A 51,991-nucleotide genomic window follows, 5' to 3' on the forward strand; every position below is an offset into this window, starting at 1 on the left:
GTCAAAGCATTCATCAGCTGGCTCAAGGAATTGAACACCCTCCGCAATCGGTGTGCCCATCACACCCGCATTTGGAACCAATCGTCGAGCAACCTTATTGCTTTACCGAATGGTAGCCCTTACTTCCAAGCCCTAAACCTGAATGCGAATGCGCTAAAGCGCCTGTACGGCCTTATCGCGGTGATCTGGCTGTTGCTCCAACGGATTGAACCTGGTAGCCAGTGGATCCGACAGATCGCTGACTTGATTGACTCCAAACCCGCGATCCCCGGATGCACATTCGTTGCAATGGGTTTCCCCAACGAGGCTGGCTTCCCACGCCACTTCTTTGGGATCTAGCGAACCATCCCCATCTGTAAACAATAAAAAAAGCGAAGCCAAATCAATGGCTTCGCCTCAGATGTTGTCACTTCTTAAATAGCTGTTTTTCAGAAGGGTATGTCGTCGTCGAAGTTATCCGGCGGCGCGGCCTGCTGGCTCTGCTGCTGGGGCGCGGGGCGGCGCTGTTGCGGCTGACGATCTGGCATTTGCCCTGACTGCTGACCCTGTGGCTTGCCGCCGAGGAGCTGCATGGTACCGCGCATGTCGACGTGCACCTCGGTGGTGTAGCGCTTGATGCCGTCCTTCTCCCACTCGCGCGTCTGCAGCTTGCCCTCGATGTAGATCTGGGAGCCTTTGCGAGCCCACTCGCCGGCGATCTCGGCGACCTTCCCGAACATCACCACGCGGTGCCACTCGGTGCGCTCAACCTTCTGGCCGGTCTGCTTGTCGGTCCACTGCTCACTGGTGGCCAGGCTGATGTTGGTCACGGCCTGGCCGTTGGGCATGTAGCGCACGTCCGGGTCCTGGCCAACAGTGCCGACCAGGATGACCTTGTTTACCCCGCGGCTCACGACGTCGCCGCCCCGGCCACGATCATCGCCAATGCAAACAGGGCAGCCCAGCGGGTCGCCCGCTCGCCGATGTGCTTCACCTTGATGACCGCCATGATCGGCGTGGCCTTGGATTCAATGGCGCGCTCCAGGCTCTCTGCATAGCGGATAGCCTGCGAGTAGCTGGTGTTGCGACCATATACGCGGTCGTCGGCGGCAGAGACCACTACCCAGCCGGCGCCGTCCTGGGTCACGTAGAAGCGTGACTTGCTGCGGAACTCCTCGGTGGCTGTTATGACTTGCTGGCGAAGCGCTTCACGCGCGCTTTTGCTCTGCTCGATGGCTGCTTGCATGGTGGTGGTCCTCATTGTGGTCAGGCGTGAAGTTCCAGGCTTTCGGCCCGGCGAACGATTCGAATCTGGGCGGTGCGCCGTTCGGGCGCCCGGCGATCGCGCCGCATGGGGTCTCCGTCGTCGATCACCGCATGCATTGCGATGAGGCTGGCGAGCATGATGCAGAGCGGGCTGATGATCTGTTGGCGCATGGCCTTGGTGACGGCCTCAATGCGCCGTCCGGCCTCCAGCTTGAACAGCGCGGCCTCGATGCGGTTGGCCACCGTGCCCGGGCTCACCGCCATCTGGCGGGCGATTTCTTTTGTGGTGAGGCCCTGGGCCACCCACAGCATTGCTTCAAGCTCGCGGGGAGCCAGCGCCTTGCCGAGCTGGCCTATCCATGAGCCACAAGTGATCGTTTCCATGAAATGTCCTCGGTGGGCTGCATTGGTGTGTGGTCTGGGGGATCTTCCAGGCGAGGCCTGCGAGGCCCTGTAATCGTTCCCCATTTACTCGGGGCGGCCTGCCATTCAGTTTCAGATCACACACCGATGCAGCCTGGTGATGGGGAACCAGGTGGATCGGGCAGTTTTCGTCAGGCTGACGTGGCGCTGGTTGTCACTGCTGGGTGCGCAGCTCGGCGCGAGGAACCCAGCCGTTGTGCGTCTTGACCATGCAGCCCACAAAGGCCGCGTAGCGGGTGTCGCGCTCCGTCTGGTGGCCGTACCAGGCGCAGCCGCCCCAGTCGATCAAGCGGAAAGTCAGCCACGTTGCGCCGATCAAGAGCAGCGCGAGGGCAATGACTCGCTTCACAGGTAGTCCTTGAGACTCAAGCCCATCAACTTCGCGGACTTCTCAAGGACGGCCATTTCCTTGTCGTCGATGTCGCCCGAGGCTTCGGCGATGGTCAGCATGACGTTGATTACGATGGCCGCTTCTTCCGGCGAGTGGGCCAGGTCCTTCAGTTCCTTCTCGGCGTTCATGCGTAGGATGCGATGGCCACCGTCGTGGAAGTCCTTCTCGGCACGGTCCATGGTGTTGGACAGTTCCGGCCCGAAGCCTTTGAGCTGAGGAGTATTGGCGATCAGTTTTTCGGTCTTCTTGATCTCGTCTTCGCTGATATCGCCGTCGGCAGCAGCGACGTAGAAGGCGCCATAGACGATCGCCTGCATCAGGTCGCGGTTCTGGACCACCTGCATCGCAGCGCGGGCTTCACGACCTTTCTTGCCGAACAGTTTTCCAAGCATGGGGATTGCTCCGTGGGGTTGATTTCCCGTCTGGCCCTGTCACCAAGGCCAGCCAGTGAAATCGAAGTGATCCAGGCGCCCATCGCTCTCTGGGCTACGCGCTTCCCCGCATTGGCATGCGCGCCACTTGGTTACCTGAACCCAGCTCACTGCATGAGGCAGCTGCTGCCCTCATGTGCCGCTGAGGGTGACGGGTGTCGAGTTGTGTAAAGAGCGGAGTTTCATCGAGCGCTATGCGTTTCGATGGATGAACTATACGAATCCTCATAAGTCTAGTCAATACGGTTTTGCATAAATTTATGCGAAGCATGAAAAAGCCCGCGCTGGGCGGGCTTTGGAATGGAGTTTGTTACGCCTAGAGCTGGAAGATTGACTTCGGCATCTTGCCGTCGACTACGGTCCCGACGATCTCCCAGGTGTCGTCTATTGGCTTGATCGGATAGGCAGGGTTAAGAGGCTTGAGGTACAGCTCCCCTGCGTCTCTCACCAACTGCTTGAAGGTCGCTTCGTTGGTGTCGATCATCCTTGCTATCACGAACTGACCTGGCCGCGGCTCGATATCGGGAGCAACAAGGATCAGAAATCCTTCGGGAAAGGAATGGCCGGAAGGATCGGTCATCGAGCTGCCGACGACTTTCAGCCAGAACGCATCTTCACCAGCCCACACATCCGAGGTGTGTCGCGGGCAGAGGGAGATATTGCCCACCTCTGAAGCCTCCCTGGCATTTCCAGCTTGAACCCAGCTGATCTCTGGGTAGGAGAAAGAACGGTTCGGCTGCAGCGCGGCGGTTACGTTGGAGTCGTCCAAGACGCTGGAGCCGAACATCAGCCAGTCAGGCGAAACGCCAAGGGCTTTCCCGAGACCTTCGATTGTGCCCCGGCGCGGGCTTGAGCTCTCTCCGGAGAGAATCCGGTTGATCGTCGGCTGAGGAACCTTCGACTGCCTGCTTAATTCGCTCTCGCTGAGGCCTAGCTCTTTCATTTTGCCCCGGAGCCGGTCGGCGACACTCATAGTTTTTCCCGTATGCGTGGACGTATCAGCGCAATTCTATTGCATAGATCTATGCTTGTTCGTATGATCTTCCATGCAGAAACTCATAGGAATTCCCCATGACAGTTCAAGAGATGTTGAGCCGTTTGTTCCAGCTTGGGCTGTCGCAGGCGGATGTCGCTAAGCAATGCGGCACCACACAGCCAACCATTTCCAGGGCCGCCAACGGCGCTGCTGTTCGATACGAGCTTGGCAAATCCATCGAAAAGCTCCTCGAGCAGCAGGAGCGCGGAGTTGGCGAGCCGAATGTTGCGGCCTGACTCCGGGCTGATGAGGGGATTTTCGTTGATCTGGCACCGAGCCACTAGATGCCCAAAACACCTGTGAATGTAACCAGTAGGAGAGGCGCATGTTTATTGACGGATTGATGGTGGGGGCAAGCGCTTTCGGAGCAGCGGCCTTTTGCTTTGCCGCGGGCTTTGTGGTTGGCGGGTCGCGCAGCCATGGAGCCGCTGTATTCCCTGCAACACACGTCAGTTTCGGCGTAGAGCTTTCGGACGAGGCCCGCCTGGAGTTGCTTGAATCGGCGAAGGAGGCAGTTCGACTAGGCCAGCTAGGAAAGGCCGATCAACTTGGTGATTACCCCGCCAGCAATAAGGGCAAGTAGCCAGATGCCGACCTTCTTGATGGTTGAGCCATGTGACTCCCACGCCCTCCGGAGCGGCGGCGAATCAAAGCCAAACATCGCGAAGTGCTCATCGCTGTACGAGTACGGCTTTTTGTCCCAGTGCTTCGCCTTCAGCTTCTCGAAAAGATCCTTTGCAGCCTTCATCAGGCCTCCCAGCCTCTGAAATGCAGACATAAAAAAACCGCCTGGCAGGGCGGCTTTCTCTACAACATTTGAACGGGTTTAAGCATGACAAACATCGTCCCACTTGACAAGTCCAGGGGGTTCACCCGGATGGACAATCAGCTCATGGATGGCCTGCTGGCTATCGATCTCCCGGCCAGGGAGATGAAGATTGTGCTGTACGTGGCCAAGGCCACTATCAACTTCGGGGCAGGTGCTCAACGCATCCCTGCGACCGACATCGCCAAAGCCATCAACGCTCATCCCGACACGGTCTCGAAGGCGGTCTCTAGCCTGCTGCGTCGTCGCGTGCTGTTCCGTGAGGGCGGCGCCAGGGGCGACATCGGCGTGAATGACCCGAAAGACTGGGTCTATGTCACTGATCCGAAACAGACCAAAACAGCCGACTCGGCTGAAGTGGTCCGAATCGGATCCGAGTCGAAACAGACCAAAACCGCCGACTCCCTTCTTTATTCTAAGAATCTAACCCCCTATGTATTTCTTCCTTCGGAAGAAAATACATGCCCCCCCAGCGACGAGCCGCCGGCTCCGGCCAAAGCCGACCGCAAAGCACCGTTCGGGAAGACCGCCATGCTGGCCGACAACCCTCACGGTCTGGATGAGACGCTGATCGCTGACTACCTGACTGTCCGCAAGGCCGCCAAAGCCCCAGTCACTGCTCGCATCTGGGCCGGCCTCAACCAAAAGCTGGAGCAGTGCAAGGCCTTCGGCATCCAGCCAGCCCAGGCCCTGGCAGTCGCCGTCGAGAACGGATGGCGAGGCTTCGAGGTGGACTGGGTGGCCAAGCGTATCGGCAGCCAGATTCCAGCCAAAGCAAACCCCAACAGCCGTCATCACGGCTTCAACGACCGCGACTACACCGCTGGCCTGGCCCCGCGGGAGGACGGCACCTATGCGATCTGAATCGGTAATCACCATGTCCGACGTGAGAAACGCCGCGGGCTTCCGTGTCCAGCCAGCCGAGTGCGAGCACCACGGCGCCTTCGAGCAGCGAGTGACCCTGTTGATGGGGCGCGAGATCATCGGGCGCTGCCCTGAGTGCGAGAAGAGCGCCATTGCCGAGCGCGAGGCCAAGCAGCTGGCGGAAGAAACGCGTCTGAAGCGTGAGGCCATGACGCGCAAGCTGGGTTCGGCGCTTATCCCGAAGCGCTTCGCCGACCGCACGTTGGCCAACTACCGCGTCGAGCACGAAGGACAGCGCAAGGCCTTGGCCTACTGCACCCGCTACGTGGCGGCATTCGAGGAGATCGAGCGCACCGGGCGGTGCCTGATGCTGCTGGGCCAGGTTGGTACTGGAAAGACCCATCTGGGCGCCGGCATGGCCAACGAACTGATGCGCAACACCTCGGCCACCGCCGTCTACCGCACGGTGGGCGCGATCCTGCAGTCCATCCGAGCCACTTACGACCGTCACAGCGAACAGTCGGAGGCCGAGATCCTGTCCAGCCTGATCGAGCCGTCGCTGTTGGTGCTGGACGAGGTTGGGGTGAGCAAAGAGCAGCCGAGCGAATTCGAGCTGACCACCCTGTTTTCGATCATCAACGGGCGTTACGAGCAGATGCGCCCCACGGTGGTGATTTCCAACCTCGACCCAGCCCAACTGCGCCATGCCATGGGCGAGCGGTGTTACGACCGCCTGCGTGAAGGCGGCGGGGTGGTGGTGCCTTTTGAGTGGGACTCGCACCGTGGCAAGGAGGAGTTTTGACCATGCGGCAAACCAAACTGACCAAGGCTGCGCGCGGGCGGGAGTGCCAGGTGCGCATCCCTGGCGTGTGCAACGGCAACCCGGAGACCACCGTGCTCGCGCACTACCGCCTGGCCGGCACCTGTGGCGTCGGCAAGAAGCCGCACGACATGCAGGGCGCTTGGTGCTGCAGTGCCTGCCATGACGCCTGCGACGGGCGCAGCAAGGCCCTGGACCGTGACACCGCCCGCCAGTACCACGCCGAGGGCGTGATGCGCACCCAGGCTGTGTTGATCAACGAGGGGGTGCTGGTCGCATGAATGCTCCCGTCCTTCGCCCGTTCAAGGCCAAGCCGGCCCGTGCCAAGCCCGTCGACAGGGAAGGGCAGGAGCAGGCCGCTCTCATGAAAGAGCTGCAGCTGCGCTACCCACAGGCCTACAAGTTGATTTACCACGTCCCGAATGGCGGCCACCGGGTCAAGGCAGTGGCCGGAAAGCTCAAGGCGCAGGGCGTGAAGGCCGGTGTGCCCGACCTGGTGCTGCCGATGGCTCGCGGCGGCTACTTCGGCCTGTACATCGAGTTCAAGGCCATGCCGCCATTCGATGCGCCGGTGTCGCCGAGCCAGGACGCCTACCTGCAGGCGCTGGCCGGCCAGGGCTACCTGGCGATCGTGTGCCGGGGCAACATCGACGCCGTCGAGGCCATTCGCGCATACCTGCTTCAGCCTGTGACGGTGGCCGCATGAGCGCGACACGTGAGGTAAAGCTGAGCGAGGCCGAAGTGCGCCGACAGGCCGCCGACAAGTCGGTGCGTGACCTGCGCGACCCGCGCCACCCCGGCCTGTACCTGCGCTTCTGGAGCAACCGCGAGCGTGGTACCTGGCACCTGGTGCGCGGCAAGAAGTGGGTGCCGGTCGCCCGCTGGCCGGACCTGCCCGTGGCGGCGATGATTGCCGAACTGCCCGCCCTGCGTCAGCGACTGCTGCGGGATCCGGCCACCGCGCCGGTGGTTTCGGGAGTGTCTACCGTGGGCCAGTTGCTCGACTGGTACGCCGGTCGTATGGGCCTCGACCGCTCGCTGTCTGCAAAGCGCAAAGCTGCCGCCCGCGCGGCGATCGGCCAGCATCTGCGACCATGCCTGGGCGATCTGCCAGTCAAGTACGTCACCGCCGAACTGATCGACAAGCACTTGATCTGGCCGGCTCAGGCCAAGCTCTCGCTGTCCTATCTGCGGCAGATGTTCGGCATGCTGGTGACCGCATTCCGCCAAGCACTGAAGCTGGAAATGATCGAAAGCAATCCCTTGGCCGGTGTGCGCTTCAGTGACTTCACCAAGGCGCGAATCGCACCAAAGGCTGCTCGCCTGCGTGGTGTGCACCTACCCGAGCTGATGCAGCAATTGGCCAAGGCATTCGAGTCAGCCCCGCACGACGCCATGCTGGCCCTGATGATGCTGGCCCATGGCACCCGTATCGGCGAAACCCGCATGGCTCGATGGAGTGACGTAACCCTGGCGGCTGACGAGTGGTTCATTCCTGCGGTTCACACCAAGACCCGCACCGAGCACCGCCTACCACTGACCGCTCAACTCAAGGCCCTGCTAATCCGGTACCGGGCGATCCAGCATGCCCGCGGCTACGAAGGCGTCTACCTGTTTCCGAATCGCCGTGGACATTGCCTGAGCGAGACCCAGGCCAGCATGGTGTTCACTCGCCTGGGCCAGGGTGAGTGGACCAGCCACGACCTGCGCAAGGTGTCCCGCACCACCTGGACCGACCTCGGTATCGACGGCCACATCGGCGAGATGCTGCTGAACCACACGCTGGGCAAGATCGCCAGCACCTACATCCACACGCAGGCCATGGAGCAGCGCAAGTTGGCTCTGGAAAGGTGGCATGCGTGGCTTGACCGGATCGGCTTCGCCGCCATCCATGGCCTCAAAGAGACCTTATTTGAAATCCCGCAGAAATCGCCACAAGCCAATGGCGGCGAGGCCTCGGGCGACCTTAGCGAATTAGTGATTAGCGAGGATTCGAAATGAAAAATAACAGCGAGCTAATCAATCAGGCCTCGGCCATCTGCAACCACCTTTCGTACAGCGCCGACACTCCAAATGGCAGCCCTAAAGAGGTCATTCGCGAGCTGTGCCACCGCCTTGGGAGCCGGACAGTCACCATTCAAAAGGTGCACCTGGGCTACACCATGACCAATGCCTACGGACGCATGCGCTACCTGACCAAGCCTGAGGCGTTCATGTGGCGGCTGTTCAGTTGGCCGCCGCGAGGCTTCGAGGTGCTGGGCGAGTCGGCAGAGTGGTGAAACAGCACGGCCCAGCCTTCAAGAAGGCCGTGATCGAGTTGGCTCAGTGCCCTTTGTGCCGTGGGAGAGCGGTCACTCAGGGCGTATTTCACGAACTGCCATGCGAACACTGCAACGCCTCGGGCTGGGTAGTGGCTGCAACAGGAGAGGCCCTGGCCCTGGATGAACTGGTGACCCAGCTCAGCATGAGGCTGCAGGTCGCGACACGGCAGATCGAGCAGTTGAAGAACCCTCAGGCATCCGGGCCTGAGGCGACATATCAGGGAAGCAACCGGCGCGGCGCCGGCGGCACCAACTACACCGGGGATTGAGGGGGAAGGACATGAAAAAACGAACCTACGTAAACAAGGCCCTTGGTGACACAGCGTACATGCTCGAGCAATGGGGCTGGTGGCGCATGGACGGCATGGGCGTGCCTCAGTATGTCTGCCCGCTGTATGCGCTTATGAAGGAGCACGCCCCAGTGGAAGGCGACGTCAAGCAATACGTAATAACGGACGACCTCGCTCTTGCGGTGGACGGAGCGGTGGCCAGGCTGAACAAACGGAACCCGCAGATGGGCGGCTTCGTATGGCTGTACTTCGGTGCTAAGTGGCCGGCGTTACGGATCGCTCGCGAGCACAAGATGGGAGAAGCGAAGGCGCGCGAGTTGATCAACACCGGAGTGGCCTGGATTGACTGCGCTTTGGAGCAGTTGCGAGAGGCTGCATAAAAAGCTTTCCGCGCGGATAAACACCTGTTTTCATAGCAGCGTGTCCAGCTTGCAAGCAACGCGACACAGACAAACCCCGGCCATTTTGTCGGGGTTTTCTTTATCTGGCGTGTTCGGTATTAGCGAAGGCGTGTAGTATCTATGTGCCATCAATAAGCAAGGATCGATCATGCAAGACGTTATGCTCAAAGCACTGGTGGGTACCGTAGGATCTGCTGGTATTACATTTGGTATCACGCTCTCTATCCCTAGCGGTGTGATAACCGGGACTCTCATCTCCGAGAAGGAATTCAAAACCCGCTTCGCTGATGACTTCAGTAATGCTTTTCCTGGTGGGCCACATGAGGGCTTGAGGGAAACCTTCGCCACTCTTGGTGAGGACGCTGAAGGTTACGAGATCGTAGCTTCTCAAATGATCCACCTGAAAGATGCGAAGTACGTGAGCCAGAACGGGGTAATGCCTACTGGTGCTACTCCGATGTACTGGCGAGGAAAGATCGAGGATGTATCGGGTTTCTCTCTCGGTACTTTTAACCATTCCTAACTGCTTTTAGATGTTTAGCGCTTATGCGCTGGACCTGTAGCCTCGGCATTCGCCGGGGCTTTTTTGTTTCTGGGGGAAAAGATGAGCGAGCAGGCAAAGCGATACGAGCAAGCTGTGGTGGACGCACTGGTTGCAGGAGACTCCGGTAAGTTGGAGGCAGCGCTGCGCTGGCTTTCGAAGACTGACGCTGGCCGCTTCCTCACTGCCACCAAACAGCTTCTGGATACCGAGCGAGAGAAGAAGCTCGGCGTAATGGTGATTGCGCCACTTAGCAAAACTCTCCCGCCTTTCTATTATGACGGAAGTTTCGTATACGCAGCGGTCTATGCCGACTGTGAGGGGTTCATGATGAAGGAAGCCCACCAATACGGTGCGGGAATCTACTACCCAGATGTTGTCGAGGTAGTGGGCAAGGTGTGCGGCGAGTTCGACGAGGCTGTGGTGAAGCGGGTTCGAGAGCTCAAGAGCCATATCAAAGATCTCATCGACCAGGTATGCGGTCATTCCACTGCAGATATCAGCGTGATCGGCCAGGCTCGATCGGAGCTGCTCACAGGGCAGGCCTTGCTGGTCGCCGCAGTTTCCCCACTGGAGTAACCAATGGACCCGACCGACCTCGGCCCAGGCACAGCCACCTGGCTGGGCGGAACGGGCACAGTATTGTTGGGCGGCTTCCTGTGGTTGCGTAAGTTTCTGTCCAAGGATGCCGCGGACCGAGCAATGGACAATGCCGACATCGGCACGGTCCGCCGCCTCAATGAGCTGCTCGATTCCGAGCGCGAGGCCCGGAAGCTGGCCGAGGCTCGCGCCGACCAGTTCGCCAAGGAGCGCAACGAGCTTGCAGCAGCAGTGGGGCGAATGGAGGGCAAGATCGAAGCGCTTACCAGCCAGGTGGGTCAGCTCACCGAAAAGGTGACCACGCAGAGCGCCGAGATCTCCCGGCTTCGTGCGCAGCTTGGAGGTACAGCCTGATGGACAAATGCGCTTTGGAGTTCATCGCTAGACGCTGGTGGCGACGGGCAGAGGTGTGGGTCATCGCTGTGGTGCTCATTGCAGGCGGTGCAGTCCTGGGTTGGCAGTCTGCTTATTGGTCGATGGCCAGCACTCAGTCGCATCAGATTGACGAGATCCGGAAGGCCTACGACGCAGCTATGGCTGAACGTGACAAGCGCCTGGACGACTTGACCAGCAAGGCCGAGAGCGCCGCTACCAAGGCGTCGAAGGCAGCAACCACCGCGACCCAGGCAGCCGACAAGGCTGATGAGGCGCTGAGCCGAGCGGCGCAGTGATGGCCAGGCTCAAGACGCTAGGCTCCCGCATTAAGGAGAGTGCAGGCTCAAGGATCAAAGTTGTTACACCTGGCAGTTGGCGAGGCAGTATGACCAGCTCCCAGCGTGGCTACGGCTATCGCTGGCAGAAGGCACGTGAGCAGTACCTGTGAGACAACCCGCTGTGCGTCTACTGCGAGCGGAACGGACGCACAACTGCGGCCAGGGTTGTTGACCACATCGTTGCTCATCGTGGAGACATGGTTCTCTTCTGGGATCAGTCCAACTGGCAGAGCCTCTGCAAGCCTTGCCACGATTCCGTCAAGCAGGCCGAGGAGGCAGTTGGCCTTGGCGGCTGAGGCGTTCTCGAATCGTCGAAATCGATCAACACGCACCAAGGCATGTCAGCAGCGAGCCGCTATGGGGTAGGGGGGGGCAAAAGCTTGGGGTTCTCATCAAGCTAGACCGCCACCGACCCCACGTAGACATTTTTCTCCCCCCTCAAGGTTTTTGTTAATGGTGTTAACAGACAAACAGCGACAGTTTGTTGACGCTAAGGCGAAGGGTGCGTCCAACAAAACAGCAGCGGAAGCCGCAGGCTGTAAGGCTTCGACCGCTGCCGCGTCGGGCTCTAGGTGGATGAAAGATCCCAAGATTGCCGCTGCAATTCTCGCTCGTAAAGCAGAGCTGAGTGTTAACCCTGAGCGCAAGAGTCGAGCACGCAAAGCGAAGGTCGATGAAACCGCCGGAGACCCCGCCGAGGTTAACGAAGCTGATGGCGAATTCCTCAGCTGCTTGCCTTCGACCCAGGATCCGCTTGAGTGGTTGTTGGCGTTGATGAATGAACCGCGGGCGAAGGTCTTCGATCGGCGCAACGCTGCGCAGACGGCCGTGCCCTACATCCACGGCAAGAAAGCCGATGCCGGCAAAAAGGAACAGAAGGCGGAGGCCGCGAAGGCAGCCGGCAAGGGCAAGTACTCCCAGAGCAAGCCTCCCCTCACTGTCGTCAAGGGGTGACACATGCTTTGGACTACGGCCTGCCCTGACTGGTGGCGGCGACTGGCTGCCGGCGAATCGATCATCCCTGAACCACTGTTCCCTCAAGAGGCAGAGGAAAGCCTCTTAGTATTCAAGGGGCTTCGCATTGTCGACGCCCCCGGCAGCCCGACCATTGAGAGCGCGTGCGCCCCTTGGGTGCTCGCTTTCGCAGGGGCAGTGTTTGGCAGCTACAACACCGAGACCGGCGAGCGCCTGATTCGGGAGTTCATGCTTTGCATCCCGAAGAAGAACAGCAAGTCGACCATCGCCGCTGCGATAATGCTGACGGCCTTGGTCCGCAATTGGCGGATGTCGGCAGAGTTCATCATCCTCGCACCGACCAAAGAAATTGCCGACAACGCCTTCGTGCCGGCCAAGGACATGGTCAACAACGATGAGGAGCTGAAAGACCTGCTGCACGTCCAGCCGCACCTCCGGTTGATCACCCACCGCGAGACGGGGGCAACCTTGAAGGTAGTGGCCGCTGACAGCGACGTGGTGGGTGGCAAGAAAGCGGTTGGCGTGCTGATTGATGAGGCCTGGTTGTTCGGCAAGAACCCCAAGGCTGCGGACATGATTCGAGAGGCAACTGGTGGGTTGCTGTCCCGGCCAGAGGGTTTTGTCATCTGGTTGACCACGCAATCGAACGAACCGCCCGCCGGAGTATTTCGGTCGAAGCTGAACTACGCGCGTGGCGTGCGCGATGGCCGCATCGACGACAATCGCTTCCTGCCGATCATTTACGAATTCTCGAAGGATATGATCGACAGCGGCGATGCCCGCAAGCCAGAAAACTTCCACCTGGTAAATCCCAACATGGGGTTCTCGGTCGACCGCCCGACGCTCGAACGGTTGTTCATGCAGGCGGAAATCGACGGAGAGGCCGAACTGCGTGGCTTCCTTGCCAAGCACCTCAATATCGAGATCGGCTTAGCCCTCATGTCTGACGCCTGGGTTGGCGCCGAATTCTGGGAGCCGCAGGCGGCCACCTGGCTCAGCCTTGATGAAATCCTTGAGCGGTGTGAAGTCATTGATGTTGGCGGTGATGGAGGAGGGCTCGACGACTTGCTTGGTCTCGCCGTCGTCGGACGAGAGGCGACCACCCGCAGATGGTTCCATTGGGCTCACGCTTGGGCGCATCCGTCGGTCCTTGAGCGCCGCAAGTCCGAAGCCCCACGGCTAAAGGATCTTGAGGCGGTGGGCGACCTGACCATCGTCAAACGCATCGGTGAGGACGTGGAGCAGTTCGCTTCCATCGTCGCCCGCATCAACGAGACCGGCTTGCTGGATAAGGTCGGGCTCGACCCAGCGGGGATTGGCTCTGTTCTCGACGCCCTGGCCGACGCTGGTGTCGAGGAAGAAAAGATCGTTGGCATCTCTCAAGGCTGGAAACTCACCGGGGCGATCAAGACGACCGAGCGCAAGCTCGCTGAGGGAACCCTTTTGCATTGCGGCCAGCCGCTCATGGCTTGGTCGTGCGGAAACGCCAAAGGGGTGCCGTCGGCCAACGCCTTCTTGATCACCAAGCAAGCCTCGGGCACGGCCAAGATCGACCCGCTGATGGCTACATTCAACGCCGTTTCTCTGATCAGCCTCAATCCTGAGGGGCGTGGGGGAATGGACAACTTCATGGCTGGCATTCGGGACCCACTGATCGCATGAACGCACTTCACATTTTCATCGCCTGCGCTCTGGTGGCTTTCTCCCTGGCATGTGCTGGGGTATGGGTTTTGGCCGGTACTGGCTGGGCCTTGATTGCAGGAGCTTTGAGCTTCTTCTGCATCGCCGGTTTCCTTCGCCGAGGGCTAACCAGTGACTAAAACTCTGTACCAGGCGTTGGGGGCTGCGGCTACCAAGCCATCAGCCAGCATGAGCGAATGGTTGGGCAAGAGCATCAAGCTGTCGGATGGTGGCTTCTGGGGGGCCTTCCTGGGCGCCCAATCCAGTAGCGGCAAGTCGGTCAGCGTCGACAAGGCCATGCGCCTTTCTACGGTATGGGCTTGCGTCCGCATCATCTCTACCTCAGTGGCCGGCTTGCCGCTGAGCATTTATCGGCGAATGCCAGATGGCAGTCGTGAGAGCGCCCGGGACTTTCCGTTGTACGACGTGGTGCACACCAGCCCGAACGAGGACATGGCCGCCTTCCATTTCTGGCAAGCAGTCGTCGCCTCGATGCTGCTGTGGGGGAACGCTTACTGCGAGATCCACCGCTCTGCAGGTCGCGTCATTGCGCTGGACTTCCTTATGCCGTCCCGGGTCGACCTCGAGTTCGATGATGACGGTCGGCTGCGGTACTTCTTCAGGCCGCGAAAGGGGGCGCGCCGGGAGATTACGCGGCAGAACATGCTACACATCCCCGCCTTCACTCTGGACGGCCGGGTAGGCCTTTCCGCCATTCGCTACGGCGCGGACGTGTTCGGTTCGGCGATGTCCGCAGACGACGCTGCCAACAGCACTTTCCGCAACGGCATGATGCCTACCGTTGCGTTTTCGGTAGACAAGACGCTGAACCCGGCCCAGCGCGTTGAGTTTCGCGAGTACGTGAAGACGATCTCCGGGGCGCTGAACGCCGGCAAGAGCCCTGTGCTCGAGCAAGGCGTGAAGCCGGAGATGATCGGCATCAACCCGGCCGATGCGCAGCTGCTGGAGTCGAGAGGGCACAGCATCGAGGAGATTTGTCGATGGTTCGGCGTCCCGCCTTGGATGGTGATGAAAACCGACAAGGGCAGTAACTGGGGCACTGGCCTGGAACAGCAGCAGATCGCGTTTCTCACCTACTGCATCATGTCCTTCACGGCGCCGATTGAGCAGTGCGTGAACAAGTGGTGCATGACAGCGGTAGACCGGATCAGTTTCTACTCGGAATTCTCGCTCGAGGCGTTCCTGCGGGCCGACAGCTCTGGGCGCGCGGCGTACCTCAGCACGATGGCTCAGAACGGCTTCATTACCCGCAATGAGGGGCGGCGCAAGGACAACATGCCGCACATGCCTGGCGGGGACGTCCTGACGGTTCAGTCGAACCTGGTACCGCTGGACCAACTGGGCAAGCAAAACAACGATGGGCAGGCCGCTCGGGCCGCGCTGATGAACTGGCTCCAAGAGCCGGAAAGCAACTCACGGGAGTAATCCATGAAACACAAGATCCAGTCTCGCGGCCTGCGCAGCGAGATGAGCCCGCGCGCGCTCGATAAGTGGAATCCCGCGATCCAGGCGGCCGTCGAGAACACTTCGGAGACCATCACGGTGTACGGCGTGATTGGTGAAGATTGGTATGGCGAGGGCGTTACGCTGAAGCGCATCGATGCCGCCCTGCGGGCCATTGGCGAGCGTGACGTTACCGTCTACATCAACTCGCCGGGTGGCGACATGTTTGAAGGCATCGCCATCTACAACCGCCTGAAAGCGCACAGCCACAAAGTCACCACCAAGGTTCTGGGCATGGCGGCCAGTGCGGCATCGATCATTTACCTGGCAGGTAGTGATCGGCAGGTGGCTAGCAGCGCCTTCCTCATGATTCACAACTGCTGGACGTTCCTGGCGGGCAATCGTCACTACCTGCGTGACGTGGCTGATGACATGCAGGAGTTCGATGCCGCGATGGCCGACCTCTATGCCGAAACCAGCGGTCAGCCCGTAGATGACATGGCCGAGCTGATGGATGACGAGACCTTCATCCGCGGCAAGCGAGCCTTAGAGCTTGGCCTCGCCACTGGAATCCTATCGGCTACCGAGGTCACAGAGCGCGAAACCGAAGACGCCGCCCAAGCCAATGCGCTCAAGGCCATGGATGTGGCCCTAGCCAAGGGCGGCATGCCTCGCTCCGAGCGCCGCGAACTGTTCGCCAGTTTCAAGTCCGGTATGCCTCGCGCTGCCGGCGGGGGCACGCATAACGCTGCCCCGACCGATAAGCCCCGCGCTGTCGCGCCAGACCTCTCCGCCTCTCTGAGCGCGGCAACCAACATCCTCAATTCTTTGAAAGGAAAGTGACCATGGACTTTGAAGCCCAAGTCAAGGAACTTAACGCCAGCCTCAAGGGCATTGGTGATCAGATCAAAAGCCAGGCCGAGGCGACCGAGAAGCAAATCAAGGCTTCTGGTGAAATGAATACCGAAACCCGCGCCAAGGTCGATGAACTGCTGACCAAGCAGGGCGAGCTGCAGGCGCGCCTGGGCGAGGCTGAGCAGAAGCTCGTGAATGCGGGCCGTGACCATTCGCATCAGGAAGAACCGCAAAAGTCGGTGGGGGCCCTGGTGATCGGCAGCGAAGAAATGCAGGACATGAACTCGTCCTTCCGTGGTTCGCGTCGCGTCTCCGTTCCTCGGGCTGCCATCACCACTGCTACTGGCGGCGACCTGGTTCCTGCCCAGCGTTTGGCTGGTGTCGTCGCACCGCCGCAGCGCCGACTGACGATCCGTGATCTGGTGGCACCAGGCGAGACGGAGTCGAACTCCATCGAGTACATCCGCGAAACCGGCTATACCAACAACGCACGCACCGTTGCGGAGGGAACCGCTAAACCGTACTCCGACATTACCTTCGCCCTGACGACCGCAAACGTCCGCACCATTGCTCACCTGTTCAAGGCGAGCCGCCAGATGCTCGATGACGCCAAAGCGTTGCAGAGCTACATCGACGGTCGCGCTCGCTACGGCCTGAACATGGCAGAAGAGGCTCAACTGCTCTATGGCAGCGGCACTGGTGCAAACTTGCAGGGCCTCATGACGGTCGCCCAGCTATATGCCGCACCCGCCGGGGTCACGGTGGTGGGCGAGCAGCGTATTGACCGTCTGCGACTGGCGCTGCTGCAAGCCGAATTGGCGGAGTTCCCATCGGACGGCATCGTGCTTAACCCAATTGACTGGGCCGCGATCGAGCTGACCAAGGACGGAGAGGGGCGCTACATCATCGGTCAGCCGCAAGACGGCACCACCGCACGACTCTGGAACCGACCGGTGGTTTCCACCCAGGCTATGACCCAGGACGACTTCCTCGTCGGCGCGTTCAAGCTTGGCGCACAGATCTTCGACCGTATGGAAATCGAAGTGCTGATCTCGACCGAGAACGACAAGGATTTCGAGAACAACATGGCGACGATCCGCGCGGAAGAGCGCCTGGCCTTTGCCATCTACCGCGACGAAGCCTTTGTCACCGGCCAACTGATCGGCACTCCCTAATTCGTTCTGACAGAGGCGTCAGCAATGGCGTCCCACTGGAGTATTCCCATGGCACGTAAACAGGAAAAACCAGAGTCTACGGTTGAGGCGAAAGATACTGTCTCGACCACTGAAACCAGCGGCAGTCAGCCTGAGGATGGGGCTTTGTCCCTTTCTTCTGGTGGTGCAGCCTCGTCAAGTCCTGGCGAGTTGGGCGCTCCCGTAACTGATACAGGTCCGGGAGATAGCGCAAGTCAGGTGCCGCCGGAAGCGCCGACAGATTCGGGCGCCGGCTCTGATGCCGCATCAAGCGACCTGGGCACCAGTGGTGATCTCTCCGCTTCGAAAAAAGAGGCATTGGAAGGCGCAGATCAGAACGGGTCGGCGGTGACCGACGGCGACGACGAGCAGCCAGCTGAAGAGGATCAGGTTGCGGCTAACCCCAATCCAGCAACCCTCCAGATCTATCCGATGCGGTCCTACATGGATGAGGGCGAACTGCGTCGTCGCGGCGGTCCCGCTTACTTGGTTCCACGCCGGCATGCAGAGGAGTTGGTAGGGCGGAAGCTGGCAGCGTTCGAGCCGCTGAAGGAGTAGCGACATGCCGGTCATCAGCATGACTATCGCGCGGCATCACCTGCGGGATCCTGACGACGATGACGCATACTTGGAACTACTCATTGAGGCGGCCGAAGGTCAGGCGATGGACTATCTGAACCGCCGCTTTTATGGGGATCAGCAGGCGCTGGACGAGGCTGTTGCTTCCGGGGATGCAGGCGATTCGCCCATGGTCAGCAACAAGCAGATCCAGGCTGCATGCTTGCTGATCCTCGGCCACCTTTACGCCAACCGTGAGGACATTGTGATCGGAACCATCGCCACCGAACTGCCGCAAGGTTCGAAGGCGCTTCTGACCCCACACCGTGTCGGGTGGGGCGTATGAGAGCCGGGCCGCTACGTCACCTGTTCGAGGTGGCTCACCGACACGAGGAGCGCAATAAGTCCGGAGGAGCCACAGTGACGTGGCTTCCTGCGGCTCGCCCTGAAATGTGGGGTGAAGTCCGCACCCCTACTGGGCGCGTGACGGCAGTCGCGGAGAAGTTGAGTGGAGTTGTCACGGCCGAAATCATTGCCAGGCCGCGCTCGGACATCGTTGCCGGGTCGCGTTTGACGCGTCGCGGGGTCACTTACCAGATCGAGGCAGTTTTGCCGGACAACGAGAACACCCTGATGAGGCTGCTCTGCTCATCGGTACCGAATCCATGAGGTGAACCATGAAAATTCAAGCTTTGGGCCCGCTGACAGGCGCTTCCGGCGAGCGTCAGAAGGGCGATATCTTCGAGGTAAAGAAGGAGTATGGCGAAGGCCTGATCGCTCGTGGCTACGCCGTGGAAATCAAAGACGAAACCGCTTCTTCTGAAAAACCAGCGAAGGCGCCGACCCCGGCCAAGGAGTAGGCCATGGCGCGCCGGTCCAGCATTCGTGGCGATATCCGGCTGCGCCGGACGCTGCGCAATATCCACAAGACGATGGACAATGAGTTGGCCCCGGCCATGCGCCAGGCCGCCGATCGTGTGCTGGCCACCCAGCGACAGTTGATGCCCAAGGATACGGGCGCAGCGGCAGCCGCACTCAAGGTGTACGTCTCGCCCAGCGGGCTGGACGCCCAGATCGGGATTCGCGGCAAACGCGACAACCGACGGTTCTTCTACTTGCGCTTCATCGAGTATGGCACCAAGGGTTACACCGGCAGCAAACGGGCCGGTGATCGAAACCGGCGTGTCACCAATAAAAGCGACGGCACGCACTTCTTTGGCAAGCACCCGGATATTCCAGCCAGACCAGCACATCCGTGGCTTCGCCCATCAATGGACGTCAACCGGGAATATGTAATGGCCGACATCGAAGCGGCCGTGCGCCGAACGCTGCGCAAGGCGAGTCAGGGGGTGGGCAATGGTTGACCCATCACTGGCTCTGCAAGAGGCCATATTTGCCAGGCTCCAGGCGGAAGTCAGCTGCCCGATCTACGATGGTGCACCGCTGAACGCGGACATGCCATACGTATCTATTGACCGCGAAACATCGGCCAACAGCACCCCGATCTCGGGCCGCAAGCGCGAAACGCGCCTACTGTACTTGTCGGTCTGGTCCGATGCCGTGGGTCAGGCCGAGGTCAAACGCATCAACGGCGAGATCATCGCCGCACTCGATGAGCGCCGCCTGCCGCTGGAAGTTGGCCGGGCCGTCTCTGTTCGGGTTGAGCAGGCCGACGCCCAGCGCGACGCCGACGGCATCACTTACCAGGGTTCGATCACCGTTCGCGTGATCACCACCCACTGAATCACCCACGGGCCGCGCCGCGGCTTTTATCCAATGTGCCTTTGGAGGAATACCCATGGCCGAAGACAATTTGAATACAGCCGCTGGCTGCCGCCTTTCGTTTGGCGGCAAGACCGGTGCATCAGAGGTCGCCGATTACGAGGCCGATACCTACGTCCAGGTCGGCGAGATCGAAGACCTGGGTGAGTTCGGCGATACGTTCAACCCCGTGAACTTCACCGCCCTGAGCGATGGCCGGGTGCGCAAGTACAAGGGTACTGCGGACGCGGGCAACATGACCTTGGCGGTCGGCCTGGATAGCGGCGATGCGGGGCAGATCGCGGTTTCGGCGGCTCACAAGGACCGTTCCAAAGGCAACTACAACGTCAAGGTCACCCTGAATGATGGTGACCCGACTGCGGCAACGCCAATCCTCCCCACCATGTTCTACTTCGGCGTGAAGGTGATGAACAACACCGTTGCCGCCGGCTCGGCTGACAACGTCGTGCGCCGCAACATGACCTTCGCAATCAACACCGACATCATCGAAATCCCGGCTGGCCCGGCTACCCCATGACGGATGGGGTCTAGCCCCTCCGCTTTCTTGCGAGAACCCCCATGAGTGAAGCCTTGCATGGCACCGTCACGTTGGTGATTGGCGCCCGGACCTACACCCTGCGGCCCACCCTTGAGGCGGCCCTGTTGATTGAATCCCGTTTCGGGGGGCTGCGCGCCGCCTTGGAATCCATGCGTCTGATGAGCATCGCGGCGTGCGCGGATGTGGTGATTGCAGGCGCTGGCTTGAAGGCTGACCAGCACGCCGCGGTGGCTGGAGAGGTGTTCCACACCGGTGTGGCCAAGGTGTCGGCCCAGTTGACCGAATTCATTACCGTGCTGCTGAACCCGGTGCCGCCTAGCGTGGCTGCCCGGGGAAAGGACGAGGCGGCCAGCACAGCGCAGTGAGGGACGGCAGCTACGTCGATTATCTGTTCGGCGTGGCAACCGGCTGGCTCGGCTGGCCGCCTGATACCGCCTGGCATACGCCGATCCCCCAAATCATGCTCGCGCTCGATGCCCGGCTTGACTGGACCGGGCGAGGGCAGGGCGCTCAGGCGTCGCCACAAGCCGCACCGCAAAAGCGCGGGAACGTGGCGGACAAGCTGAAGGCCTTCTTTCGAGGCCAAGGCAAAACGTAATGCGCATGCCGCCTCCGGGCGGCTTTTCTGTGTTTGGAGAGATGCATGGCCGATCAACAAGTCCAGGGGATGTTGGTCCAGATCGAGGCCACCACCGCGCAGCTGCGCCGAGAGCTGGCAAGCGCTGACCAGGTGGTAGCGCGAACCACCCAATCGATCGACCGAAACCTGGCTCAAGTCGACTCGGCGTTTGACGGTGCGGGAGCCGCGGCCCAGTCGGCTGGCGTGCTCATGCGCGGCGCGTTCGCGGCAGTCGCGGGCGCGGGGCTGGTCGGCGGCATCATCAAGCAGGTTGACGCCTACGGGCAGATGTCGGACCGCATGAGGGCTGCAGCGGGCAGCGCTGGTGAGTACCAGACGGTGCAAGAGCACCTTCTGCGCACCGCCCAGGAAACCTACCGCCCCCTCGCGGAGGCGCAGGAGCTGTACATCCGCACCGCGGACGTGATGCGTACCCTGGGCTTCAACACTCAGCAGACGCTCGATATCACCGACAGCTTCAGCTTCCTCCTGGTGACCAACGCAGCGTCAGCCGACAAGGCAGGATCTGCTCTTGGCGCCTATTCGAAGGCCTTGCAGACCGGCAAGGTGGAAGCGGACGGCTGGGTGTCCATCCAAGAAGCGATGCCTACGGTCGTCAATGCGATCGCTACTGCTACCGGCAAGAGCGCCGAGGAAATTCGCAAGCTTGGCGTAGAGGGCAAGCTGTCCCTCGACGACCTGAACACCGGCCTGCTCGGCACCGTCGAGGCGAACCGCAAGGCTGCAGCTGAGATGTCTACCAGCGTGCAGGACGCCTTGGTGAACATCGGCAACTCGATTCAGGTATTCCTTGGTGGTATGGAGGAGCAAACCGGGGTCGTTGCCGGCCTGTCGAGCGTTCTGGTTGCGCTGGCTGACCACGTTGATCTGGTCGCTGTGGCCATGGCCGGCGTGGGCGTCGCGGCGCTGACCAACTACGTGGCGAAGTCGGGGCTGGCCGTGAAGGCTGCTTTGGCTGATCGAGCGGCACGGATCGCCCAGGCCGAGGCCGTGGTGCAGTCGGCCATAGCCGACCAGAGAAAGGCCGAAACCCTCACGATCCTGGCTGCTCGCGAGGCTGCCGCCGCGCGGGGCACAGCGGTGCAGACGCAAATGTCTATCCAGCTGGCCCAGGCCCGGCAGCGCGAAGCGGCTGCCACTGCTGCGGTCGCAACTGCACAGGCGGGACTGCGGACCGTTGGCGCCGGCCTGTTAGGGATCCTGGGCGGTCCGATGGGGTTGGCCTTGATGGCTGGCACCGCCGCGGCAAGCTTCCTGCTGTTGCGTGACAATGCAGATCAGGCCGGCGTGAGCCTGGACGACCTGCACAAGCCGGTATCGCAACTCCGGGAGGAGTTCGCGAAGCTCAATAAGGACCAGCGCGAAGCATCGCTAATCAAGTGGCAGCAGGAGCAGATCACCTCGGCTGACAAGGTCAAGGACGCATACGGCGACCTGGCGCAGTCGATTCGCTCGGCCACGGTCACCGCTCCTGTGCGGGATTCTGGCGGGCTGTACAACAAGCAGTTGGCCGATTACCAGTCGATTATCGACCGGCTGAACGAGGCGCGTGCCAGCGGGGAGGGCCTGTCGCCCATCCTGCAGGAAGTCGGCAACCGCTTGCAGCTGCCGGCCGGCACCGTCCAGCAGTGGATCACCCAGGCCGGCGCGGTCAGCGACGCCGATCAGCGCTCGGGCCTGATCGCCGAAACGCTACGGGTGTTGACCGGGGTCACCGACGAGAATACCGCCTCAACGCAGGCCAACAACGCCGCGAAAGCCGGCATGAGCACTGCGGGTCAGACCTACCTCGAAACGCTGCAGAAGCAGTTGGCCGGCCTGCAGGACAATGGCGACGCGATCAAAATCGCCAATCGGCATATTGCCGAGAACGCCGACCTCACCGACACCGACCGCCAAGCCATCCTGTCGGCGGCGAGCGCGATCGAAGCGCAGAAAAAGGCCAACAAGGACGCCACCCAGGGCAGCAAGGATCGAACCAAGGCACTCAAGGATGAAATCAAGGCGCTCGATGCGATCATCGACAGGGCCTTGCCGGAACGAAAGCGTCTGGAAGATTTGGCTGAGGGTGTCGAAGGTCTGCGCAAAGCCCAGGCCGCCGGCAAGATCACCGCTGCCGAGATGGAACTCGGCATCAAGAACCTCAACACGGCGTATGCCGACACGACCATCCAGAAGCGGACGGAAGAGGAGAAGAAGCTCGCCGAGATTCGCCGCAACAGCGCCGAGGCCTACCGAAAGGCCATGGAGGTGGTTCTCCAGACCCGGCAGGACACCATCAACGCTGATGTCGCCGGCGTGGGGATGGGCGACGACGAGCGCGAGCAGGCCGACCGGCTCAACGCCGTGCGGCAGAAGTACGCCGAATCACGCCGGCAATTGGAGGAGCAGCAGGAGGATGCATCGCGGCGGCTGAGCCAAAGTGCGTACGAGGAGCGGCTGGCTGATCTGGCCGATTACCAAGCGCGCGAACTGCAGATGGAGGTTGACGGGTACGACGCCCGACTGGCGGCCCAGCGCGACTACCGCAACGGCGCCGAGCGGGCCTGGGCCAATATCCAGGCCGATGCGGCGAACGTCGCCGGCGCCACTGACGATATGCTGACCACCGGCTTCAACACTGCCAGGGACGCCGTGGCCGAATTCGCCATGACAGGTAAAGCCAATTTCAAGAGCTTCACAGTGAGCGTTCTGTCGGACATGGCCAGGATCGCCAGCCAGCAGGCGGCGAGTTCGCTGCTGAGCGGCCTGGTCGGTGTCGGCGTTTCAGCCTTCAGCAGCTACTTCGGCGGCGGCGGTGGCAATGGCATGGCGGCTGGCTCAGCCGGTGCAGTCTCTTCGAACCTGGGAGCCTCCCAGGCTGGCTATTCCAGCACCTACTTCCCGCAAGCGCTGGGCGGCGCCTGGTCCGGCGGCGTGCAACTGTTTGCCAAGGGCGGGGCGTTCACCAACAGCATCCTCACTCAGCCGACCGCGTTCGGCATGGCTGGTGGCGGGCTGGGTGTCGCCGGAGAGGCGGGCCCTGAGGCGATCATGCCATTGGCGCGCGGGGCGGATGGTTCGCTTGGCGTGCAGGTTGTCGGCGGCGCGGCCAGTGGCGGGACGGTCGTACAGGTGGATGCGCCGATGTACCTGACCGTGCCGGATCGAAGCTCCGAAGGCCTGGAGCTCGACAGTGGTGCGCTTCAGCAGAACATGCAAAAGCAAATGGTCGCGACGGCTGAGAAGGCTATCGCCGACTCCTGGCGCCCCGGCGGCACCAGTTATCGAAACAGCACCCGGAGGAGCTGATGGCTATCGAAACATTCACCTGGGTTCCGGACGATGAGGCGACCGGTGAAAGCACGCTCCGGACCCGAAAGTCGCAGTTCGGGGACGGCTACTCCCAGGTTGCCCAGGACGGCCTGAATCCAGAAACCGACAGCTGGGATCTCACCATTGGCGGGCTGGCGGATGAGGTTCAGCCGGCGATCAACTTCATCCGCGTCCACGGCGGCGCCCGGTCGTTCCTCTGGACCAATCCCGAGGGAGTGCTTGGCCTGTACCGCTGCGAGTCATTCCGGCAGCAACGCAAGCCAGGGGGCGTCACGGTGCTGACGGCCTCCTTTGAGAGGGCTTTCCATCCATGACGCTCATCGCTCAACTGCAGAAGCTTGAGCCAGGCGCCGATATCTACCTGTTCGAGTTGGACGGGTCGGACTTCGGCGCCGACATTCTCAGGTTTCACGGCCATGCGATCCCCCATACGCCGGCGGAGCTGGCAGCCGCTGGCGCCAATGCAGACCAGCTACCGGCCAAGTCGATCTGGTGGCAGGGGAACGAGTATGGCGCCTGGCCGATGCAGATACAGGGTATCGAGGCCAACTCGGACGGTACTGCCGTGCGGCCAACGCTCACAGTGGGCAACGTCAACGGGCGGATCACGGCGCTTTGCCTGGCCTTCGACGACTTGCTCGAGTTCAAACTGACGATACGCCAGACCTTGGGCAGGTTCCTCGATGCCGTGAACTTCCCAGCCGGTAACCCCGAGGCTGATCCTGCTGAGGAGGCGATTGAGGTCTGGTACGTCGACCAGAAAGTTTCGGAGAACGGCACCACGGTCGGCTGGGAGCTAGCCAGCCCCGGCGATGTGGGAGGCGAGACGATCGGCCGGCAGATGACCCAGCTGTGCCATTGGGCCATGACTGCCGGATACCGCGGCCCAAACTGTGGTTACACCGGGCCGTACTACGACCTAGACGGCAACCCGACCGACGACCCCGAGCAAGACCAATGCAACGGGTGCCTGGGCACGGGGTGCACGGTTCGCTTTGGCGAGGGTAATCAGCTGCCGTTCGGCGGCTTCCCGGCTGTATCCCTGATTGCACGGAGCTGACCATGCGCAAACACATCCTTGCTGCCGTGCAGGCCCATGCTGCGGCGGAGTACCCTCGGGAGTGCTGCGGGCTGATCATCACCGTTGGGCGTGCTCACCATTACATGCCGTGCGAGAACACGGCCACTGACCCTGCCGAGGAGTTCCGTATCTCGCCCGAGGAATACGCGGAAGCCGAGGATCTTGGTGAGGTGATCGGCATCGTGCACTCGCACCCAGACGCCACCAGCAGGCCATCGCCTCGCGACCTGGCCATGTGTGAGGCGACGGCGCTGCCGTGGCACATCCTGTCGTGGCCGGAAGGCGACCTGCGTAGTGTCACGCCTACCGGTCACACGCCACTGTTGGGGCGTCCGTTCGTGCACGGGGCCTGGGATTGCTGGCAGATCTGCGCGGACTGGTACCGCCGCGAGTGGGGGCTGGAGTTCCCGGCTTACGCCAGGGATGACGGATGGTGGGAGAAGGGCGATGGCCCGAGCCTGTACGAACAGGCCTATGAGGCTGCCGGCTTCTACCAGGTCAGCCAGCCGCAGCGTGGGGACATGATCGTCATGGCGGTGGGACGAACCAAGCACCCGAACCATGCCGGCATTTACCTTGGTGCCGAGGCGAAACTGCTTGAGGAGCATGCGCAGGTGTACGGCGCTGGCCCGTTCCTGCTCCACCATCTGTACGGGCGCCCATCGGAAATCATCGTGTTCGGCGGGCCCTGGCTCGATCGGGCGCGCCTTGTGTTGCGTCATCGGGACGCGATGTGAAGCCTTAAGTGCGCAGGAGAAGAATATGCAACAGGTATGCACTACGGAAAAGTTAGGCAGCCTGCACCCCGAGGACGTCATTGTGTCGGAGGCCATGATTGAAGTCGGCCTGTCTGTTTTAGAGGAAACAGATGACCGACCACTGTCACGTGCTACGGTCGAAAGAGCTTTTCGGGAGATGTGTCTTTGCGGACTTCAAGAATCTGCTGCCTGGTCATCCGGCCAGACAGCACTTCAAGACCAAGAATAATTGCGCGAAAAATCTTCATCAGGCTTAGACAATGATTCCGGAGGTCCTCCAGCTTCATTGCCGTGTTTGCCTTCTCCGGAGTCCTAGGTTTGATAAGGTCAGAAATTGTAGCGTGGTCACCCTCATTCAAGCCCCACTGCCAATGGACGATTTTATGTCGAGTAGGAGAGATCCTCTCGAAGGCCTCAATGCTGAACACGAGATCCCTGGCCGTTTCTTCGTGCGGACCACTGATTTCGGATAGCTTGGACTTTGTATACCGGACCATCCCAGCAATCGACATGTTGGTTTCCACGCAGATCCGCTGGGCTTCCGCTACAGGCTTTCCAATAGTCAACGCGAAAAGCTCGGCAATTTTCCACTCGACAGATGAGTAGTTGGCGATGAACTGGCCGATGGCATGTAGGTGTGGGTCGGAGGGGCCGCAATCGTACTGTCGATCCCAATCAATAGTGAACGCCGGCCTTGGTTCAAATTCCTGATCCTTGCTCAAGTGTACTCCTTGGTAATCATCCCCCAGTCCATGGGCTTTCCGGCAACGGACCGGGGCGGTTATTGGAGGCACAACGCTACTACGCCTGAATCCAATTCCGTTACTGGGCTTGTGTCCAGGCTGGATGGGTGGACAGGATAGCGGTCCCCGCAGCTTTGGGGGGGAAGGCCCATTGCTTTCCTCAAGAAGTCGAGTCTTTGCGTTGCTGTGCTGGAAAAGCTTCAAGGTCGCGCCGGGTGTGCGTATCAACCGTAAGCGTTCGCTCAAGTCACCTTGCATGACTTGGGCGCGCATCGACCTAGCTGAATGCGCGCAAGGAAGGATCGCCCTATGATTCGGTGAGTTCAGGTCTGATAATGCCTCGAATCCCAGTTTCAAGGCAGGACCAATAATGGACTACCGTGCAACTCGCTACGCCCTATTTGCCTTTCCCTTCTTCGTAATGTGGCAGCCAGTACAAGCATCGACGTGGCAAATTTGCCGTATGGAGCTACAGATCACTGATGTGTTGAAGATTCCGTATCCAAAGCTACAGGCCCAGGTCATAAAGGTAAGTCAGGCATCGACCACCGCAGAATGTCCGGAAAAGGGGGCGACTATCACATTCGTACCGGAAGCTGCTGATTACCAAAGCACGCTCCCACGCAGGCAGTGGCCCAAAAAAGGCCAGTTGATGCACATCAACTACCGATATCTAGATGGGACGTGTAAAGGCGATGGCCATCCCCATGAGTGCCGTATTGAACACTACCCCTTAGCGGGTACTAGGTAAGTGTCCGACGAACACATGTTCGGCCATGCAGGTCGAAAAACTTGCGGCGAGCATGGGCCGTGTAGCCGATTTCGGTGATAGCCAGCCGATAGGCCTTTGAGATGCGAAATCCCGGCGCTTGGCCGGGCTTTCGGTTAGATGCGCTTAGTGGCTGGTTGCGTGCATCGTCACGCGGAGCTGAGCTAGGTCCTTGGTCGGTATAACATAGGTTCTAGAAAGCATGTAACCGACCCGCTGGCACCTTGCGGATTGCGTGTAGATGAAAAGCGTAATGATGCCGAGGGGCGCCTCGATGAACCTGGTGAGCCCTCTGATCAGAGCTTGTACAAGAGTTGGCGGTCCACCCGCCCCGTTGATGACGGTCAGCCCAAAGACGTACTTACCTGGTGTCCTGCCTTTGAAAAGCCATTCGCACAGCGGGTAGAGGAATAGGTGGACGAAGAGCAGCTCAAACCCTGCAAACAACAGAGTCTCTTGTCGCGCAAGCCATAAGCCTAGAAGCACAATTCCCCATAGTCGATGATGTACGCCCCAATGCGTTTCATTAGAAGTGACGTCCTTGAGACTTCCATCATGTGCTCCGTGCGGTGGTGATGGCGAGGGAGTGGAGCCCAGCGCGTGGCCGGGCTTAGCTAGGCATCTGCACGCTTGAAAGTGGCGATATGCTACTGGTGGTCCGCCCGTCACACCACTGGCTTTTCATCCAAGCTGGATGCCTGCCCAGCCCGGCTGCTACAGTCCTGGTTTTCAAGGGAGGGAATAGTATGCGAGTTCTGATCGGCGCGATGGGACTGGCTTTGCTGGCGGGCTGTGCCACTTCACCAATTTCTGCAGAAAAAGCAAAGCCAGTGCCTGCTGACCGGGTCTATTCCTTCCAGGCTGAGGCCGAGTCTCAGCTAGTGGTGACCCGTGATTCTGGCCTGCAAGGTTCAGGTTGCAAGTTGAGGTTTCACATCGACGGCAAAGCGGCAGCGGATTTCTATGCGGCCGAGGTTGCGCGATTCGGGGTCCCTGCCGGAAAGCACATCATCGCCGTCGAGCCCGTTGGAATATGTGGCGGCAGTGGGATCTACGAGGCGGAAGTCACTCTTGCAAAGGGAGAATCTGTTCGCAGGCGTATCTCGGGCATCGGGGTGTATCCAACAGCGTTTTAATGACTTCGACTTGAGAAAACCCGCTTCGGCGGGTTTTTGCATTTATAAGGAACCAGCTAATGAGTGCGATCAACTGCTTAGCAATGACTGAAATCAAGTTATCCGGATCTCTGGCCAGGCGGTTTGGTCGGACCCATCGCCGCCAACTCGACAACGGAGATACCTGGGAAGTTTTCAAGGCGCTAAAGGCCACACTTCCTGGCTTTGAAGAGGAGATCAAACGCTTAGACGGCATGGGCCTTTGTTTTGCGATCTTCCGGAACCGCAAGAATGTGGGGCCTGAGGACTTCGGTCGCGCAGGTGCCCGGGAGGTGCGCTTAATTCCGGTGGTTCGGGGTAGCAAGCGAGGCGGGATTCTTCAAACCGTCCTTGGGGTGGCACTAATCGCAGCTGTAGCGATATTTGCGCCTGCAGGCCTTGGTGCTATCGGTGCGGGCGGTGCTTGGGGAATAGCTGGTGCTGTTGGCATTTCGATGGCGGTGGGAGGTGTGATCCAACTGCTGAGCCCCCAAGCCCAAGGCCTTTCACTGAGCGCTGCGGCCGAAAACAAGCCGTCCTATGCCTTTGGCAGTGCCAGGAACACAACTGCCAGCGGCAACCCTGTCCCCATCTGCATAGGTGAAAGACGCTGGGGCGGGGCGATCATCTCTGCCTCGATCGAGGCGAAAGACAAGGCCTAGAGCCGATTTAGCGAACAGACCGCCTACGGGCGGTTTTTTATTGCTCGGAGGAAAGAATGGGCGCAGCAGCTCACCTTGATATCACTGGCGCCAAAGGGGGCGAGAGCAAGCCGAAAACGCCAGTAGAAGCGCCCGATACCCTCTCGTCCACGAACATCGCAAAGATTCTCATAGCGGTGGGTGAGGGTGAGTTCGACGGTACGCCTACTGCTCGCGACATCTACCTCGACAACACTCCGATCGAGGATGCCAGTGGCAACGTGAACTTCCCAGGTGTGAAGTGGGAGTGGCGGCCTGGGTCAATCGACCAAGATTATATCCAGGGCATACCTTCGGTTGAAAACGAGAACACCGTAGGCGTGGAGCTGCGTAGCGACACTCCGTTCTCCCGGGCGCTGAGCGACATTCAGTTGTCGGCGTTCAAGGTGCGAATGTCCTGGGACCGGCTCTACAGTCAGGACAGTTCGGGTAACACCAATGGCTACCGGATCGAGTATGCGATTGATGTTTCTACGGACGGCGGCTCGTACACCGAGGCGCACAAGGGCGCCGTAGACGGCAAAACCATGAACGGCTATCAGCGTTCGGTGCGCATCAACCTGCCCAAGGCGACCTCTGGCTGGCAGTTCCGGGTGCGGCGCCTGACGCCCAACCAGAACAAGACCACCGTCGGCGACACGATGACCATCGCCGGCTTCACCGAGATCATCGACGAGAAGCTGCGCTACCCCAACACAGCGTTGCTCTACATCGAGTTCGACGCAGAGCAATTCCAAAACATCCCCGCTGTAACCGTGGACTGCCGCGCCAAGCGCTGGCCGGTGCCGAGCAATTACGACCCGGATACCCGCACTTACACCGGCGTGTGGGACGGCACGTTTAAGCAGGCCTGGACCAACAACCCAGCATTCGTCAGTTACGGCTTGTGCGTCGAGGACCGCTTCGGCCTGGGCAAGCGCATCAAGTCTTGGATGGTCGACAAGTGGGAGATGTACCGCATCGCCCAGTACTGCGACCAGTTGGTATCGGACGGGCAGGGCGGTCAGGAACCTCGCTTCCTGTGCGACATGAACCTGCAGGGGAAGGCTGAGGCTTGGAACCTGTTGCGCGACCTGTCCGCCATCTACCGAGGTATGGTGTACTGGGCTCAGGGCTCGCTGTTCATGCAGGCGGATATGCCGCGCGCGCAGGACATCGACTACGTCTTCACCAGGTCGAACGTCATCGACGGCGACTTCGTGTATGGCGGGGCCGAACGCAATACCCATTACAGCAGGGCCCTAGTCAGTTACGACAACCCAGCGAACAACTACGACACTGACGTTATCCCGGTGACCGACCTGGCGCTCCAGCGCCGGTACCGGGATCGCCCAATCGAGATTTCGGCCATCGGCTGCACTCGCGCCTCCGAGGCCCAACGCCGCGGTAAGTGGGCGCTGCTGAGCAACAGCCAGGACCGCACCGTCACCTTCAAGACCGGCATGGAGGGCGCGCTTGTGCTGCCCGGCTATGTGATTCCGGTGGCTGATGAACTGGTGTCGGGCCGGCCAAACGGCGGTCGCATCTCTGCGGTTGCTGGCCGGGTCGTGACCCTTGATCGTGACACCCCGGTGAAGGCAGGCGATCGGCTGATCGTGAACCTACCGAACGGAACGGCCCAGGCGCGCACAGTGCAATCTGTGGCAGGGCGTGCTGTAACGGTGACCACTGCATACAGCCTGCAGCCCGAGCCTGAATTGCAGTGGGCTATCGACTACGACGATCTGGCTGTGCAGCTGTTCCGGGTGCTCCAGCGCAAGCGAACCCAGGAGGGCGAGTACGAAATCACCGCGCTCGAGTTCAATCCGAGCAAGTTCGCAGCGATCGACACCGGCGCCAAGCTGGAGGAGCGACCGATATCGGTGATCCCGATCACAACCGTGCAGCCGCCGGCTAGCGTGTCGCTGTCCTCGGCCTATGCCATCTCGCAAGGCATTGCGGTCAGCACGATGACGATCGAGTGGCCTGCAGTGCCTGGCGCCGTGGCGTACGACGTGGAGTGGCGCAAGGACAATGGCAACTGGATTCGGCTGCAGCGCACGGGCACGACCTCGGTTGATGTGGTGGGCATCTACGCTGGCGCTTACCTGGCCAGGGTGCGGGCGGTCAGCTCGTTCGACATCACATCGACCTGGCGCGAGTCCCTGCTGACTGAGCTCAAGGGTAAGGAGGGAGAGCCGCCCGCCCTTGCCTTCCTAAACACGGTTTCGGAGATCATGGCCATTCGCTTGAGCTGGGGCTTCCCCTCAGGCGCAGAGGATACCTCCTACACCGAGATTCAAATGGCCTCGGAGGCCACTGGACAGAACCCGATCGCCTTGGGCCAGTTCGCATATCCGACTGCCACCTATCTGCATTCCGGCATGGCGGCGGCGGTCGTGCGCTGGTTCCGGGCTCGCCTGGTGGACCGCACCGGGAACATCGGGCCTTGGTCGGACTGGATCTACGGCCAGTCCAGCGCAGACGCCAATGAAATCCTCGACTACATCACTGGCAAGATCACCGAGACCCACCTCGGCCAGGGCCTGCTCAGTGAGGTCGAGAAGATCCCTGGATTACAGGAGCAGATCGACGCTCTGGACGGGATCAAGAGCTACATCAAGGAAGATCCGTACGAACAGGGGCAGATGGTTGTCGTCGATGGCCGCATCTACCAGGCCAAGCAAGATGTACCAGCGGACCCATCCGGTGCCAGTGCCCCGCCGAATGCCACCTACTGGGTGGACGTGGGCCAGTCCTTGCTCACGGCCAACGGCCTGGCGCAACAGGTGGCCACCAATACGGCAGACATCACGGATCTCGACGGGAAGGTGACAGCTCAGGTCACGGCCTTCGAGGCTCTGCGCGCGGCGTACCGGGATGATGACGGTGAGGGCGAACTGGCCGATGCTTTGAAAGGCTGGGATAGCACCGCGGCGATCGCTACTGCCCAGAAGGTACAGGCATCCGACAACATGGCCATGGCCGAGCGGGTGACCACTCTTGACGCAAGGGTGGCAGGGAACGAGACGAGCATTACCGATCTCGATCGAGTGGTGACAACCAATGAAAGTGCAAATGCCACCAAGATATCGCAGCTCAGCAGTCGGGTGGGTAGCACCGAAGCCCTGATACAGGACACGTCCGAGGCTTTGGTCGATCTGAACGGTGATGTATCGGCCACCCGGAACATCAAGGTGGGCGTCGACGTTAACGGGGTTTACTACGGCGCTGGCATGGGTATCGGGGTCGAGAACACCCCGGACGGCATGCAATCCATGGTGGTATTCCTTGCCAACCTGTTCGCCGTGATGCACCAGCCTGGTGGGACGCCGAAGTCGGTCTTCGCCATCCAGAACGGCCAGGTGTTCATGAACAGCGCGATCATCAACCAGGCGGACATCATCAACTTGATCATCACCGGCGAGTTGAAGAGTTCGAACTATGTCGCGGGCTCGCAAGGGATTCGCATCAACTTCGTTACCAATGAATTCGAGATCAACGGAGTGCGAGCCGGGCAAGGCCGCATGAACGTGACGAACCAGCTTCTGACCGTCTACGACCAAACCCGTATGCGTGTCAGGCTTGGGATATGGGGGTGATATGCCAGAAGGCCTACAAACATGGAATGCGAACGGCGTGCTGATGCTGGACCTTACGTCTCGCATTGGCCGCATCCATGAGACCTGGTCGAGCGGTACGGCCAATGGAAGTAGAACTGTTGCTGGGCTTGCGGATGGTGGTGAGCCGTTTGTGTTCATCGAGGACAACTCGGCGGACCTTACGCTGGCAACGCTCTACGCCTACCCCAACGTCAGTATCAGCGGCACGACGGTGACTTGGTCATTTGTCGATTTCACCAACCCGATGGGCGGCGCTAGCGTTCCGCGACGCGCCGTCAACATCTCCGCAGGGACGTTCTGATGCCAGCAGGCATGACGGTTTGGTTTGATGATGGCGTGTTCCAGATTGATTCGGAGACGAGAGTGGCTACCTTGGCCTATCAGGCCACGTTCAGCGGCCCTTTTGTAAGTAACACCGGCCCTTTCGTCAGCGCCAATTACTACTTCGATATAACGATCCCAGCCTCGGTCAAATCTTTGTTTTTCTACTCCGACACCTCGATGTTCATCGGGTTGTGGACGCGAGTGGGCACGACATGGCGGTTCAAGTGCTCGGCAGAGGGAACGATCAAAATCTATGGGTTTGCTGATCAGACTATTACGCCGTCGACTTCTGGCCTTCAGCTGTTCGATTCAGCGGGGATCCTCACCTTCGACTCCGACTGCAAGTTTTTAAGGGTATCGGACATCGTGCGCGGCGCGGCGTCAGGCACCACGAGGTCGTGGCCCAGCACCACTCGGAATTATGCAGCTGGAATTGGCAGTTACCCAAAACGGGGAACTGGGGCCGCGCTGGCAGGCGTCCCGTACTGGGTCCAAATGTCGTACGGCGTGAGCATCGGCCCAGCTAGTGCAGGGGTGGGTGAGGTACCCATCTCATCAAGGCCGACTGGTGGTGCGGGGGTGGCGCCGCCGGCATCCTCTCCCGCAATGCAGCCGCCCACCTTGATGATCGTAGACGTAACCGGATTTTGAAGAGGCCTGATGGCCAGACAAGCAATCAACCTGGGCACAATGGAATAACTCTTTCAGTCGCGCGCTTGATGCACTCACCCTAACTCAAGGAAACACTATGCCCTGGTACAGAACAGGCACCGTGGCGATCACGGCTGGCCAAACGACGGTGACCGGTACCGGTACCGCCTTCGCGCTCAACGCCCGGGTGGGCGATGCGTTCCAAGGCCCCGATGGCCGTTGGTACGAGGTGACCAACATCGCGAGTGCGACGGTGCTGAGCATTCTGCCGGCCTACCAAGGTGCAACGGTGAGCGGCGGGGCCTATGGCCTGGCGCCCATGCAAGGCTACGTCAAGGAATCTGCCGACCGCCTTCGGCAGTTGGTGGATCAGCTCGGGGCGACCTTCGCCCTGTTCGGCGGCGCTACCAACATTGAGACGTTGCGGCAGAACATCCTGGCGGCCACCCGTGGCGCAAACAGTGACATCACCTCGCTGTCAGGCCTGACTACAGCGCTGAGCGTTGCCCAGGGCGGGACTGGCGGAAAGACCCAGGCAGCCGCCCGCACTGGATTGGGGCTAGGCGCTGCGGCCGTTGCGGCAATCCTCGGCACGGTCAGCCAGAGCGGCGGAGTTCCAACAGGAGCCATCGTCGAGCGCGGCAGTAATGCCAATGGTGAGTACGTCAAGTTCGCCGATGGAACTGCAATAGCCATGCGGGACGGAACGACCTCGTCGTTTTCTGCCACTGGTTCGCTGTATGCCTCGGACGCTGTGTCGAGAGACCTGCCGATGACGTTCGCGTCTGTGCCGAGAGTTTATTGCGCAGACGCTTCTACCGTATCGCTGTGGGGGACGGGTATTGCCACCACATCGACTGTATCGGCCAGACTTTACAGCCCAACTTTGCCTTCTCTGGTTGCCAGGGTCCTGCAGATTGTCGCAATAGGAAGGTGGTTCTGATGATCATCAAGCTTTCTCCAATTTCCCCACTGTCGCGAGATGTCACGCTGCAAGTATCCAAGAGTGGCGATGCCCTTACGATCAACAATGCGGTATTCGACTTCTCCAAGCTTGGCGCCGGCTCTACGCTTCCCGCGAAGGCGATCGGCTGCGATGCGATCCAAGCCCCGGTGTATCGGGATGGCGAAGAGCTGGTGGTGCAACTCGTTCTGCCATGCTGGCCGGACTCGCCCGACTCGGCGCTGTTCCCGGTGGATATTTTCCATCCCGTTGATGGGCCTATCCAATTTCCAGGCCTGGAGATGCTCGATCAACAGACTCCAGCGATCGGCATCATAGACTGGTCGCAGGAGGTAACTGCGGAAGCGAAGGCCAAGGCTGCTGCCGAGCAGGAACTGACCGAAGCAGTTGCGGAAGTTGCAAGGCGTCGAGCAATTGCAGACGCTGCTATAGCACCGCTCCAAGACGCTGTTGATCTAGGCGATTCCACCGAAAGCGAAGCGGCACTGCTCACCGAATGGAGACGTTACCGCGTCGCGCTGAACCGTCTCGCCGATCAGGAAGGCTACCCGACCAGCATTGATTGGCCCGCGCCGCCGGCCTGAACCGCACCTAACCCACCGACCGCCGCCTGGCGGTATTTTTTTGCCTGGAGAAAACCAATGCCATTGGATCAAGACATCCTGGAGGGCCTGGCCCTGCTGCCGCCGCAGATGGGCACGCGCCCGGCACGCATCCTTCTGCACTCCATCAACTTGCAGGAGAACCCGACGCGCCTGGAGCAGCAGGTGGGCGGACCGGCGCGCGGAGATTACCAGTTCGAGCGCGGCGGCGGGGTGAAGGGCGTCATGACGCACCCGGCGTCCAAGCGCCTGGGCGAGGAGGTGTGCCGTGCGCGCGGCGTGGCCTTCGAGGTCGAGTCGATCTATCAGGCGATCGGCCGCGACCCGATCCTGGCTGCCGCGCTGGCGCGCCTGCTGATCTGGACGGACCCGAAGCCATTGCCAGCGGCCGGCGATGAGCAGGCCGCATGGGATCTGTATCTGCGCGTGTGGCGCCCTGGGGCGTATGCCCGGCAGCCCGAAGAGCTGCGCGCCAAGTTCAAGCGCAACTACGCTGCCGCCCTCAAGGATGTTTTGTCATGACCTCTTGGGCAATCCGGTCGCTGGCGCTGCTGGTGCTGCTGGCGACCCACTACTGCGCCTACCAGCACGGCCGATCGGTGGAGCGCGCCGAGGCCGCCCAAGCATCAGCTCAACGAGACAGCGGCGACCGCCTGGCCGAGGTGCTGGGCGAGCGCAGCGCACGGCAGGAAGAACAACGACGCGCCGAGGCGCAGGAGGAGGCGAGAGCCCATGCCCATGAAGAACGAACGATTGCTGATGCTGGCGCTGCTGCTGCCGATGCTGCTGGCCAGCGGCTGCGCGACGAAGGCGCCAAGCTCGCCGCCACCGTCGGTTGCCCCAGCACGGATACCGCTGCTGCCGCCCGAGGCCAGGCAGCCACCCGCGCCGCCATGGTGCTCTCCGACTTGCTCACACGGGCTGATGAACGAGCGGGAGAGTTGGCGAAAGCTTATGACGAAGCCCTAATAGCAGGGAAAGCGTGCGAAAGATCATACAATGACCTGATCGATTAGTTCATCCGAGGAAGGCCGTGGTGGTCTAGAAGAGTCAGAATGATGCAAGCTAGATCGATGTACCCTGAATTATCTTCCTTGTCGTCCTGGTTGTAATGGCCAATGATTAGTGATATGGGTCTGTCAATTGTATATTGCAGATATATGTTTCCGCCCGCCGCTACTATCGATGGATTCTTGGCGCTTAAAATGCGGTTGACGTTTATATGGTTAGTTATCGAACGCTCTATGGTTGCTTCTGGCTCCAGGGGAGGCGGCGTTTTCATTTGAGGAGATTTTTCTTTCAATCCTGGGGCATTCCATATCACTAAGCTGTTCTTGTCCTCACTCGTGCTTAGCCTGGGAGCTAATGACTTTGAGATTGACGATAGTCTATCCTTGGCTATCGTCAATTGCTCTAGCTGCCTATTTAGCCTAGCCTGCTCAGTTTTTGATGTATTGAGATCCTCTGATTTAATTGACAATAGTTCAGTCAGGCCCTTTAGCGAATTTTCGGCTTCTCTGAGAGCCTCTTTGCTTGCGGCGATTTCAGATATTTTTTGAGATATATCATGTTCGTGCTGAGACTGTATGGTGTTGTAGCTCTTGCGGAGCTGAGAGGCCTGTTCAAGCGTCATCGGTGTTTCATCTTCGATAGATTGCTGGACACTTCGAAGATTTTTCTTATGCAGCTGAGAAATTTTATAGAACCATTTCGCAGGATAAGGGTAAACTGTTACGAATAGTGTTGCTGATACAAATGGTAGCAGTAATCCGTTTATGAGTGTGAGGGATGTGGTTGGAAATATGTATGTTTCTATATAGCTAAGCTTTATAGGGGCTTTTAGGTCTGAGAAAAGAACTGTCAAAAATCGCCAATTCCACGCTGCCCAGGAGACTATAAAAGCTCCGGACAATGGGCTGGTTATTCGATCATACAGCTGGGCTTTGATTGTGGTTGTGATGTCGTCGAGCATGGGGTCGTCCTAACAGAATATCCTTGGGCGTGACTATAGCGCTTTTGAGGTTTGTGAATTTAGTCGCCTTCTCTTGCGGAATCAACTTTAAGCGAAGGCGCGAGTGGCACATTCGAGTTTTTTGTTATACGGTCTAACTCATTGATCGGAGCGCAACGTGAAACGGACCTTGGAAGGCATGGCCCTCGCTGGCGAGCCGCTGCTTCTGCAGGCTCTAGAGGCGATCCGGGCGCACCGAGACGCTGAGGCAGGAGGCGCGCCGCGGGAGGAGGTGGCGCGCCTTCAAATGCTGGCAGATTCGCTTTACGAAGCGGTAGTGAATTACCAGTTGCTGGTGTCCGGCGACTTGCCTGATGCCATTCACTGACCCGCGAGGCAAGCATGTCCAGGCTCCATGAGGTTCTTCTGCCCGATCATCTGGTCTACGCCCAGGCGGTCGAGGCGATGCGCAAATACCACGAAGCAAAGGACAACGGGGCGCCGGAAGCTGAGGTTGAGCGATTGAGGCTCATAGCTGAAGCGCAGTTCCAGGCCGTCACCGAGTACCAGATGCGCGCATTCGGCAAGGACGACGGCAAGCCTCACTGAGCGCCGGCCGATTGGCAGTTGCCCAAGAGGCCAAACCCTGGCTACGATACTGTATCTATATACAGTATTGGTGGCAGCCATGTACGTCTACCTTGTCCGACGCCGCGCGAACGGCGTGGCCATTCCTCCCGATCAACTACGCAAGGTTCAGCCCCTGGAGGCTGATCTGCACATGGGTGAGCACAAGAGCCAGCTGTTGGGCAGGGTCTCGACGCAGGCCTGGGTGTTCAACCCTACGCCAGGTCCCGACGTTATCCCGCGGCTGTACGACGCCAGGGTCACATCCATGGCACAGGGCGGCCTGAGCCTCACGGGCGTGGAGGAGGTCGACGGCGTGCTGTATGCGCAGTCCTGGTGGTGCCGAGCGCGATGATGTCCGGTCTGCCGCAGGCCTGGCTGGCCGAACTGAACGACGAATGCGCGCTGGTCAATGACCCGGACGGCCGGGCCAGGGTGCTCTGCGAGATGGCCTTTGCTGCCCGGCGCAGGCATGACGTCGACGCGGGCGAGCTTTCTGACATGCTCGAGTTCGTCGAATCGGCCCGGTTGTGGGCACTGGTCGAGAATGAGTTGGATGAGGTGAAGGAGTTGCGCTAGCCAGGACGGCTGGCGCCTCGGCTGGGTGCCGAGGAGGGGAAGGGCTGTCTAAAACCGCGCTGCAGCTTCTCGGTTTTACTGGGCGAAACTCGCCCAAATTCGCCAATGCATATTAGACAGCGTCGACGCATAGGCCGCGAACGGCGCGGCCTGGGGTGTTCTTTTTCCGCTACTGCTGCAGTACCGGAAGCTAATTCAGGTCCATGAGTTCAAGCGTTATCGACTGCTGGGGCCGGCTCCTGGATGCGCTCAAGGGCGCCCTCAATTTGAGCCAAGTCTGGATGACCTTTGAAAACGAACTTCCTTTTGCTGACGCGCCGCCCCGAGCCGCCGGCGCCAATGCTGAAGGCCTCACCTTCTGCGCTCACGCCAACATGGCCTTTACCGGCGTATTCGAAGTACTCGGTCATCTCCACCTCGTAAGCGGTCTCGATGCGCCTTGCGATAGCCAACTCCTGGGCAACTCTGGCTTCCGCTTCTGACATCCGCATTTCAAGCTCGCGCCGCTCAGTCTCCACCCTGAGTTCGTCGATTCCTGCCGGTTCCGGTCGCTCCTTCACGGACTCTTCGAACGCATCGACCAAGTAGGAGGTCGGGCTGTTCATGAATTTCAGACCCTCGATAAAACCCTTTTTGACTGCATCAATGGCCATTTGATATCTCCTGAGTGAGCGGTAACGCTATAGCGACCTCAGCGCCATGTCTAGTGGCTGTCAGTCACGCCCGAAATCGATTCCAAAACTGAAAGGTCGACCCTTGCTGGATGCGGCCTGTAGCCGTGCCGTTTCGTATTTGTTTTGGAATCGTTTTCGCCGCCGACGCCGCTTGAGTGGGGCGCTTATGTCACGATCTTGAAAACCGTTGACGACCATGGGGGTTCGAATTTCTTCCCCAAAATGCGTCTGTAAATGGCTGATTCTATTGTATCTCTCTGTACAGGTTTGAGGCCTGTTTGGGGCTGCCTTTATTTCTTCAACACGTTGAATCTAAAGGGTTTTCCTGATTCTTTTGAGGTGTCCCTGCCTGGCGTACAGATACAGGAGCAAGCACATCACAGCGCTGCGCGACACATACGCGATACTTGCCAGGCGTCAAATGGCTCTCGACCGGGGAGTGAACCTCCCCACATCCAAACGTTGCACAGGAGAGATGCCATGAACGTCAAGACCCTTGCCAGCGCCAGCCTGCTGGCCATGCTGAGTTTCGCTGCCGTGACCGCACAGGCCGCCAGCGCCTCTTCGCCGGAAGGCGGTGTGATGCAATACCGCTACGGCGACAAGCTGGATGTGCAGAAGGTACTTTCAGTTCAGGACCAGCAGAGCAATGCCTGCGGGTTGGTGAACACGCGTATGGACTACCTCGACTCCAAGGGCCATGCCCAGAGTATCGAATACCGTACCTACGCCACAGGGGGATGCCATGAGAACTGAGCGGCGGCGGTTACTCACGGTCGGTGGCGTGGCCCTCGCGGTATTGGGTCTGGGTCTGGGTCTGACCAGCCACCTGATGGCTCGTGACAGCTACGGCGCCATGCCGTCGCTGTCCGGGGCCAGCACTTGGCTCAATTCGCCGCCGTTGGATGTCGCGCAGCTCAAGGGCAAGGTAGTGCTGGTGGACTTCTGGACCTGGGACTGCATCAACTGTCAGCGCAGCCTGCCCCATGTCAATGACTGGGCGCGGCGCTATGCCGACCAGGGCTTGGTGGTGGTGGGCGTGCATACGCCGGAGTACGACTACGAGCATGACGTCGATACCCTCAAACGCAAGGTGGCGAGCCTTGGTATCGGTTATCCGGTGGCGGTGGACAACGATCATCAGGTCTGGAACGCCTGGGGCAATCAGTTCTGGCCGGCCCACTACTTCGTCGATCGGCAGGGGCAGGTGCGTCACGTGCACTTCGGTGAGGGTGATTACAGCGGGCAGGAGAAGGTCATCAAGGCCTTGCTCGATGAGCAAGGCTGATGATCCGGCATGCCCCGCTGCTTGGCGAGCCGTCGATTCAGCCGAGGCTGGCGAAATGCGCCTGCATGCGTTGCGCATCCGCAGGGCGGCCGCTGAACAGTTCGAAGGCTTTTACCGCCTGGAACACCGCCATGCTGCCACCGTCGAGGGTTCGACAGCCCAGGCGTCGTGCTGCCCGTAGCAGTTCGGTTTCGAGCGGGAAGTAGATGATCTCGGCGACCCACAGGCTGGCATGCAGCAGTTCGACCGGCAGGGGTGTGCCTGGCAGCTTGGCCATGCCCACCGGAGTGGTATTGACCAGACCGTCGGCGTCGGCCAGGGCGCTTGCCAGGTCGCTGCCGAGCATAGCGCGTCCCGCTCCAAAATGGGCATTGAGGTTATCGACCAATGCCTGTGCCCGTGGTACATCGACTTCGAACAGCACCAGCCGTGCGACACCTTCACTGAGCAGGGCATGCGCCACCGCCGCGCCGGCGCCGCCGGCACCCATCTGTACCACCTGATGCCGTGCCACGTCCGGCAGACCCCGGCGCAGGCCCTCGGCGAAGCCCAGGCAGTCGGTGTTGTGGCCGATTCGTTTACCCTCCTGGAACACCACGGTGTTCACCGCGCCGATGCCGCGAGCTTCATCCGAAAGGTCATCGAGCAGCGGCAGAATCGCCTGCTTGAACGGGTAGGTGACGTTGAGCCCGGTGAAGCCGGTTCGCTGTGCGGCATCGAGCAGGCCGGGCAGGGCGCTGTCGTCCAACCCCAGTTGGTCGGCATCGATCAGCCGGTAGAGGTAACGAAGGGCTTGTGCATCACCCTCATGCTCGTGCAGCGCAGGCGTACGCGAAAGCTGGATGCCGCGGCCGATCAGGCCGGCGAGAATGGCAGGTTGTTTCATGCGGCCTGCTCCTTGAGCCGCTCGCCGAAGTAGCTCAGGGCCATGCAGTAACCCTGACTGCCGAGGCCGCAGATGACCCCCACGGCGATGCTGGAAACGAACGAGACATGGCGGAACGGCTCGCGCTTGTGCACGTTCGACAGGTGCACTTCGATCACGGGCACCTCGCTGGCGACCAACGCGTCGCGTATCGCCACCGAGGTGTGGGTCCACGCGCCGGGATTGATGAGGATGCCGGCGCAGCGACCGCGTGCGGCATGGATCCAGTCGATGAGTTCGCCTTCGTGGTTGGTCTGCCGGAACTCGATGTCCAGGCCATGGATCTCCGCGCTTTCGGCGCACTTGCGTCCCAGGTCGGCGAGGGTTTCATAGCCGTATTGGCTGGGTTCGCGGGTGCCCAGCATGTTGAGATTAGGGCCGTTGAGGATGAGGATGATGGGCTTCATGGCAGACATCGCCTTTGTTGTTGTTGGTTGTTCTTATATTTGTACTACCTGGTTAGTTTCGTCAATTGAGCGAAAACGGCGGTTTTGGGAAAGTGGGCGATTATCGAACTATGTGTGAGGAGGAATGTTGGGTGATCTGCTGCGAGAGTCGGATAGGCGCGTATGGTTTTGCAGAGTGCACTGGGCATACAAGGTCCCGCGCAAATCGAGCGCTCCCGACGTTCGATTTGCGCAGGGCTGGGTCTTAACTTCCCCCGGCGCCGCCCGCGGCACCGGCTCCGCTGCCGGCTCCGCTGCCGGTCCCGCTGCCTGTCCCGGTCCCATTGCTGTCACCACTGCCTACACCGCCCGGGCCCATATTGCCGTTCCCAGTCTCCGAGTCATTGGTGGTGCCGTCGCCTCCGGTGTTGTCGGTGCCGTTGCCGCCGGTTCCATTACCACTGCCGGTTGCATCGGCAGGGGTTCCCGAGCCGCTCGCGCCGCCCTTGCCGCTCTGCGAAGTCCCGGTGCCCATGCCATGGCTGCCGTTGCCGTGGTCGGTCATATCGGTCGCCGCCAGGGCGATTGGCGCGCTGATGCCCAGGCACAGGGCCAGTAACAGCGCGTGAGGTGTCATCGGCTTCATGGTGAATCTCCTTTTTGGGTGATTACCATCGTTCGGCCGAGGGCAAGCGGCGGCGGTGCGATGTCCGCGACGAATGGGCGTCGTGGTCAGTCGGCCAGGTACTGCTGATAGAACGCCAGGGTGGCCAGGTTCTTGTCCTTGGCCTCGAACATGATGTCGAAGCGATCGAGGAATTGCAGGGCGTAGCGGTTGGTCCAGTGATTCCACATCTGCGCGCTGTGGACGTACAGGTCGCGCTTGTTGACCCGCTCCAGCAGGGCTGGGATGGTCAGTTTGCGCTCGGCGTCGAATCCCAGCGCCTGCAGCGACTCAGGCGGCTGCGAGTAATGCATCACCGGCCGTACGCCGCGCCAGCTGTCGATGATGCGCGCGATGCGTTGATCCTGTGGGTCGATGTAGTCGTCTTCGTGGATCCAGCAATGGTGAATATCCAGCACCACCGGTGCGAGGTCGGCCAGCGACAGGCAATCGTCGACGCCGTAGGTCTTCTCGTCGTTTTCCAGGGTGATCACATTGCGTGCCACTGTCGACAGACGTGGCCAGACCGCGCGCATGCCTGCCGCGCCGAGGCGTCCGGCGATGTGGATGTTGCACTTGAAGTCCTGGAAACGCACGCCGTAGCCCATCATGCGGATCATGTCGGCGTGGTACTCGAACTCGGCCAGGCTGTTCTCCACCACGTTGGGGCGATCCGAGCCCAGCACGCAATATTGGCCAGGGTGGAACGACAGGCGAATGTCGGCTTCACGGGCGACTGCGCCGATGGTGGCGAAGCGTTCGCTCATCAGGGCCTGGAAGTCGCTCTCCCGGTAGATCGGGGCAATGCTCGGATGGCTGTAGAGCGGCAACAGGTCGCTGCTCAGGCGCAACATGCGCAGGGTTGGCGGCAACTCGGTGACGTAGGCCAGCAGGCGCAATTGGGCGTCGAGATTGTGCTGCACCAACTCCAGCAGTTTCGCCCGCGCCGCCTCTGGAGTGGCCGCGGACAGCCAGCGCAGGGTCGTGGTACGCGGATTGAAGGCGCGCTCGATCGCCTCCAGCGCTTTGAGCGATTCGCTGCGATGGGGATGGCGATACTGGCAGGCGAAGCCCAGGCGGGGCATAGGCGATCTCCGGTTAAAGGGGCTGTTCAATGGACCCCGGCGCTCGCTGAACGATCCTTCCCGCTCGCCGGCGTTAACGCTTGGGAGGGCTCAGGAGCCAGCCTTCTCCAGCGCCGCCAGTTCGTCCTCGACCTGCTTCATGCGTTGCTCGGCCACTGCCTGCACGCCGGGGTCGCTGGCCGTTTGGCGCATCAGCGTGGTCAACTTTTCGCTCAGGCGCTTGCCTTGCTCGGTGTTCTCCAGGGCCTGGGCCTTGGCGGGGTCCTGGGTGGCTTCGACGATGGTGGCGAATTCGGCGTCGCTGAAGTTCTTCTCGCTGTATAGCTTATAAAGGTCCTGACGCTGGTCCTCGACGGTGAGGTGCTTGCGCAGCACGGCCTCGATCTGCGCCTGGTCGAGGCCTGGGTGGGTGCGGGTGAGCAGGGCGGCCATGCGCCCGATGTTGTGCTCGTAAGCATCCTGCAACGGCAGCTTGTCCAGGATCTGTGCCTCGCGTGTGGGTTTCTGATCGCAGGCGGCGAGGGCGGTAAGGAACAGCAGCGGCAGCAGCGACTTCGGCAAGCGGGGCATGGGATGGCCTGGGCGGGGAGTGAATGGTGCGATTATACCGATTTGCAGTGACGCGTTGCCTGGGGTAGAACGTGGCCGACTTCACTGTGTTGGCGCCGCCATGCCTGACTGGATCATTCAAGAGCCTACCCGCGATGCCATCGCCGAAATCGTCGCCTTCGTCGACACGGCGCGCCGCACGCTGTTTCCTCTGCTCGCCACCAGTCCGTTGCCCAAGGACCTGGCGCAGTTCGCCGAGACCTATCTGGACGGCAACGGCCATTTTCTCGTGGCGCGCGATCAGGGCCGCCTGATCGCGGCCATCGGTTATCTGCCGTACGACCATCGCTTCGCCCAGCTGGATTACTGCGGCCAGCGCGTGGTCGAGGTGGTACGCCTGTTCGTGCTGCCAGGGTATCGGCGCCATGGCCTGGCCGGCGCGCTGGTCAAGGCGTTGACCAGCCACGCCGTGGCCGCCGGCGTCGAGTGTCTGTACCTGCATACGCATCCCTTTCTGCCAGGGGCGATCGGCTTCTGGCAGGGGCAGGGCTTCACCATCGTCGATGTGGAAGCGGATCCAGTCTGGCAGACCACGCACATGGAAAGGGTCTGTATTTCGGAAGATTCCGACAAACCCTATTCCCGGTAATCACCCCGTTCATTTCGCTCGCGCCTCGCTTGGCTTACCGTCCGAGTAAACCAACTGTGAGAGGAGTTCTGCCGATGGCGCACATTGCCCTGTACAAGCTCAAATTGTTGGACGAGTTCGAGGATCGCCACGATGATTGGACCTATGCCGACTTCGAACGTCGACTGGAGCAAGTGCGGCCCACGCCCCATGGGCAAGATGCCAAGGCGGTCATCATCACGGCGCACAAGGATGGCGCGTGGCCCCAGGTGGTCAAGCGCTTCTTGCTGACCTTTTACCACCTGCAAGGTCGTTTCAGTGCGGAACTGCGCAAGGTATTCGATGAGGTGGTGGCCACGATGAATCCGTTCGAGAGAAGTGCCTGGGGCGTGGGCGAGCAGTGACGCTGCGGGCCGTGCCGCGAATGAGCCAACGCCCTTGCGCTTGCTGAGCAAGCCCTCAGAGTCCGCCCGAAATCGGCCATTCCACTGCCAGGCGAATCTGGTTGCCGTCGAGTTCCGCCTGGGCGGTGTTGCCGCGGTGCAGGTTATGCCGCAGGGAAACGGTCGTTCCTTTGGCCTTGCCGCTCTGCACCACATAGCGCGCTTCGAGGTCACGTTCCCAATGCTTGCCACCCTTGCCGTAGCCCAGATACGCATAGCCACCGTTAGGATCCACGTGGGTGCCGTCGATGTCGAAACCGCGTACGTACAGCGCCGAGAGATTCAACCCGGGCACGCCGAAAGCGCCCATGTCGAGGTCGTAGCGCGCCTGCCAGGACCTTTCGTTGGGTGCGTTGAAGTCGGACATCTGCACCGCGTTTCCAAGAAAAATCGCTCCCCTGGTGACATAGTCGAACGGTGTATTGCCGTCGACTTGTTGCCAGCCAAGGCTGAACGTCTGCGGGCCCTGGGCATAGCGCGAGACCAGGCTCCAGGTGGTGTTGTCGATCTGCCCGGAATAGGCTTTGCCGGTGTCGAGGGTGCGGTACAGATTCAGGTCCAGGCTCAGGCTGCGACGGTCGTCGAACGCATGGCTCAGGGTGCTGCCCAGGTAGTGCTGGTTCCAGTTGTCCTCATAGCGTGAGGTGTACAGGCTGGCACTGAATTCGGCGGCAGGGTTCCAGACCATCCCGGCAAGGTCGAAGCTGTTGCCTTGGCGTCCATCCGAGTAGTTGACCACGAAGCCCTGGTCGTGGCTGGAAGCATTGCGGTCGGTACTTTCGTTGAAATGACCGGCAACCAGCTTGAGTGTGTCGATTTCCGTGCTGGTGAGGAAAAAACCGGTCGCTGTTTCCGGCAGCAGGCGGCTGTCGGAAGAGCTGAAGACCGGCGTCTTCACGCGCTGTTCGCCGTACGACAGTACGGTATTGGACATGCGTAGCTTGAGCGCTGCGCCAGCCCGGCTGTATTCATTTTTCGGGTGACCTTCGTTGTCCAGCCCAAGTAGCCGCGCCTTGCCGGCGCGACCGCCGCCGCTGTCGAGTTGCACGCCCAGATAAGCATGGGCATCGACACCCAATCCGATCAGCCCCTGGGTAAATCCAGAGTTGAATGTGCCCATCAGGCCGTAGGCCCATTCCTCGGCCAGACCGTTGCGTTGGTCTCGGGGCTTGTAGGCATTGCGGGCTCCGCTGTTGCGCGCGCCATGCTTGTAGTCGCGCTGGTCGAACACGCTGCGGTTGAGCAGGCTCCAGGTGCTGTCCTCGATCAAGCCCCGGCTCTGGCTTTGCGCCGAATCGGCCAGAGCCAGGGGTACGCTACCCAGCAATGGCAGTGCCAGCAACCAGCGGCTCATTGACCGGCCTCCAGGTGGCGCAGCTGAGTGGTCAGGCGAACCTTGGCGCTCAGGCAGGCTGGCAGGCAGCTCGGCTGCGGCGGTGTCGCCGACCTGGATGAGCATCACCATGCCCATGGCCAAGTGCGGGATGCATTGGATGCCGTAAAGCCCAGGCACCGTGAAAGTGTGCTCGAAGGGCTGATTGAGCTTGCTCTTGAACGCCTCGGCGCCCTCCGGCAGGAGCCCTGGCAGGCTCGCGGCATTGTGCCCGCTCATGGTCGGTAGAAAACGCACGGTGTCACCTGGAGCGATATGCAGGTGATCCGGTTCGTACACCATGGCGCCAGCGTCTGTGCGATTGAGCATCTTCACTTCATGCACCTGGGCCAACGTGGCAGGGGCGAACAGGGCGCTGGCGAGCAGCAGGGCGACGGGACGTGACATGGTGACTGCTTCCTGTCTCAAGGGGCGCGGAAACGCAAGATGCGCGCGCCATCAAAAGGGTCGGTGAGGTAATGCGCGTGAACGCCGAAGGTGCTCAGCAGACGCGTGGGGGTGAGCACGTCCGACGGCTTGCCAAGGGCCACCAGTCGGCCCTGGTCCAGCACTGCGAGGCGGTCGCAGGTCAGGGCCTGGTTGAGGTCGTGCAGCGCGACCAGCGTGGTCACCGGGAGTGCTTGTACCTGGCGCAGCAGGCCGAGTTGGTGCTGGATGTCCAGGTGATTGGTCGGCTCGTCGAGCAACAGCACCCGTGGGCGCTGGGCCAGGGCGCGGGCGATATGCACCCGCTGGCGCTCGCCGCCGGACAACGAGCTCCAGATCCTGGCCCGCAGATGCAGGGCATCGGCATCGAGCAGCGCCTGTTCGACGATGGCGTGGTCCTCCTGGGAGAACGGTGCCAGCGCCGACAGCCAGGGCGTGCGGCCAAGGGCGACGGCGTCGTAGACGCTGATGGCATCGAGGGTGTCCGCTTGTTGCTCGACCAGTGCCAGGGCCTGGGCGATACGCCGCCGAGGCATGCCGGCCAGTGGCTCGCCGAGCAGCGTTACGCCGCCGCTGGTGGGGGCGCGCAGACCAGCCAGAAGTTTGAGTAGCGAGGATTTGCCTGAGCCATTGGGGCCGACGATACCCAGCGTTTCACCGGGGATCACCTCGAGATCGATGTCGCACAGCACCGCTCGACCACTCAACTCAAGGCCGAGCCTGGCACAGCCGAGAGGGGCGATGTCTGGGGTGGGCATAAGGGTCATGGCTGCCTCCGTCGGCTGACCAGGATCAGTGCGAACACCGGCGCGCCGATCAACGCGGTGACCACGCCGACGGGGATCACCTGGCCGGCAATCAACGTGCGTGACAGTACGTCGGCGGCGATCAGGAACAGCGCACCGCCCAACGCGCTGGCCGGCAGCAGGCGACTGTGGCCGGGACCGAGCAAAAGACGCAAGGCATGCGGGATGACCAGTCCGACGAAACCGATGGCGCCGACGATCGAGACCATCACTGCGGTGACCAGCGCCGCGCAACTGATCAGCAGCAATTGAGTACGGCGTACGGGAATGCCCAGCGAGGCGGCGGAGTCCGTCCCGAAGGTGAAGGCATCCAGGGCGCGGCGGTGCCACAGGCACACCATCAGGCCGCCTAGCGCCACCGGCAGGGCCAGCCATACCGAAGGCCAGCGCACGCCACTGAGGTTGCCCAGCAGCCAGAACAGGATGCCCCGCGCTTGCTCGGCCGTCGCCGACTTGGTGATCAGGAAGGCGGTCAGGGCGTTGAACAATTGCGACCCGGCAATGCCGGCGAGTATCACCTGGGCGTTGTTGCTGCTTGGGCCGGCCGCGCGGGCCAGTACCAACACCAGAATGAACGCTGCCAGCGCGCCGATGAAGGCTCCACCGGACAAGCTCAAGGCAATGCTGCCCCAACCCAGCAGGCCCACCAACACCGCACCGGTCGAGGCGCCTGCCGACAGACCCAGCAGGTAAGGCTCCGCCAGCGGGTTGCGCAGCAATGCCTGGAGGATCACGCCGCAGGTGGCCAGGCCGGCGCCGCAAGCGGCCGCGACCAGCGTGCGGGTGAGGCGGTAGTTCCAGACGATGCCGGCATCGATGGGGTCGACCGGGTAGCCGGCCTGCCACAGATGGTTGGCCAGCACCCGGTAAACCACCTCCGGGGCCAGATTGCTCTCGCCGATGGCGGTGCCCACCAGCAGGGCGGCGAGCAGCGCCAGCAGGGCCAGGAAGAAGGCGGTCAACGAACGGCTCATCACGGTGTCGCTTTACCGCTGGCGAACGCTGCCGCGAGTGTTTGCAGGCCACGGAACAGGCGAATGCCTGCCTGCATGGCGTCAGCGTCGAGGATGATGATGCGGTCGTTCTTCACCGCGTCCATGTTGCGGGTGACCGGGTCGCTGCGGAGGAATTCGAGCTTCTTTTGGTAGTCGTCGGCGGGGAAGCGACGGCGGTCCATGCGCGCGATGATCAGCCAGGTGGGATTGGCCTTGGCCAGGGTTTCCCAGCCCACGCTCGGCCATTCCTCGGTCGACTCGACCACGTTGCGTACGCCCAGGGTACGCAGCATGAAGTCGGCCACGCCCTGGCGTCCGGCCACGTAGGGGTCGATGTCGAGGTCGGCGCTGGAGAACCAGAACAGCGCCGAGGTATCGCTCAGGTCCTTGCCGGCCAATTGCTGGCGGGCGCTGGCCAGGCGCTGTTGCAGATCGGCGTTGAGCGCCTCGCCCCGCGCTTGCACATCGAAGATCTCGGCCAACTGACTGATGCTCTTGTAGATGCTGTCGACCTGGAATGCCTGCAAGCGAGTGCCGTCGGCACCGACCAGGTTGTCCTTGCCTTCGCAGTCCGAAGGCAGCAGGTAGGTGGGGATGTGCAGTTCGTCGAATTGCTCACGGGTGGCGACCACGCCTTGGGCGCCGACCATCCATTCGAACTGTACCGCCACCAACTGCGGGCGCTTGCCGACCACGGCTTCGAAGCTCGGGTCGTTGTCGGCCAGGCGCTCGACCTTGTCGTTGAGTGCCTTGTACTCCGGCAGCACGTTGTTGAACCACAAAGAGGTACCGACCAGCTTCTCGCCAAGGCCTAGCGCATACAGCATTTCGGTGCCGGCCTGGCCGATGGTGACCACGCGCTCGGGGGCTTGGGTGAAGGTCTGCGTGGTGGTGCAGTTGGGCACGCTCAGCGGGTAGTGGGTGGCGGCCGCCTGGGCCATACCGGTCAGACTCAGTCCGGCAAGCAAAGTGGCGAAACGTGGCAGCATGCTGGTCGATCTCCTATCGGACAGTTCACGGAGGAACCCACGGACAGGCATCGCCAGCGCGCGCGCAAAGGCGAACGGCACCGGTACAGATGGCCAATCCCGGACACCCCGCCGGTTGGTGAATGTAGGCCGGCAGGTCTCCTGACTGGTGCGTCATCGCCCAGCTCCAGCCTTCCCGGATCGGAGATCCAGTGGCATCGATGGAGCGGGCTCGGCACCTACAGTTGCGGGGGCAGTTCCGTTTGACTCGCCTGGGCGAGTCGGGGATTCCCTATTAATTCCGTGGTGGAAACCGGCGGGCCGCATGGTAGACCATCCGGCCGCTCGGTGAAACGCATTTCAGAAGTACTTGAGCCAGCGGATGTCGCGTCGGCGTGCCTTGAGGCGAGCGAAGCTGCGTACCGGCAGGTACAGCACCGCTGTTAACAGCAACGCCATCAGCCACACCGAGGCGATGCCATCGAACCCGAAGTAGTCGCCGTGGTTCAGCCCGAACAGCGCCACGCAGGTCACGTACAGCAACTTGAGTACGTACAGGTGCAACAAGTAGAAGAACATCGGGGCTGCGCCGAATACCGCCAGCATACCGATCCAGCGCACCGCGCCTGCACGTTCGAAGGCGCGCAGCAGCAACAGCCCACAGCCGAGGGTCAGGGTGAGGAACAACAGGGACGGTGGGTATTTGGTGATGTTGAAGAAGCTCATCGCGGTGTGGGTGAAGTCGGGGTAGACACTCCAGGGCGCCTCACCGTACCCGTTGAGCAAGCGCAGCAGAACGAAGCCGGCCAGGGCGACCAGGCCGACCACCAGCAGCCGCTGCTGGCGTCGGTCGGCCGCGCTGCCACGGGCGAACCAGGGCCCCAGACCATAGCCCAGGGCGATCACGCCGATCCAGGGCAGCACGGGGTAGGACGTGCGCAGGCGCATCGCCTCGGAGACTTCCAGCCAGCCACGGTCATGCAGAATCGCCCAGGGTACGTGCAGCGCGGACTCCGCGCCGAAGTGCAGACCATCGAGCAGGTTGTGCCCAGCCACGATCAGGACGCCGATAGCAAGCAGCGCGGGGCGCGGCAGCCATACCAGCAGCGACAGGGCGATCATGCTGATGCCGATGGCCCAGATCACCTGCAAGTAGATGACGCTGGGGGGGAACTGGAAGGTCCAGGCGAAGTTGACCAGGGTGAACTCCAGTACCACCAGGAACAGTCCGCGCTTGAACAGAAAGGCCGACACATCGCTACGGCCCTGATGCTTCTCGCCGTACAGCCAGGCCGACAGCCCGGTGAGCAGGACGAACACTGGGGCGCACAGGTGCGCCAGGGTTCGGCTGAAGAACAACGAAGGCTCGGTGGCGTCGATGGTCATTGGATCGCTGACCTGGCGATGCAGAAAGAAGGTATCGCGGACGTGGTCCAGCAGCATGAACAGGATGACCAGGCCGCGCAGGGCATCGATGCTCTGCAGGCGCTGGGTGAGCAGGGTGGGCGTGGCTGAGGCGCTTGTCATGGGTGAGGTCGCAGTCAGGAATGAATATCAAGTGAAACGTTATCTTATAACAATAAAGTGAGCTGTGGTAGCTCCATTTCCTCCCCGGCGACCTCTGGGAAATGTCAGCCAAATCATCAGGTTCTGCGGTTTCAGTGGGATGGGTTCAAGGGTCTTGGCGCGGTTAGCGTCCGCGCCGGCGCGACACCCGGGCCTCGATGTTCTTGCGCCCGATCAGCAACGGCGGCTTTTCCACCACCGGCTCGTCTGCCAGCCACTTGTACATCACCAGGCAATCCACCAGCCCCAGGCGGGCATGACGAAACGCCTTGGGCAAGCGGCCGACGGTCTCGAAGCCGAGCTTCTGCCAGAGCGCCACGGCCACTTCGTTGCTGGCCACCACCGAGTTGAACTGCAAGGCCAGAAAGCCCTCCTGGCGCGCCTGTTTCTGCGAGTGTTCGCACATCAATCGTGCCACCCCACGCCCACGGGCAGCTTCGCAGACCACATAGCCGCAGTTGCCGACATGGCTGCCGGGGCCAGCGGCATTGGCCTTGAGGTAATAGGCGCCGAGCAATTCGCCGTCCTGTTCGGCCACCCAGCTGTGCAGGGGCAGTTCCAGCCAGTGCCGGCGAGCCTGTTCGAAGCTCATGTCAGGAGCAAGGGCATAGGTTTCGCAGGCCTGGATCACGGCCTGGAAGGTTGGCCAGAATCGTTCGAAGTCGTCTGGGGTCATGGGGCGTAGAAGGGTCATGGCATTACCTGCAATGGCTGGGGCGCCAAGTCTGGGTCGGCAGGCGCCGCCACGCAAGGGTGGCGACGCTAATCCGGCTCAGCCGTCGGCCTT

Annotated in this window: 72 protein-coding genes, 2 pseudogenes and 1 riboswitch (2 of these 75 running past the window's edge); of the genes and pseudogenes, 50 read left to right on the plus strand and 24 right to left on the minus strand. The window is 61.0% G+C overall.

What is annotated here, in order from left to right:
• A protein-coding gene (locus tag KY379_RS14140) for an Abi family protein (RefSeq protein WP_075948672.1) crosses the window boundary here: on the plus strand, positions 1-339 show its 3' portion. 648 nt of this gene lie to the left of the window's left edge; only the last 339 of its 987 coding nucleotides appear in the window; its start codon lies off the left edge, out of view; it ends in the stop codon at positions 337-339.
• Between the two features lie 89 nt (positions 340-428).
• On the opposite strand, the gene ssb is transcribed toward KY379_RS14140, so the two are convergent.
• The 6 genes from ssb to KY379_RS14170 all read right to left on the minus strand — a co-directional run bounded on the left by ssb (position 429) and on the right by KY379_RS14170 (position 3,463).
• Positions 429-893 (minus strand): single-stranded DNA-binding protein, encoded by a 465-nt coding sequence (gene ssb / locus KY379_RS14145; protein ID WP_261240515.1) that lies wholly within the window; start codon positions 891-893, stop codon positions 429-431.
• Positions 890-1,225: a hypothetical protein gene (locus tag KY379_RS14150; protein ID WP_261240516.1), complete on the minus strand. Its 336-nt coding sequence runs from the start codon at positions 1,223-1,225 to the stop codon at positions 890-892. The genes ssb and KY379_RS14150 overlap by 4 nt, the downstream gene beginning before the upstream one ends.
• Before the next feature lie 20 nt (positions 1,226-1,245).
• Positions 1,246-1,629 (minus strand): response regulator transcription factor, encoded by a 384-nt coding sequence (locus KY379_RS14155; protein ID WP_261240517.1) that lies wholly within the window; start codon positions 1,627-1,629, stop codon positions 1,246-1,248.
• A gap of 193 nt (positions 1,630-1,822) precedes the next feature.
• The gene (locus tag KY379_RS14160) at positions 1,823-2,017 is read right to left on the minus strand and encodes a hypothetical protein (protein ID WP_261240518.1); all 195 of its coding nucleotides are present in this window, start codon (positions 2,015-2,017) and stop codon (positions 1,823-1,825) included.
• A complete protein-coding gene (locus KY379_RS14165; protein ID WP_261240519.1) occupies positions 2,014-2,451 on the minus strand; it encodes a tellurite resistance TerB family protein in 438 nt (145 codons plus the stop codon). The genes KY379_RS14160 and KY379_RS14165 overlap by 4 nt, the downstream gene beginning before the upstream one ends.
• 355 nt (positions 2,452-2,806) lie before the next feature.
• Entirely contained in the window at positions 2,807-3,463 is a 657-nt protein-coding gene (locus KY379_RS14170; RefSeq protein ID WP_261240520.1) for a LexA family protein, read from the minus strand.
• A gap of 98 nt (positions 3,464-3,561) precedes the next feature.
• Here KY379_RS14170 and KY379_RS14175 point away from each other — a divergent pair, with 98 nt between their 5' ends.
• Positions 3,562-3,762 carry a helix-turn-helix domain-containing protein gene (locus KY379_RS14175; protein WP_261240521.1) on the plus strand — a complete coding sequence of 67 codons (201 nt, stop codon included), beginning with the start codon at positions 3,562-3,564 and terminating at the stop codon, positions 3,760-3,762.
• Positions 3,763-4,055: 293 nt separating this feature from the next.
• Here KY379_RS14175 and KY379_RS14180 read toward each other — a convergent pair whose 3' ends face one another.
• On the minus strand, positions 4,056-4,304 hold the full coding sequence (locus KY379_RS14180) for a hypothetical protein (protein ID WP_261240522.1): 249 nt from the start codon (positions 4,302-4,304) through the stop codon (positions 4,056-4,058).
• A 54-nt stretch (positions 4,305-4,358) separates the two neighbouring features.
• On the opposite strand from KY379_RS14180, the gene KY379_RS14185 reads away from it, so the two are divergent.
• The 31 genes and pseudogenes from KY379_RS14185 to KY379_RS14335 all read left to right on the plus strand — a co-directional run bounded on the left by KY379_RS14185 (position 4,359) and on the right by KY379_RS14335 (position 25,720).
• Positions 4,359-5,216: a replication protein gene (locus KY379_RS14185; protein WP_261240523.1), complete on the plus strand. Its 858-nt coding sequence runs from the start codon at positions 4,359-4,361 to the stop codon at positions 5,214-5,216.
• Positions 5,206-6,018: an ATP-binding protein gene (locus KY379_RS14190; RefSeq protein ID WP_261240524.1), complete on the plus strand. Its 813-nt coding sequence runs from the start codon at positions 5,206-5,208 to the stop codon at positions 6,016-6,018. Before KY379_RS14185 ends, KY379_RS14190 begins: the two co-directional genes overlap by 11 nt.
• A gap of 2 nt (positions 6,019-6,020) precedes the next feature.
• Positions 6,021-6,317, plus strand: a complete 297-nt coding sequence (locus tag KY379_RS14195) for a DUF1364 domain-containing protein (RefSeq protein ID WP_261240525.1) — start codon at positions 6,021-6,023, stop codon at positions 6,315-6,317.
• Positions 6,314-6,742, plus strand: a complete 429-nt coding sequence (locus KY379_RS14200) for a VRR-NUC domain-containing protein (protein ID WP_261240526.1) — start codon at positions 6,314-6,316, stop codon at positions 6,740-6,742. Before KY379_RS14195 ends, KY379_RS14200 begins: the two co-directional genes overlap by 4 nt.
• Complete coding sequence (locus tag KY379_RS14205) at positions 6,739-8,037, plus strand: tyrosine-type recombinase/integrase (RefSeq protein ID WP_261240528.1); 1,299 nt, start codon at positions 6,739-6,741, stop codon at positions 8,035-8,037. Before KY379_RS14200 ends, KY379_RS14205 begins: the two co-directional genes overlap by 4 nt.
• Complete coding sequence (locus KY379_RS14210) at positions 8,034-8,315, plus strand: hypothetical protein (RefSeq protein WP_261240529.1); 282 nt, start codon at positions 8,034-8,036, stop codon at positions 8,313-8,315. Before KY379_RS14205 ends, KY379_RS14210 begins: the two co-directional genes overlap by 4 nt.
• Positions 8,309-8,626 (plus strand): hypothetical protein, encoded by a 318-nt coding sequence (locus KY379_RS14215; RefSeq protein WP_261240531.1) that lies wholly within the window; start codon positions 8,309-8,311, stop codon positions 8,624-8,626. The genes KY379_RS14210 and KY379_RS14215 overlap by 7 nt, the downstream gene beginning before the upstream one ends.
• Before the next feature lie 11 nt (positions 8,627-8,637).
• On the plus strand, positions 8,638-9,027 hold the full coding sequence (locus tag KY379_RS14220; RefSeq protein ID WP_261240532.1) for an antiterminator Q family protein: 390 nt from the start codon (positions 8,638-8,640) through the stop codon (positions 9,025-9,027).
• Between the two features lie 169 nt (positions 9,028-9,196).
• A complete protein-coding gene (locus KY379_RS14225; protein ID WP_261240533.1) occupies positions 9,197-9,571 on the plus strand; it encodes a hypothetical protein in 375 nt (124 codons plus the stop codon).
• Between the two features lie 81 nt (positions 9,572-9,652).
• Complete coding sequence (locus tag KY379_RS14230) at positions 9,653-10,168, plus strand: hypothetical protein (RefSeq protein ID WP_261240534.1); 516 nt, start codon at positions 9,653-9,655, stop codon at positions 10,166-10,168.
• A gap of 3 nt (positions 10,169-10,171) precedes the next feature.
• Positions 10,172-10,543: a chemotaxis protein gene (locus KY379_RS14235; protein WP_197888921.1), complete on the plus strand. Its 372-nt coding sequence runs from the start codon at positions 10,172-10,174 to the stop codon at positions 10,541-10,543.
• Positions 10,543-10,860, plus strand: a complete 318-nt coding sequence (locus KY379_RS14240) for a hypothetical protein (protein WP_261240537.1) — start codon at positions 10,543-10,545, stop codon at positions 10,858-10,860. Before KY379_RS14235 ends, KY379_RS14240 begins: the two co-directional genes overlap by 1 nt.
• Positions 10,860-11,198, plus strand: a pseudogene (locus KY379_RS14245) (HNH endonuclease). Before KY379_RS14240 ends, KY379_RS14245 begins: the two are co-directional and overlap by 1 nt.
• Before the next feature lie 157 nt (positions 11,199-11,355).
• On the plus strand, positions 11,356-11,856 hold the full coding sequence (locus tag KY379_RS14250) for a terminase small subunit (protein ID WP_261240539.1): 501 nt from the start codon (positions 11,356-11,358) through the stop codon (positions 11,854-11,856).
• Positions 11,857-11,859: 3 nt separating this feature from the next.
• Positions 11,860-13,539, plus strand: coding sequence for a terminase large subunit (locus tag KY379_RS14255; protein WP_261240541.1), 1,680 nt, complete (start codon positions 11,860-11,862; stop codon positions 13,537-13,539).
• 150 nt (positions 13,540-13,689) lie between these two features.
• Complete coding sequence (locus KY379_RS14260; RefSeq protein WP_261240543.1) at positions 13,690-15,003, plus strand: phage portal protein; 1,314 nt, start codon at positions 13,690-13,692, stop codon at positions 15,001-15,003.
• Positions 15,004-15,006: 3 nt separating this feature from the next.
• A complete protein-coding gene (locus tag KY379_RS14265) occupies positions 15,007-15,864 on the plus strand; it encodes a head maturation protease, ClpP-related (protein WP_261240544.1) in 858 nt (285 codons plus the stop codon).
• A gap of 2 nt (positions 15,865-15,866) precedes the next feature.
• A complete protein-coding gene (locus KY379_RS14270) occupies positions 15,867-17,051 on the plus strand; it encodes a phage major capsid protein (protein WP_261240546.1) in 1,185 nt (394 codons plus the stop codon).
• Positions 17,052-17,099: 48 nt separating this feature from the next.
• Positions 17,100-17,627 carry a hypothetical protein gene (locus KY379_RS14275; RefSeq protein ID WP_261240547.1) on the plus strand — a complete coding sequence of 176 codons (528 nt, stop codon included), beginning with the start codon at positions 17,100-17,102 and terminating at the stop codon, positions 17,625-17,627.
• Positions 17,628-17,631: 4 nt separating this feature from the next.
• Positions 17,632-17,973 (plus strand): head-tail connector protein, encoded by a 342-nt coding sequence (locus KY379_RS14280; protein WP_261240550.1) that lies wholly within the window; start codon positions 17,632-17,634, stop codon positions 17,971-17,973.
• Positions 17,970-18,296 carry a phage head closure protein gene (locus KY379_RS14285; RefSeq protein ID WP_261240552.1) on the plus strand — a complete coding sequence of 109 codons (327 nt, stop codon included), beginning with the start codon at positions 17,970-17,972 and terminating at the stop codon, positions 18,294-18,296. Before KY379_RS14280 ends, KY379_RS14285 begins: the two co-directional genes overlap by 4 nt.
• A gap of 8 nt (positions 18,297-18,304) precedes the next feature.
• Entirely contained in the window at positions 18,305-18,487 is a 183-nt protein-coding gene (locus tag KY379_RS14290) for a hypothetical protein (RefSeq protein WP_261240554.1), read from the plus strand.
• 3 nt (positions 18,488-18,490) lie between these two features.
• Positions 18,491-18,991 (plus strand): HK97 gp10 family phage protein, encoded by a 501-nt coding sequence (locus KY379_RS14295; RefSeq protein ID WP_261240555.1) that lies wholly within the window; start codon positions 18,491-18,493, stop codon positions 18,989-18,991.
• The gene (locus KY379_RS14300; RefSeq protein ID WP_261240556.1) at positions 18,984-19,370 is read left to right on the plus strand and encodes a DUF3168 domain-containing protein; all 387 of its coding nucleotides are present in this window, start codon (positions 18,984-18,986) and stop codon (positions 19,368-19,370) included. The genes KY379_RS14295 and KY379_RS14300 overlap by 8 nt, the downstream gene beginning before the upstream one ends.
• Positions 19,371-19,425: 55 nt before the next feature.
• A complete protein-coding gene (locus KY379_RS14305; protein ID WP_261240557.1) occupies positions 19,426-19,926 on the plus strand; it encodes a phage tail protein in 501 nt (166 codons plus the stop codon).
• Positions 19,927-19,967: 41 nt separating this feature from the next.
• Positions 19,968-20,312: a hypothetical protein gene (locus KY379_RS14310; RefSeq protein WP_261240559.1), complete on the plus strand. Its 345-nt coding sequence runs from the start codon at positions 19,968-19,970 to the stop codon at positions 20,310-20,312.
• Positions 20,309-20,545 carry a hypothetical protein gene (locus tag KY379_RS14315; protein WP_261240561.1) on the plus strand — a complete coding sequence of 79 codons (237 nt, stop codon included), beginning with the start codon at positions 20,309-20,311 and terminating at the stop codon, positions 20,543-20,545. Before KY379_RS14310 ends, KY379_RS14315 begins: the two co-directional genes overlap by 4 nt.
• A 45-nt stretch (positions 20,546-20,590) precedes the next feature.
• Positions 20,591-23,878, plus strand: a complete 3,288-nt coding sequence (locus KY379_RS14320) for a phage tail tape measure protein (RefSeq protein WP_261240562.1) — start codon at positions 20,591-20,593, stop codon at positions 23,876-23,878.
• Positions 23,878-24,216 (plus strand): phage tail protein, encoded by a 339-nt coding sequence (locus KY379_RS14325; protein WP_261240563.1) that lies wholly within the window; start codon positions 23,878-23,880, stop codon positions 24,214-24,216. The genes KY379_RS14320 and KY379_RS14325 overlap by 1 nt, the downstream gene beginning before the upstream one ends.
• Positions 24,213-24,962 (plus strand): phage minor tail protein L, encoded by a 750-nt coding sequence (locus KY379_RS14330; protein ID WP_261240565.1) that lies wholly within the window; start codon positions 24,213-24,215, stop codon positions 24,960-24,962. The genes KY379_RS14325 and KY379_RS14330 overlap by 4 nt, the downstream gene beginning before the upstream one ends.
• 2 nt (positions 24,963-24,964) lie before the next feature.
• A complete protein-coding gene (locus KY379_RS14335) occupies positions 24,965-25,720 on the plus strand; it encodes a C40 family peptidase (RefSeq protein ID WP_261240567.1) in 756 nt (251 codons plus the stop codon).
• 152 nt (positions 25,721-25,872) lie between these two features.
• Here KY379_RS14335 and KY379_RS14340 read toward each other — a convergent pair whose 3' ends face one another.
• Together KY379_RS14340 and KY379_RS14350 are read right to left on the minus strand one after the other, a co-directional pair.
• On the minus strand, positions 25,873-26,463 hold the full coding sequence (locus KY379_RS14340; RefSeq protein WP_261240568.1) for a hypothetical protein: 591 nt from the start codon (positions 26,461-26,463) through the stop codon (positions 25,873-25,875).
• A gap of 916 nt (positions 26,464-27,379) precedes the next feature.
• Entirely contained in the window at positions 27,380-27,922 is a 543-nt protein-coding gene (locus tag KY379_RS14350) for an RDD family protein (RefSeq protein ID WP_314733525.1), read from the minus strand.
• A 77-nt stretch (positions 27,923-27,999) separates the two neighbouring features.
• Between KY379_RS14350 and KY379_RS14355 the strand changes: the two genes are divergently transcribed.
• From KY379_RS14355 to KY379_RS14395, 9 genes are all read left to right on the plus strand, one after another.
• Entirely contained in the window at positions 28,000-28,389 is a 390-nt protein-coding gene (locus KY379_RS14355; protein ID WP_261240571.1) for a hypothetical protein, read from the plus strand.
• 59 nt (positions 28,390-28,448) lie between these two features.
• Entirely contained in the window at positions 28,449-29,069 is a 621-nt protein-coding gene (locus KY379_RS14360; protein WP_261240572.1) for a tail assembly protein, read from the plus strand.
• Positions 29,070-29,125: 56 nt separating this feature from the next.
• A complete protein-coding gene (locus KY379_RS14365) occupies positions 29,126-32,689 on the plus strand; it encodes a phage tail protein (protein WP_261240573.1) in 3,564 nt (1,187 codons plus the stop codon).
• Positions 32,690-32,726: 37 nt separating this feature from the next.
• Positions 32,727-33,011, plus strand: a complete 285-nt coding sequence (locus tag KY379_RS14370; protein ID WP_261240574.1) for a hypothetical protein — start codon at positions 32,727-32,729, stop codon at positions 33,009-33,011.
• Positions 33,011-33,685, plus strand: a complete 675-nt coding sequence (locus tag KY379_RS14375; RefSeq protein ID WP_261240575.1) for a hypothetical protein — start codon at positions 33,011-33,013, stop codon at positions 33,683-33,685. The genes KY379_RS14370 and KY379_RS14375 overlap by 1 nt, the downstream gene beginning before the upstream one ends.
• Before the next feature lie 97 nt (positions 33,686-33,782).
• Positions 33,783-34,628, plus strand: coding sequence for a phage tail protein (locus tag KY379_RS14380; RefSeq protein WP_261240576.1), 846 nt, complete (start codon positions 33,783-33,785; stop codon positions 34,626-34,628).
• Positions 34,628-35,233: a tail fiber assembly protein gene (locus KY379_RS27265; protein WP_306466523.1), complete on the plus strand. Its 606-nt coding sequence runs from the start codon at positions 34,628-34,630 to the stop codon at positions 35,231-35,233. The genes KY379_RS14380 and KY379_RS27265 overlap by 1 nt, the downstream gene beginning before the upstream one ends.
• A gap of 57 nt (positions 35,234-35,290) precedes the next feature.
• Entirely contained in the window at positions 35,291-35,773 is a 483-nt protein-coding gene (locus KY379_RS14390; protein WP_261240577.1) for a hypothetical protein, read from the plus strand.
• Positions 35,770-36,267, plus strand: coding sequence for a DUF2514 domain-containing protein (locus KY379_RS14395; protein WP_261240578.1), 498 nt, complete (start codon positions 35,770-35,772; stop codon positions 36,265-36,267). Before KY379_RS14390 ends, KY379_RS14395 begins: the two co-directional genes overlap by 4 nt.
• Here KY379_RS14395 and KY379_RS14400 read toward each other — a convergent pair.
• Positions 36,264-37,223 carry a hypothetical protein gene (locus tag KY379_RS14400; protein ID WP_261240579.1) on the minus strand — a complete coding sequence of 320 codons (960 nt, stop codon included), beginning with the start codon at positions 37,221-37,223 and terminating at the stop codon, positions 36,264-36,266. The two genes, KY379_RS14395 and KY379_RS14400, sit on opposite strands and share 4 nt — an antisense overlap.
• A 157-nt stretch (positions 37,224-37,380) precedes the next feature.
• Between KY379_RS14400 and KY379_RS14405 the strand changes: the two genes are divergently transcribed.
• From KY379_RS14405 to KY379_RS14420, 4 genes are all read left to right on the plus strand, one after another.
• Positions 37,381-37,590, plus strand: coding sequence for a hypothetical protein (locus tag KY379_RS14405; protein ID WP_261240580.1), 210 nt, complete (start codon positions 37,381-37,383; stop codon positions 37,588-37,590).
• 14 nt (positions 37,591-37,604) lie between these two features.
• Positions 37,605-37,811 carry a hypothetical protein gene (locus KY379_RS14410; protein WP_261240581.1) on the plus strand — a complete coding sequence of 69 codons (207 nt, stop codon included), beginning with the start codon at positions 37,605-37,607 and terminating at the stop codon, positions 37,809-37,811.
• Positions 37,812-37,890: 79 nt separating this feature from the next.
• Positions 37,891-38,184: a hypothetical protein gene (locus KY379_RS14415; RefSeq protein ID WP_261240582.1), complete on the plus strand. Its 294-nt coding sequence runs from the start codon at positions 37,891-37,893 to the stop codon at positions 38,182-38,184.
• The gene (locus KY379_RS14420; RefSeq protein ID WP_261240583.1) at positions 38,181-38,408 is read left to right on the plus strand and encodes a hypothetical protein; all 228 of its coding nucleotides are present in this window, start codon (positions 38,181-38,183) and stop codon (positions 38,406-38,408) included. The genes KY379_RS14415 and KY379_RS14420 overlap by 4 nt, the downstream gene beginning before the upstream one ends.
• 209 nt (positions 38,409-38,617) lie before the next feature.
• On the opposite strand, the gene KY379_RS14425 is transcribed toward KY379_RS14420, so the two are convergent.
• Entirely contained in the window at positions 38,618-39,061 is a 444-nt protein-coding gene (locus KY379_RS14425) for a hypothetical protein (RefSeq protein WP_261240584.1), read from the minus strand.
• A gap of 501 nt (positions 39,062-39,562) precedes the next feature.
• Here KY379_RS14425 and KY379_RS14430 point away from each other — a divergent pair.
• Both KY379_RS14430 and KY379_RS14435 read left to right on the plus strand, forming a co-directional pair.
• Positions 39,563-39,838, plus strand: coding sequence for a DUF2790 domain-containing protein (locus KY379_RS14430; RefSeq protein ID WP_133326933.1), 276 nt, complete (start codon positions 39,563-39,565; stop codon positions 39,836-39,838).
• A complete protein-coding gene (locus tag KY379_RS14435; protein ID WP_133326931.1) occupies positions 39,828-40,370 on the plus strand; it encodes a thioredoxin family protein in 543 nt (180 codons plus the stop codon). Before KY379_RS14430 ends, KY379_RS14435 begins: the two co-directional genes overlap by 11 nt.
• 37 nt (positions 40,371-40,407) lie before the next feature.
• Here KY379_RS14435 and KY379_RS14440 read toward each other — a convergent pair whose 3' ends face one another.
• The 5 genes from KY379_RS14440 to KY379_RS14460 all read right to left on the minus strand — a co-directional run bounded on the left by KY379_RS14440 (position 40,408) and on the right by KY379_RS14460 (position 44,000).
• The gene (locus tag KY379_RS14440) at positions 40,408-41,256 is read right to left on the minus strand and encodes a shikimate dehydrogenase (protein ID WP_261240588.1); all 849 of its coding nucleotides are present in this window, start codon (positions 41,254-41,256) and stop codon (positions 40,408-40,410) included.
• Positions 41,253-41,702 (minus strand): type II 3-dehydroquinate dehydratase, encoded by a 450-nt coding sequence (gene aroQ / locus KY379_RS14445; RefSeq protein WP_196172699.1) that lies wholly within the window; start codon positions 41,700-41,702, stop codon positions 41,253-41,255. Before aroQ ends, KY379_RS14440 begins: the two co-directional genes overlap by 4 nt.
• Before the next feature lie 244 nt (positions 41,703-41,946).
• The gene (locus KY379_RS14450) at positions 41,947-42,318 is read right to left on the minus strand and encodes a hypothetical protein (RefSeq protein WP_306466524.1); all 372 of its coding nucleotides are present in this window, start codon (positions 42,316-42,318) and stop codon (positions 41,947-41,949) included.
• Positions 42,319-42,413: 95 nt separating this feature from the next.
• Positions 42,414-43,430: a UV DNA damage repair endonuclease UvsE gene (gene uvsE / locus KY379_RS14455; RefSeq protein WP_261240591.1), complete on the minus strand. Its 1,017-nt coding sequence runs from the start codon at positions 43,428-43,430 to the stop codon at positions 42,414-42,416.
• 90 nt (positions 43,431-43,520) lie between these two features.
• On the minus strand, positions 43,521-44,000 hold the full coding sequence (locus KY379_RS14460) for a hypothetical protein (protein WP_133326923.1): 480 nt from the start codon (positions 43,998-44,000) through the stop codon (positions 43,521-43,523).
• A 100-nt stretch (positions 44,001-44,100) separates the two neighbouring features.
• Between KY379_RS14460 and KY379_RS14465 the strand changes: the two genes are divergently transcribed.
• Both KY379_RS14465 and KY379_RS14470 read left to right on the plus strand, forming a co-directional pair.
• Positions 44,101-44,628 (plus strand): GNAT family N-acetyltransferase, encoded by a 528-nt coding sequence (locus KY379_RS14465; protein ID WP_133326921.1) that lies wholly within the window; start codon positions 44,101-44,103, stop codon positions 44,626-44,628.
• A 74-nt stretch (positions 44,629-44,702) separates the two neighbouring features.
• Entirely contained in the window at positions 44,703-45,011 is a 309-nt protein-coding gene (locus tag KY379_RS14470) for a hypothetical protein (RefSeq protein ID WP_133326919.1), read from the plus strand.
• A gap of 55 nt (positions 45,012-45,066) precedes the next feature.
• Here the strand turns inward: KY379_RS14470 and KY379_RS14475 are convergent, their stop codons facing one another.
• From KY379_RS14475 to KY379_RS14510, 8 genes and pseudogenes are all read right to left on the minus strand, one after another.
• Positions 45,067-46,404, minus strand: coding sequence for an OprD family porin (locus KY379_RS14475; RefSeq protein WP_261240610.1), 1,338 nt, complete (start codon positions 46,402-46,404; stop codon positions 45,067-45,069).
• A gap of 87 nt (positions 46,405-46,491) precedes the next feature.
• Positions 46,492-46,830, minus strand: a pseudogene (locus tag KY379_RS14480) (pseudoazurin); the annotation flags it as partial.
• Between the two features lie 17 nt (positions 46,831-46,847).
• Positions 46,848-47,627 (minus strand): ABC transporter ATP-binding protein, encoded by a 780-nt coding sequence (locus KY379_RS14485; RefSeq protein ID WP_409977274.1) that lies wholly within the window; start codon positions 47,625-47,627, stop codon positions 46,848-46,850.
• A 5-nt stretch (positions 47,628-47,632) separates the two neighbouring features.
• Positions 47,633-48,649, minus strand: a complete 1,017-nt coding sequence (locus KY379_RS14490) for a FecCD family ABC transporter permease (RefSeq protein WP_261240593.1) — start codon at positions 48,647-48,649, stop codon at positions 47,633-47,635.
• The gene (locus KY379_RS14495) at positions 48,649-49,659 is read right to left on the minus strand and encodes an ABC transporter substrate-binding protein (RefSeq protein ID WP_133326909.1); all 1,011 of its coding nucleotides are present in this window, start codon (positions 49,657-49,659) and stop codon (positions 48,649-48,651) included. Before KY379_RS14495 ends, KY379_RS14490 begins: the two co-directional genes overlap by 1 nt.
• Positions 49,660-49,772: 113 nt before the next feature.
• Positions 49,773-49,971, minus strand: a riboswitch (cobalamin riboswitch).
• 27 nt (positions 49,972-49,998) lie between these two features.
• Positions 49,999-51,165, minus strand: coding sequence for a DUF1624 domain-containing protein (locus KY379_RS14500; RefSeq protein ID WP_261240594.1), 1,167 nt, complete (start codon positions 51,163-51,165; stop codon positions 49,999-50,001).
• Positions 51,166-51,328: 163 nt separating this feature from the next.
• Positions 51,329-51,898, minus strand: coding sequence for a GNAT family N-acetyltransferase (locus tag KY379_RS14505; RefSeq protein ID WP_196172735.1), 570 nt, complete (start codon positions 51,896-51,898; stop codon positions 51,329-51,331).
• A 78-nt stretch (positions 51,899-51,976) separates the two neighbouring features.
• On the minus strand, positions 51,977-51,991 hold the 3' end of the coding sequence (locus KY379_RS14510) for a carboxymuconolactone decarboxylase family protein (protein WP_133326903.1). The gene runs 330 nt beyond the window's last position; the window shows 15 of its 345 coding nt (coding positions 331-345); its start codon lies off the right edge, out of view; the stop codon is at positions 51,977-51,979.

Origin of the sequence: Pseudomonas sp. HD6422, assembly GCF_025377065.1 — a bacterium.
GTDB lineage: Bacteria > Pseudomonadota > Gammaproteobacteria > Pseudomonadales > Pseudomonadaceae > Aquipseudomonas > Aquipseudomonas putida_U.

Excerpts from the sequence above, each read along its gene's own strand:
- KY379_RS14150 (WP_261240516.1), bottom strand. The coding sequence starts at position 1,225 with ATGCAAGCAGCCATCGAGCAGAGCAAAAGCGCGCGTGAAGCGCTTCGC.
- KY379_RS14155 (WP_261240517.1), bottom strand. The coding sequence starts at position 1,629 with ATGGAAACGATCACTTGTGGCTCATGGATAGGCCAGCTCGGCAAGGCG.
- KY379_RS14165 (WP_261240519.1), bottom strand. The coding sequence starts at position 2,451 with ATGCTTGGAAAACTGTTCGGCAAGAAAGGTCGTGAAGCCCGCGCTGCG.
- KY379_RS14170 (WP_261240520.1), bottom strand. The coding sequence starts at position 3,463 with ATGAGTGTCGCCGACCGGCTCCGGGGCAAAATGAAAGAGCTAGGCCTC.
- KY379_RS14175 (WP_261240521.1), top strand. The coding sequence starts at position 3,562 with ATGACAGTTCAAGAGATGTTGAGCCGTTTGTTCCAGCTTGGGCTGTCG.
- KY379_RS14180 (WP_261240522.1), bottom strand. The coding sequence starts at position 4,304 with ATGTCTGCATTTCAGAGGCTGGGAGGCCTGATGAAGGCTGCAAAGGAT.
- KY379_RS14185 (WP_261240523.1), top strand. The coding sequence starts at position 4,359 with ATGACAAACATCGTCCCACTTGACAAGTCCAGGGGGTTCACCCGGATG.
- KY379_RS14190 (WP_261240524.1), top strand. The coding sequence starts at position 5,206 with ATGCGATCTGAATCGGTAATCACCATGTCCGACGTGAGAAACGCCGCG.
- KY379_RS14195 (WP_261240525.1), top strand. The coding sequence starts at position 6,021 with ATGCGGCAAACCAAACTGACCAAGGCTGCGCGCGGGCGGGAGTGCCAG.
- KY379_RS14200 (WP_261240526.1), top strand. The coding sequence starts at position 6,314 with ATGAATGCTCCCGTCCTTCGCCCGTTCAAGGCCAAGCCGGCCCGTGCC.
- KY379_RS14205 (WP_261240528.1), top strand. The coding sequence starts at position 6,739 with ATGAGCGCGACACGTGAGGTAAAGCTGAGCGAGGCCGAAGTGCGCCGA.
- KY379_RS14210 (WP_261240529.1), top strand. The coding sequence starts at position 8,034 with ATGAAAAATAACAGCGAGCTAATCAATCAGGCCTCGGCCATCTGCAAC.
- KY379_RS14220 (WP_261240532.1), top strand. The coding sequence starts at position 8,638 with ATGAAAAAACGAACCTACGTAAACAAGGCCCTTGGTGACACAGCGTAC.
- KY379_RS14225 (WP_261240533.1), top strand. The coding sequence starts at position 9,197 with ATGCAAGACGTTATGCTCAAAGCACTGGTGGGTACCGTAGGATCTGCT.
- KY379_RS14230 (WP_261240534.1), top strand. The coding sequence starts at position 9,653 with ATGAGCGAGCAGGCAAAGCGATACGAGCAAGCTGTGGTGGACGCACTG.
- KY379_RS14235 (WP_197888921.1), top strand. The coding sequence starts at position 10,172 with ATGGACCCGACCGACCTCGGCCCAGGCACAGCCACCTGGCTGGGCGGA.
- KY379_RS14240 (WP_261240537.1), top strand. The coding sequence starts at position 10,543 with ATGGACAAATGCGCTTTGGAGTTCATCGCTAGACGCTGGTGGCGACGG.
- KY379_RS14250 (WP_261240539.1), top strand. The coding sequence starts at position 11,356 with ATGGTGTTAACAGACAAACAGCGACAGTTTGTTGACGCTAAGGCGAAG.
- KY379_RS14255 (WP_261240541.1), top strand. The coding sequence starts at position 11,860 with ATGCTTTGGACTACGGCCTGCCCTGACTGGTGGCGGCGACTGGCTGCC.
- KY379_RS14265 (WP_261240544.1), top strand. The coding sequence starts at position 15,007 with ATGAAACACAAGATCCAGTCTCGCGGCCTGCGCAGCGAGATGAGCCCG.
- KY379_RS14270 (WP_261240546.1), top strand. The coding sequence starts at position 15,867 with ATGGACTTTGAAGCCCAAGTCAAGGAACTTAACGCCAGCCTCAAGGGC.
- KY379_RS14275 (WP_261240547.1), top strand. The coding sequence starts at position 17,100 with ATGGCACGTAAACAGGAAAAACCAGAGTCTACGGTTGAGGCGAAAGAT.
- KY379_RS14280 (WP_261240550.1), top strand. The coding sequence starts at position 17,632 with ATGCCGGTCATCAGCATGACTATCGCGCGGCATCACCTGCGGGATCCT.
- KY379_RS14285 (WP_261240552.1), top strand. The coding sequence starts at position 17,970 with ATGAGAGCCGGGCCGCTACGTCACCTGTTCGAGGTGGCTCACCGACAC.
- KY379_RS14290 (WP_261240554.1), top strand. The coding sequence starts at position 18,305 with ATGAAAATTCAAGCTTTGGGCCCGCTGACAGGCGCTTCCGGCGAGCGT.
- KY379_RS14295 (WP_261240555.1), top strand. The coding sequence starts at position 18,491 with ATGGCGCGCCGGTCCAGCATTCGTGGCGATATCCGGCTGCGCCGGACG.
- KY379_RS14300 (WP_261240556.1), top strand. The coding sequence starts at position 18,984 with ATGGTTGACCCATCACTGGCTCTGCAAGAGGCCATATTTGCCAGGCTC.
- KY379_RS14305 (WP_261240557.1), top strand. The coding sequence starts at position 19,426 with ATGGCCGAAGACAATTTGAATACAGCCGCTGGCTGCCGCCTTTCGTTT.
- KY379_RS14310 (WP_261240559.1), top strand. The coding sequence starts at position 19,968 with ATGAGTGAAGCCTTGCATGGCACCGTCACGTTGGTGATTGGCGCCCGG.
- KY379_RS14320 (WP_261240562.1), top strand. The coding sequence starts at position 20,591 with ATGGCCGATCAACAAGTCCAGGGGATGTTGGTCCAGATCGAGGCCACC.
- KY379_RS14325 (WP_261240563.1), top strand. The coding sequence starts at position 23,878 with ATGGCTATCGAAACATTCACCTGGGTTCCGGACGATGAGGCGACCGGT.
- KY379_RS14330 (WP_261240565.1), top strand. The coding sequence starts at position 24,213 with ATGACGCTCATCGCTCAACTGCAGAAGCTTGAGCCAGGCGCCGATATC.
- KY379_RS14335 (WP_261240567.1), top strand. The coding sequence starts at position 24,965 with ATGCGCAAACACATCCTTGCTGCCGTGCAGGCCCATGCTGCGGCGGAG.
- KY379_RS14355 (WP_261240571.1), top strand. The coding sequence starts at position 28,000 with ATGCGAGTTCTGATCGGCGCGATGGGACTGGCTTTGCTGGCGGGCTGT.
- KY379_RS14360 (WP_261240572.1), top strand. The coding sequence starts at position 28,449 with ATGAGTGCGATCAACTGCTTAGCAATGACTGAAATCAAGTTATCCGGA.
- KY379_RS14365 (WP_261240573.1), top strand. The coding sequence starts at position 29,126 with ATGGGCGCAGCAGCTCACCTTGATATCACTGGCGCCAAAGGGGGCGAG.
- KY379_RS14375 (WP_261240575.1), top strand. The coding sequence starts at position 33,011 with ATGCCAGCAGGCATGACGGTTTGGTTTGATGATGGCGTGTTCCAGATT.
- KY379_RS14380 (WP_261240576.1), top strand. The coding sequence starts at position 33,783 with ATGCCCTGGTACAGAACAGGCACCGTGGCGATCACGGCTGGCCAAACG.
- KY379_RS27265 (WP_306466523.1), top strand. The coding sequence starts at position 34,628 with ATGATCATCAAGCTTTCTCCAATTTCCCCACTGTCGCGAGATGTCACG.
- KY379_RS14390 (WP_261240577.1), top strand. The coding sequence starts at position 35,291 with ATGCCATTGGATCAAGACATCCTGGAGGGCCTGGCCCTGCTGCCGCCG.
- KY379_RS14395 (WP_261240578.1), top strand. The coding sequence starts at position 35,770 with ATGACCTCTTGGGCAATCCGGTCGCTGGCGCTGCTGGTGCTGCTGGCG.
- KY379_RS14400 (WP_261240579.1), bottom strand. The coding sequence starts at position 37,223 with ATGCTCGACGACATCACAACCACAATCAAAGCCCAGCTGTATGATCGA.
- KY379_RS14410 (WP_261240581.1), top strand. The coding sequence starts at position 37,605 with ATGTCCAGGCTCCATGAGGTTCTTCTGCCCGATCATCTGGTCTACGCC.
- KY379_RS14415 (WP_261240582.1), top strand. The coding sequence starts at position 37,891 with ATGTACGTCTACCTTGTCCGACGCCGCGCGAACGGCGTGGCCATTCCT.
- KY379_RS14420 (WP_261240583.1), top strand. The coding sequence starts at position 38,181 with ATGATGTCCGGTCTGCCGCAGGCCTGGCTGGCCGAACTGAACGACGAA.
- KY379_RS14425 (WP_261240584.1), bottom strand. The coding sequence starts at position 39,061 with ATGGCCATTGATGCAGTCAAAAAGGGTTTTATCGAGGGTCTGAAATTC.
- KY379_RS14430 (WP_133326933.1), top strand. The coding sequence starts at position 39,563 with ATGAACGTCAAGACCCTTGCCAGCGCCAGCCTGCTGGCCATGCTGAGT.
- KY379_RS14435 (WP_133326931.1), top strand. The coding sequence starts at position 39,828 with ATGAGAACTGAGCGGCGGCGGTTACTCACGGTCGGTGGCGTGGCCCTC.
- KY379_RS14440 (WP_261240588.1), bottom strand. The coding sequence starts at position 41,256 with ATGAAACAACCTGCCATTCTCGCCGGCCTGATCGGCCGCGGCATCCAG.
- aroQ (WP_196172699.1), bottom strand. The coding sequence starts at position 41,702 with ATGAAGCCCATCATCCTCATCCTCAACGGCCCTAATCTCAACATGCTG.
- KY379_RS14450 (WP_306466524.1), bottom strand. The coding sequence starts at position 42,318 with ATGACACCTCACGCGCTGTTACTGGCCCTGTGCCTGGGCATCAGCGCG.
- uvsE (WP_261240591.1), bottom strand. The coding sequence starts at position 43,430 with ATGCCCCGCCTGGGCTTCGCCTGCCAGTATCGCCATCCCCATCGCAGC.
- KY379_RS14460 (WP_133326923.1), bottom strand. The coding sequence starts at position 44,000 with ATGCCCCGCTTGCCGAAGTCGCTGCTGCCGCTGCTGTTCCTTACCGCC.
- KY379_RS14465 (WP_133326921.1), top strand. The coding sequence starts at position 44,101 with ATGCCTGACTGGATCATTCAAGAGCCTACCCGCGATGCCATCGCCGAA.
- KY379_RS14470 (WP_133326919.1), top strand. The coding sequence starts at position 44,703 with ATGGCGCACATTGCCCTGTACAAGCTCAAATTGTTGGACGAGTTCGAG.
- KY379_RS14475 (WP_261240610.1), bottom strand. The coding sequence starts at position 46,404 with ATGAGCCGCTGGTTGCTGGCACTGCCATTGCTGGGTAGCGTACCCCTG.
- KY379_RS14485 (WP_409977274.1), bottom strand. The coding sequence starts at position 47,627 with ATGCCCACCCCAGACATCGCCCCTCTCGGCTGTGCCAGGCTCGGCCTT.
- KY379_RS14490 (WP_261240593.1), bottom strand. The coding sequence starts at position 48,649 with ATGAGCCGTTCGTTGACCGCCTTCTTCCTGGCCCTGCTGGCGCTGCTC.
- KY379_RS14495 (WP_133326909.1), bottom strand. The coding sequence starts at position 49,659 with ATGCTGCCACGTTTCGCCACTTTGCTTGCCGGACTGAGTCTGACCGGT.
- KY379_RS14500 (WP_261240594.1), bottom strand. The coding sequence starts at position 51,165 with ATGACAAGCGCCTCAGCCACGCCCACCCTGCTCACCCAGCGCCTGCAG.
- KY379_RS14505 (WP_196172735.1), bottom strand. The coding sequence starts at position 51,898 with ATGACCCTTCTACGCCCCATGACCCCAGACGACTTCGAACGATTCTGG.